The organism is Mycobacterium sp. (genome assembly GCF_004298145.1).
Taxonomy (GTDB): Bacteria; Actinomycetota; Actinomycetes; order Mycobacteriales; family Mycobacteriaceae; genus Mycobacterium.
Window position 1 is genome coordinate 1 of record NZ_SCRH01000030.1, and the last position, 57,671, is coordinate 57,671.

The 57,671-nt window shown below is 67.3% G+C and carries 42 protein-coding genes, 1 pseudogene and 1 riboswitch (1 of these 44 running past the window's edge); of the genes and pseudogenes, 22 read left to right on the forward strand and 21 right to left on the reverse strand.

Going from position 1 to position 57,671, the window contains the following annotated elements; translation table 11 throughout:
* Positions 1 to 171, reverse strand: a pseudogene (locus EPN51_RS10460) (cutinase family protein); the annotation flags it as partial.
* 290 nt (positions 172 to 461) lie between these two features.
* Here EPN51_RS10460 and EPN51_RS10465 point away from each other — a divergent pair.
* Together EPN51_RS10465 and EPN51_RS10470 are read left to right on the forward strand one after the other, a co-directional pair.
* The gene (locus EPN51_RS10465; protein ID WP_293041672.1) at positions 462 to 1,367 is read left to right on the forward strand and encodes an SDR family NAD(P)-dependent oxidoreductase; all 906 of its coding nucleotides are present in this window, start codon (positions 462 to 464) and stop codon (positions 1,365 to 1,367) included.
* Positions 1,357 to 2,943, forward strand: coding sequence for an AMP-binding protein (locus tag EPN51_RS10470; RefSeq protein WP_293041675.1), 1,587 nt, complete (start codon positions 1,357 to 1,359; stop codon positions 2,941 to 2,943). Before EPN51_RS10465 ends, EPN51_RS10470 begins: the two co-directional genes overlap by 11 nt.
* Before the next feature lie 48 nt (positions 2,944 to 2,991).
* On the opposite strand, the gene EPN51_RS10475 is transcribed toward EPN51_RS10470, so the two are convergent.
* Both EPN51_RS10475 and EPN51_RS10480 read right to left on the reverse strand, forming a co-directional pair.
* Positions 2,992 to 7,833 carry a cation-translocating P-type ATPase gene (locus tag EPN51_RS10475; protein WP_293041677.1) on the reverse strand — a complete coding sequence of 1,614 codons (4,842 nt, stop codon included), beginning with the start codon at positions 7,831 to 7,833 and terminating at the stop codon, positions 2,992 to 2,994.
* Positions 7,834 to 8,002: 169 nt separating this feature from the next.
* Entirely contained in the window at positions 8,003 to 8,959 is a 957-nt protein-coding gene (locus EPN51_RS10480; RefSeq protein WP_293041680.1) for a sigma-70 family RNA polymerase sigma factor, read from the reverse strand.
* A 157-nt stretch (positions 8,960 to 9,116) separates the two neighbouring features.
* Here EPN51_RS10480 and EPN51_RS10485 point away from each other — a divergent pair, with 157 nt between their 5' ends.
* Positions 9,117 to 9,884, forward strand: coding sequence for an SDR family oxidoreductase (locus EPN51_RS10485; RefSeq protein WP_293041682.1), 768 nt, complete (start codon positions 9,117 to 9,119; stop codon positions 9,882 to 9,884).
* Positions 9,885 to 9,911: 27 nt separating this feature from the next.
* The gene (locus tag EPN51_RS10490) at positions 9,912 to 10,649 is read left to right on the forward strand and encodes a DUF899 domain-containing protein (RefSeq protein WP_293041685.1); all 738 of its coding nucleotides are present in this window, start codon (positions 9,912 to 9,914) and stop codon (positions 10,647 to 10,649) included.
* 122 nt (positions 10,650 to 10,771) lie between these two features.
* Here EPN51_RS10490 and EPN51_RS10495 read toward each other — a convergent pair whose 3' ends face one another.
* Both EPN51_RS10495 and EPN51_RS10500 read right to left on the reverse strand, forming a co-directional pair.
* Positions 10,772 to 10,993, reverse strand: coding sequence for a hypothetical protein (locus EPN51_RS10495; RefSeq protein WP_293041687.1), 222 nt, complete (start codon positions 10,991 to 10,993; stop codon positions 10,772 to 10,774).
* Between the two features lie 43 nt (positions 10,994 to 11,036).
* The gene (locus tag EPN51_RS10500; protein ID WP_293041690.1) at positions 11,037 to 11,414 is read right to left on the reverse strand and encodes a nuclear transport factor 2 family protein; all 378 of its coding nucleotides are present in this window, start codon (positions 11,412 to 11,414) and stop codon (positions 11,037 to 11,039) included.
* A 66-nt stretch (positions 11,415 to 11,480) separates the two neighbouring features.
* Here EPN51_RS10500 and EPN51_RS10505 point away from each other — a divergent pair, with 66 nt between their 5' ends.
* Complete coding sequence (locus tag EPN51_RS10505; RefSeq protein ID WP_293041692.1) at positions 11,481 to 11,963, forward strand: SRPBCC family protein; 483 nt, start codon at positions 11,481 to 11,483, stop codon at positions 11,961 to 11,963.
* A gap of 20 nt (positions 11,964 to 11,983) precedes the next feature.
* Here EPN51_RS10505 and EPN51_RS10510 read toward each other — a convergent pair whose 3' ends face one another.
* The 6 genes from EPN51_RS10510 to EPN51_RS10535 are packed head-to-tail and all read right to left on the reverse strand — an operon-like array spanning position 11,984 to position 19,428.
* Positions 11,984 to 13,144 carry an NDMA-dependent alcohol dehydrogenase gene (locus EPN51_RS10510; RefSeq protein WP_293041695.1) on the reverse strand — a complete coding sequence of 387 codons (1,161 nt, stop codon included), beginning with the start codon at positions 13,142 to 13,144 and terminating at the stop codon, positions 11,984 to 11,986.
* Entirely contained in the window at positions 13,141 to 14,661 is a 1,521-nt protein-coding gene (locus EPN51_RS10515) for an AMP-binding protein (protein ID WP_293041698.1), read from the reverse strand. Before EPN51_RS10515 ends, EPN51_RS10510 begins: the two co-directional genes overlap by 4 nt.
* Positions 14,658 to 15,440 (reverse strand): SDR family oxidoreductase, encoded by a 783-nt coding sequence (locus tag EPN51_RS10520; protein WP_293041700.1) that lies wholly within the window; start codon positions 15,438 to 15,440, stop codon positions 14,658 to 14,660. Before EPN51_RS10520 ends, EPN51_RS10515 begins: the two co-directional genes overlap by 4 nt.
* Entirely contained in the window at positions 15,433 to 17,067 is a 1,635-nt protein-coding gene (locus tag EPN51_RS10525) for an AMP-binding protein (protein WP_293041703.1), read from the reverse strand. The genes EPN51_RS10520 and EPN51_RS10525 overlap by 8 nt, the downstream gene beginning before the upstream one ends.
* A 1-nt stretch (position 17,068) precedes the next feature.
* Positions 17,069 to 17,818 carry a GntR family transcriptional regulator gene (locus EPN51_RS10530; RefSeq protein ID WP_293041706.1) on the reverse strand — a complete coding sequence of 250 codons (750 nt, stop codon included), beginning with the start codon at positions 17,816 to 17,818 and terminating at the stop codon, positions 17,069 to 17,071.
* Positions 17,818 to 19,428 carry an SMP-30/gluconolactonase/LRE family protein gene (locus tag EPN51_RS10535; protein WP_293041708.1) on the reverse strand — a complete coding sequence of 537 codons (1,611 nt, stop codon included), beginning with the start codon at positions 19,426 to 19,428 and terminating at the stop codon, positions 17,818 to 17,820. The genes EPN51_RS10530 and EPN51_RS10535 overlap by 1 nt, the downstream gene beginning before the upstream one ends.
* A 220-nt stretch (positions 19,429 to 19,648) precedes the next feature.
* On the opposite strand from EPN51_RS10535, the gene EPN51_RS10540 reads away from it, so the two are divergent.
* From EPN51_RS10540 to EPN51_RS10575, 8 genes are all read left to right on the forward strand, one after another.
* Positions 19,649 to 20,494 carry an SDR family oxidoreductase gene (locus tag EPN51_RS10540; protein WP_293041711.1) on the forward strand — a complete coding sequence of 282 codons (846 nt, stop codon included), beginning with the start codon at positions 19,649 to 19,651 and terminating at the stop codon, positions 20,492 to 20,494.
* Positions 20,494 to 21,870 (forward strand): aromatic ring-hydroxylating dioxygenase subunit alpha, encoded by a 1,377-nt coding sequence (locus EPN51_RS10545; RefSeq protein WP_293041714.1) that lies wholly within the window; start codon positions 20,494 to 20,496, stop codon positions 21,868 to 21,870. The genes EPN51_RS10540 and EPN51_RS10545 overlap by 1 nt, the downstream gene beginning before the upstream one ends.
* 5 nt (positions 21,871 to 21,875) lie before the next feature.
* Positions 21,876 to 23,747 (forward strand): NAD(P)/FAD-dependent oxidoreductase, encoded by a 1,872-nt coding sequence (locus EPN51_RS10550; protein ID WP_293041717.1) that lies wholly within the window; start codon positions 21,876 to 21,878, stop codon positions 23,745 to 23,747.
* On the forward strand, positions 23,740 to 24,693 hold the full coding sequence (locus tag EPN51_RS10555; RefSeq protein WP_293041720.1) for an SDR family NAD(P)-dependent oxidoreductase: 954 nt from the start codon (positions 23,740 to 23,742) through the stop codon (positions 24,691 to 24,693). The genes EPN51_RS10550 and EPN51_RS10555 overlap by 8 nt, the downstream gene beginning before the upstream one ends.
* Positions 24,694 to 24,706: 13 nt before the next feature.
* The gene (locus EPN51_RS10560) at positions 24,707 to 25,846 is read left to right on the forward strand and encodes a CoA transferase (RefSeq protein ID WP_293042277.1); all 1,140 of its coding nucleotides are present in this window, start codon (positions 24,707 to 24,709) and stop codon (positions 25,844 to 25,846) included.
* Positions 25,847 to 25,848: 2 nt separating this feature from the next.
* Entirely contained in the window at positions 25,849 to 27,561 is a 1,713-nt protein-coding gene (locus EPN51_RS10565) for a thiamine pyrophosphate-binding protein (RefSeq protein WP_293041723.1), read from the forward strand.
* A 28-nt stretch (positions 27,562 to 27,589) separates the two neighbouring features.
* Positions 27,590 to 29,026: an aldehyde dehydrogenase family protein gene (locus EPN51_RS10570; RefSeq protein ID WP_293041726.1), complete on the forward strand. Its 1,437-nt coding sequence runs from the start codon at positions 27,590 to 27,592 to the stop codon at positions 29,024 to 29,026.
* Between the two features lie 234 nt (positions 29,027 to 29,260).
* Complete coding sequence (locus EPN51_RS10575) at positions 29,261 to 31,255, forward strand: acyltransferase family protein (protein WP_293041729.1); 1,995 nt, start codon at positions 29,261 to 29,263, stop codon at positions 31,253 to 31,255.
* A 19-nt stretch (positions 31,256 to 31,274) separates the two neighbouring features.
* Here EPN51_RS10575 and EPN51_RS10580 read toward each other — a convergent pair whose 3' ends face one another.
* Positions 31,275 to 31,934 carry a class I SAM-dependent methyltransferase gene (locus EPN51_RS10580; RefSeq protein WP_293041732.1) on the reverse strand — a complete coding sequence of 220 codons (660 nt, stop codon included), beginning with the start codon at positions 31,932 to 31,934 and terminating at the stop codon, positions 31,275 to 31,277.
* Between the two features lie 101 nt (positions 31,935 to 32,035).
* Positions 32,036 to 32,261: riboswitch (M-box (ykoK) riboswitch) on the forward strand.
* 249 nt (positions 32,262 to 32,510) lie between these two features.
* Here EPN51_RS10580 and EPN51_RS10585 point away from each other — a divergent pair.
* Both EPN51_RS10585 and EPN51_RS10590 read left to right on the forward strand, forming a co-directional pair.
* The gene (locus tag EPN51_RS10585) at positions 32,511 to 32,726 is read left to right on the forward strand and encodes a hypothetical protein (RefSeq protein WP_293042331.1); all 216 of its coding nucleotides are present in this window, start codon (positions 32,511 to 32,513) and stop codon (positions 32,724 to 32,726) included.
* Positions 32,727 to 32,799: 73 nt separating this feature from the next.
* Positions 32,800 to 34,602 (forward strand): NRAMP family divalent metal transporter, encoded by a 1,803-nt coding sequence (locus EPN51_RS10590; RefSeq protein ID WP_293042280.1) that lies wholly within the window; start codon positions 32,800 to 32,802, stop codon positions 34,600 to 34,602.
* Here EPN51_RS10590 and EPN51_RS10595 read toward each other — a convergent pair.
* Positions 34,594 to 35,538 (reverse strand): NADP-dependent oxidoreductase, encoded by a 945-nt coding sequence (locus tag EPN51_RS10595; RefSeq protein WP_293041735.1) that lies wholly within the window; start codon positions 35,536 to 35,538, stop codon positions 34,594 to 34,596. The two genes, EPN51_RS10590 and EPN51_RS10595, sit on opposite strands and share 9 nt — an antisense overlap.
* A gap of 181 nt (positions 35,539 to 35,719) precedes the next feature.
* Between EPN51_RS10595 and EPN51_RS10600 the strand changes: the two genes are divergently transcribed.
* Entirely contained in the window at positions 35,720 to 36,355 is a 636-nt protein-coding gene (locus tag EPN51_RS10600; protein ID WP_293041738.1) for a hypothetical protein, read from the forward strand.
* A gap of 179 nt (positions 36,356 to 36,534) precedes the next feature.
* Here EPN51_RS10600 and EPN51_RS10605 read toward each other — a convergent pair whose 3' ends face one another.
* Both EPN51_RS10605 and oxc read right to left on the reverse strand, forming a co-directional pair.
* Positions 36,535 to 37,290 (reverse strand): L,D-transpeptidase, encoded by a 756-nt coding sequence (locus EPN51_RS10605; protein ID WP_293041741.1) that lies wholly within the window; start codon positions 37,288 to 37,290, stop codon positions 36,535 to 36,537.
* A gap of 354 nt (positions 37,291 to 37,644) precedes the next feature.
* The gene (gene oxc, locus EPN51_RS10610; RefSeq protein ID WP_293041744.1) at positions 37,645 to 39,402 is read right to left on the reverse strand and encodes an oxalyl-CoA decarboxylase; all 1,758 of its coding nucleotides are present in this window, start codon (positions 39,400 to 39,402) and stop codon (positions 37,645 to 37,647) included.
* A 241-nt stretch (positions 39,403 to 39,643) separates the two neighbouring features.
* Here oxc and EPN51_RS10615 point away from each other — a divergent pair, with 241 nt between their 5' ends.
* The gene (locus tag EPN51_RS10615) at positions 39,644 to 41,239 is read left to right on the forward strand and encodes a FadD7 family fatty acid--CoA ligase (protein ID WP_293041747.1); all 1,596 of its coding nucleotides are present in this window, start codon (positions 39,644 to 39,646) and stop codon (positions 41,237 to 41,239) included.
* Between the two features lie 13 nt (positions 41,240 to 41,252).
* On the opposite strand, the gene EPN51_RS10620 is transcribed toward EPN51_RS10615, so the two are convergent.
* Together EPN51_RS10620 and EPN51_RS10625 are read right to left on the reverse strand one after the other, a co-directional pair.
* Positions 41,253 to 43,412 (reverse strand): elongation factor G-like protein EF-G2, encoded by a 2,160-nt coding sequence (locus tag EPN51_RS10620; protein WP_293041750.1) that lies wholly within the window; start codon positions 43,410 to 43,412, stop codon positions 41,253 to 41,255.
* Positions 43,413 to 43,565: 153 nt separating this feature from the next.
* A complete protein-coding gene (locus tag EPN51_RS10625; RefSeq protein WP_293041753.1) occupies positions 43,566 to 43,991 on the reverse strand; it encodes a TIGR03668 family PPOX class F420-dependent oxidoreductase in 426 nt (141 codons plus the stop codon).
* 173 nt (positions 43,992 to 44,164) lie between these two features.
* Between EPN51_RS10625 and EPN51_RS10630 the strand changes: the two genes are divergently transcribed.
* The 3 genes from EPN51_RS10630 (at position 44,165) to EPN51_RS10640 (ending at position 48,493) form a co-directional block, all read left to right on the forward strand.
* The gene (locus EPN51_RS10630) at positions 44,165 to 45,247 is read left to right on the forward strand and encodes a S1C family serine protease (protein ID WP_293042283.1); all 1,083 of its coding nucleotides are present in this window, start codon (positions 44,165 to 44,167) and stop codon (positions 45,245 to 45,247) included.
* Positions 45,248 to 45,368: 121 nt separating this feature from the next.
* Positions 45,369 to 47,141, forward strand: a complete 1,773-nt coding sequence (gene treS, locus EPN51_RS10635; protein ID WP_293041756.1) for a maltose alpha-D-glucosyltransferase — start codon at positions 45,369 to 45,371, stop codon at positions 47,139 to 47,141.
* Positions 47,138 to 48,493, forward strand: coding sequence for a maltokinase (locus EPN51_RS10640; protein ID WP_293041759.1), 1,356 nt, complete (start codon positions 47,138 to 47,140; stop codon positions 48,491 to 48,493). The genes treS and EPN51_RS10640 overlap by 4 nt, the downstream gene beginning before the upstream one ends.
* Before the next feature lie 126 nt (positions 48,494 to 48,619).
* On the opposite strand, the gene ag85C is transcribed toward EPN51_RS10640, so the two are convergent.
* Positions 48,620 to 49,651: a diacylglycerol acyltransferase/mycolyltransferase Ag85C gene (ag85C, locus tag EPN51_RS10645; protein ID WP_293041762.1), complete on the reverse strand. Its 1,032-nt coding sequence runs from the start codon at positions 49,649 to 49,651 to the stop codon at positions 48,620 to 48,622.
* 327 nt (positions 49,652 to 49,978) lie between these two features.
* Entirely contained in the window at positions 49,979 to 50,608 is a 630-nt protein-coding gene (locus tag EPN51_RS10650) for a TetR family transcriptional regulator (RefSeq protein WP_293041765.1), read from the reverse strand.
* Between the two features lie 280 nt (positions 50,609 to 50,888).
* On the opposite strand from EPN51_RS10650, the gene EPN51_RS10655 reads away from it, so the two are divergent.
* Positions 50,889 to 51,335 (forward strand): MmpS family transport accessory protein, encoded by a 447-nt coding sequence (locus EPN51_RS10655; RefSeq protein ID WP_293041768.1) that lies wholly within the window; start codon positions 50,889 to 50,891, stop codon positions 51,333 to 51,335.
* Positions 51,332 to 54,196 (forward strand): MMPL family transporter, encoded by a 2,865-nt coding sequence (locus EPN51_RS10660; RefSeq protein WP_293041771.1) that lies wholly within the window; start codon positions 51,332 to 51,334, stop codon positions 54,194 to 54,196. Before EPN51_RS10655 ends, EPN51_RS10660 begins: the two co-directional genes overlap by 4 nt.
* 88 nt (positions 54,197 to 54,284) lie before the next feature.
* Here EPN51_RS10660 and EPN51_RS10665 read toward each other — a convergent pair whose 3' ends face one another.
* Both EPN51_RS10665 and EPN51_RS10670 read right to left on the reverse strand, forming a co-directional pair.
* Positions 54,285 to 54,782, reverse strand: a complete 498-nt coding sequence (locus tag EPN51_RS10665) for a metallophosphoesterase (protein ID WP_293041774.1) — start codon at positions 54,780 to 54,782, stop codon at positions 54,285 to 54,287.
* Positions 54,779 to 57,671 carry the 3' portion of an RND family transporter gene (locus EPN51_RS10670; RefSeq protein ID WP_293041777.1) on the reverse strand. It continues 50 nt past the right edge of the window, so the window shows 2,893 of its 2,943 coding nt (coding positions 51-2,943); its start codon lies off the right edge, out of view; the stop codon is at positions 54,779 to 54,781. Before EPN51_RS10670 ends, EPN51_RS10665 begins: the two co-directional genes overlap by 4 nt.

The window sequence follows — 57,671 nt, forward strand, 5'->3', positions numbered from 1 at the left end:
GGGTCCCACGCCCGGGGCTTCGCCGGTGCCGCGGGCGAAGACCACTTGCACGTCCGGGCATTGGGCCGAGGCGGCGGGTATGACGGAACCGGACACGGCCGACGCGGCCATGCCCGATGCTGCGATCACTACTGCTGGACCGAGAGAACGAACTATTTGACGCGCAAACATGCCGCCATTGTGCCCAATCAACACGCCGGTTAAACAGAGGAAACGCCGAAATTACTGTGTTCTCATAAAAGAACCGCCGCTGATGCGGGCGGATCGAGATCGGTTGCGCGCGGCGCTCATCCGGCGTGGGTGCCCGGACTCTTCGCGTTCCGCGCCTCATCACGATTGCCACGGCCGGGCCGGAGCGCGGTCCCGGACCGCCATGTGGTCTGCTACTTGTGGTTACTAGTCGGGGGGACGGGTTGAGCAACAGCCACCCCCGGCAAGCGGCTCGAGTGAATGCGGCAGCGATGTTGAACGCGATAGCGCAGGCCCTGAAAACGGTCTTCAACAAAGCGGGAGACCACGTGGCCAATCCGGCGCGGGTGTCGGATCCCGACAAGCTGCGCGCCGCCGTCTCCGGCAAGACCGCCTTGGTGACCGGCGCCTCCTACGGCATCGGTGAGGCGACCGCGCGCAGCCTGGCCGCCGCCGGTGCGACCGTCCTGGCGGTCGCCCGATCCGAGGAAAGGCTCCACGACCTGGCAGCGTCGATCAACGCCGGCGGCGGGCGCGCGGTCGCCTACCCGACCGACCTCACCGACGAAGCGGCGGTCAGCGGCCTGGCCAAGCAGATCACCGAGGAGCACGGCCCACTCGACATCGTGATCAGCAACGCCGGCAAGTCATTGCGCCGCTCGCTGCATGACCAGTACGACCGCCCGCACGACTTCCAGCGCACCATCGACATCAACTACCTGGGGCCCGTCCGGCTGCTGCTGGGACTGTTGCCGGCGATGCGCGACAACGGCAGCGGGCACATCGTGAACGTGTCCAGCGTCGGCGTGCGGGTGGTGCCCGGCCCGCAGTGGGGTGCGTACCAGGCGTCGAAGGGGGCTTTCGACCGCTGGCTGCGCAGCGTGGCCCCGGAACTGCACGCCGACGGCGTCGATGTCACCACGGTCTACTTCGCGCTGGTCCGCACCCGCATGATCGCGCCCACGCCCCTGCTGAGCCGGCTTCCCGGGCTGTCTCCGGACGAAGCCGCCGACGCCGTCGCCAAAGCGGTCATCGAGCGGCCCCGCACCCTCGAACCGCCCTGGGTGCTGCCGGCCGAGTTGGCGTCGGTGCTGCTGGCCGGGCCGGCCGACTACGGCGCCCGGCTGTGGCATCGCCGCTTCTTCAGCCCTTCCGACGAGGCCGATCATGACGAATGACCGCGTGGTCACCACCGCCGCCCGCGCGCTGCTGCACTCGGGCCTGCTCAGTCCGCCCTCGCCGCTTTCGGTTGTGCGGCTTCTTCGGGAGGCGCGCCGGGGTGGCACGAATCCCTACACGCTGCTGGCGGTCACGGCGGCCCGTTGGCCGAACCGGACGGCGATCGTCGACGACGACGGCGCTTTGAGCTATCGCCGGCTGCAACGAGAAACCGAATCGCTGGCGTGGCGGTTGTCGGGCGATGGAGTTGGCCCCGGCCAGGCGGTCGGGGTCATGTGCCGCAACGGACGCGGTTTCGTCGCGGGTGTTTTCGCCGCCGCGCTGCTCGGCGCCGACGTCGTCCCGATCAGCACGGAGTTCCGCAGCGATGCGCTGTCGTCCGTCGTGCAAGCCCACCACATCTCAACGATGGTCGCCGACGACGAATTCGCCGAGCGAGTCCGGGCGGCCGACGAAACGGTCCGCACCGTGGACCCGGCGACGGTGACCGCCGACGAGGGCGCCCGGCGACCGCGCGTGGCCGCACCCGGCCGGATCGTGCTGCTGACTTCGGGCACCACCGGCAAACCCAAAGGGGTGCCGCGCGCACCGGAGATGCGGTCCGCGGTGGGCGTCTGGGTGACGATCCTCGACCGCACCCGGTTGCATACCGGGTCACGAATCTCGGTGGCAATGCCGATGTTTCACGGGTTGGGGCTGGGCATGCTGATGCTGACGGTCGCCCTCGGCGGCACGGTGCTCACGCATCGTCAGTTCGACGCCGAAGCCGCGCTCGCCCAGGCGTCGCTGCACCGCGCCGACGCCTTCACCGCGGTGCCGGTCGTGCTCGCGCGCATCCTCGAACTGCCCGAGCGGGTGCGGGCGCGAAACCCGCTGCCGTACCTGAGGGTGGTGATGTCCAGCGGGGACCGCCTCGACCCCACGCTGGGGCAGCGGTTCATGGACACCTACGGCGACATCCTCTACAACGGCTACGGTTCCACCGAGGTCGGCATCGGTTCCCTGGCGACGCCGGCGGACCTGCGTGAGGCTCCCGAAACCGTCGGAAAGCCGGTCGCGGGGTGCCCGGTGCGGATCCTCAACAAGGGCAACCGACCGGTGGGGCCGCGGGTGACCGGGCGCATCTTCGTCGGCGGCGACCTGGCCGGGAGGGGCTACACCGGTGGCTCCCCCGGCGAAGAAGCGAAGGCCGTCATTGACGGCATGCGCGGTATGACCAGCACCGGCGACATGGGCTATCTCGACAACGCGGGCCGGCTCTTCATCGTCGGCCGCGAAGACGACATGATCATCTCCGGCGGCGAGAACGTCTATCCGCGGGCGGTCGAAAACGCGCTCGCCCAGCACCCCGCCATCGCCGACAACGTGGTCATCGGCGTACCCGACGAACGGTTCGGTCAGCGGTTGGCGGCGTTCGTGGTGGCGCAGCCGGGCAGCGACATCGACGTGCCGGAGCTCCGGGAGTACTTGAGGGGTCGAGTCTCGCGCTTCGAACAGCCCCGCGACATCAACGTCGTGGACAGCATCCCGCGCAATCCCACCGGCAAGGTGCTGCGCAAGGACTTGTCCGGCTGAACACGATCGTCCGGCTCCTTATTCGCGCCGCTCCACGGTGCGCGCCGTTCACTCCTCGGCTGGCTCGAGGGCGGCGACCTGCTTGGCCAGCCAGTTGGGCGCCAGCGCGGAGATCGCGGTGGCACCCGCGGTGGAACCCAACACACCCGACCAGGCGACCGGTCCCAGTGGCGTGCAGCCGAAGAACTGGCTGAGCACCGGGGTCTGCACGATGCCGACCAGCACGCCGGCGCTGCCCAGGGCGGTCGCCACGACCAGCGGGCTGTGCCGGCGGGTCAGCAGCGTCTGCGCCAGCTGCGTCGTGACGAGCGCGGTCAAACCCATTGTTGCCGTGCGGCGTTCGGTGCCCGGCGTCCAGCGGCCGATGGCCCACGCGGCCGTCGCCCCGGCCGCGGTCACGGCGCCGCGGGTGACGATCTGACGCATCAGCGGGGCGTCGAGGGAGGGTGTGGGACCGGTCAGCACCGCACGCTGGTGCTGCCGGCGCGCCTCTTCGGCCTCTTCGGCGGATCGGTACTCGGCCTCGTCGGGTTCGACGTATTGCGACGTGACCGCGACCGCAAGCGCGGGGAACATGTCGGTGAGCAGGTTGACCAACAGCAGCTGACGGGTACCGACCGGCGCGCGGCCGGCGCCGAAGGCGGTACCGATGATGGTGAACAGCACTTCGCCCACGTTGCCGCCGACGAGAATGGTGACGGCGTCCCGGACGCCGGCCCACATGCTGCGGCCCTCGACCAGCGCGTCGAGCAGCACGCCCAGATCCTCGTCGGTCAACACGATGTCCGCGGCACCGCGCGCGGCCGACGAACCGCGCCCACTCACCCCGATCCCCACGTCGGCCATCCGGATGGCGGCGGCGTCGTTGGCGCCGTCGCCGACCATGGCGGTCACTCGCCCGCAGCGCTGCAGGGCGGCCACGATCTGCACCTTCTGCTCGGGGCTGACGCGCGCGAACACCTGAACATCGGCGACCATCTTGGCGCACGCGTCCTCGTCGAGGCCGGCGAGTTCGGCGCCGGTGATCACCCGCGCGTCCGCGGGCAGGCCCAGCTGCCGGGCGATCGCCCGTGCGGTGATGGGGTGGTCGCCGGTGATCAGCACGACGTGGCGGTCGGCGTCCGCCAGCGCTTCGATCAGCGGGCGCGCCGATGCCCGGGCGGTGTCCGCCAACCCGACGTAGCCGAGCAGTTCGAGGTTCTGCGCCGCGGCATCCACGGCGTCGGCGTCGGTGTCCTCGTCGTCGGTCTCGTGTTTCCAACCGCGCTGCGCCACCGCGAGCACTCGCAAGCCCTGTTCGGCAAGACCGCGGACAACCGTCTCCGCCCGCTCCTGGTCGGCCTCCGGCTCGGCGAACCGGCAGCGCGGCAGGATGACCTCGGGAGCCCCCTTGAGGATCAGCACCGGTGTGTCCGAGGGGTGCCCATTGGCAATGCCGCCGTGGCCCGAAGCACCGATCGCGGCGGCGAAGCCGCGGCTGGACTCGAAGGGCACCTCCGCGAGCATCGTCCAATCCGAATCGCCGTGGCCGTTCAGCGAATTCGCCGCGGTGAGGATCGCCTCGTCGGTCGCGTGGGCGTGCCCCTGGCCGTCCTGCGGCTGAGCGGACGCCCGCGCGGCGGCCTGCAACAGCCCCGCCGACTGCGGATCGGTCAGTTCGGGAAACGGGTCGTGCGGGTTGGCCCCGACCGGCACGGCGCACACCACGCGCAGCCGGTTTTCGGTGAGCGTGCCGGTCTTGTCGAAACAGACGGTGTCGACGCGGCCCAACGCTTCGATGGTGCGCGGCGCACGAACCAGCGCGCCGCGGGCCGTCAGCCGCTGGGCCGCCGAGAGCTGGGAGAGGGTGGCCACCAGGGGCAGCCCCTCCGGCACCGCGGCCACCGCGATCGCGACGCCGTCGGCCACCGCCTGACGCAGCGGCGTGTGGCGCAACAACGCCAACGTCGACACGGCGGCACCGCCGGCCAGCGTCAGCGGCAGCACCTTGCTGGTGAGTTCCCGCAGCCGGGCTTGCACCCCGGCCGCCGTTTCGACGCCGGCGACCGCCGAGATCGCGCGATGCGCGGCGGTCCCGACCCCGGTGGCCACGACGATCGCCCGGGCGTGGCCGGCGACGATGGTGCTGCCCTCGAAGAGCATGCTGGCGCGGTCGGGGTCGTTGACGGCGACGGCATCCACCTGCTTGTCCACGGGAAGCGACTCGCCGGTGAGCAGGGACTCGTCGACCTCGAGGTCTTCGGCCACCAGCAGGCGGGCATCGGCCGGCACCACTTCGGGTGCGGCCAGGTCGATGACGTCGCCGGGCCGCAGCGATTTCGCCGACACCGTCGCCGTCCGCGTGGCGTGCTGGGCGGCATCGAGCCGTCGCCGCGTCGTAGCGACCGCCGGGACGACCACCCGGCGCACCATCTGGTCCTGCTCCGCGAACAGTTCGGCGGCCGCGGACTCGGCCCGGAGTCGTTGCGCCCCACCGGTTATCGCGTTGACGGTCATGACGCCCGCGACCAGGAGCGCGTCGATATTGCTGCCGACGATGGCCGAGGCCGCCGCCCCGACGGCCAGGATGGGAGTCAGCGGATCGGCGAGTTCGGTCCGGGTGGCCGACGCCAGCCGGGCCGCGTTATGCAAGGGCTTGCGCAGGGGCGCCAGCCCCGGGCTGTAGGACAGATCGTCGAGACGACGGCGCCACGAGGGTTCGGTCTCGACGGCCAGCGGGCGCGCCCCACCCGCCAGCCGCGAATAGACGATCTCGGGATCCAGCGCGTGCCAGGCGGTCAGCGGCTGCGGGGTCGGGTCGGGCAGCCGGAGCACCCGGGTGGCCGAGAAGGTTCCGGCCACCAACGCCGTGGCCGCGGCGGCGTTGACCGGGTTGAGCCAGCGCCGAAAGCTCACCGGGTTGGTGGTTGTTTCTTGCTCACCGGTGACCAGCAGCAGCCCGGCCAGCGTCGTGCCGCCCTGGGCGAGGTGCACCGCCGATTCGCTCGCCGAGCGGGCCACCGGGATAGCCGACAGGATCCGCACCGCGTCGGCCAGGTCGGTGCCGGTGATGATGTCCGCGGTCCATGCCGTGGCGGCACGCGGATCATCAAGTGCCACACCGATATCGGCGATCGCAAGCGCGGCCAGGGTGTCGGTCGATGCGAAGTCGCGGTGCAGCGCGGTGATCAGCAGCACCGGTCCGCGATCGGCCCGCAGCTCACGGACCACGTTCAGCAGCGGCGTGCCGGGCGGGTGCGTCGCGCCGACGCTGGCGGTGAGGTCCTCGGTGCCGGCGACGTGGCGTAGCACCACTCGCGCACCCGTGCGGTGCGCGGTCTGAAAGAGCGGAATCGCGTAGGGGTCGACCTCCCAGCCCATGTCGACGCTGCCGACGCGTTCGCCGTCGACCATCAGGTCGGCGCTCTCCAGGCCCTGCGCGGGTGTAGCCGAAGATCCTTGGGAAGCAACCCATTTCAGCCAGGCGCCGGTCGCCGGCAACTCGTCCGGGTCGGGTTCGGGCGCCTCTTCGCCGTGCAGCAGCGCGTCGGCGACCTCATAGACCCGGTCATCGTCCCAGCCGGGCGCATCGCCGCGGACACGCAAGACGGCGCGGTGATCGCCGCGCAGCGCGGCGCCGTCGATGACGACCACCTTCACCCGATCCAGGCGGCGCAGTGCGCCCGGGTCGAGAACCAGTTGCCCGGAATTGGCGAGCCCGCGACCCAAAACCGCCGCGAACGCCTGACGGCCCATGTGCGCGGCCCGCGGCACGCCGGCCTCGATGGCCCCGGCCGCATCTTCGGTGCCGCCACCGGCCACCAGCGCACTCACCGCGGCGATCAACGAGCCGTTGGCCGCCGAATCGACATAGCTTTCCACCGGCCCGGCCATCGAGCCTTTCGCCTTGTCCATCGCGGCGTCGATCGTTCCGCCGACCACGACGTGCGACACCTCACCCGCCGACGCGGCCGCCCAGCTGTGCCGGGGCACCCCCGACTTGGCCGACGAGATCACCGGGACCACCGGGGCTTGTGGCCGGTCGGGGGTTGCCAGGTGGGGCTCTCGGTCGCGCCACACGCGGCGCTGCGCCGTCGCCTCGGAGACCTGCAGGGTGCGCTGCGTCAGATCGAGCATCGGCGTGCCGATCGATTGGGTCAGGCCGTGGGCGGCCGCCGTAATCGCGGCGAGCGTGAGGTCGGTGCCCACCCGGCCCAACCGCGCCTCGAGGATCGAGACCATGCGCGGTTGATGATTGATGAGCGCGGCCGCCGCTCGGGTGGTTTGCGGGGCCGCGGGCAGCCGGGTCACCCATCCGGTGACCGCGGCGCCCATCGCGACCAGATCCATTGCCGCCGCGGTGAGGGGCACCAGAATCGCCAGGGGGTTGCCCGGGTCGGCGAATGGCGCGGAAAGCGGCGCCGACTCCGACCTCGACCAGGTGATGTCGGCGGCGATGGACGTCACCGTTGACCGCACCTCGTCCAAGACGGCGTCGTGGTCCGCGTCGTCGGAGAGTTCGACCACCAACCGGCCCAACGAACCCTCGACGTGGGCCTTGGCCACGCCCGGGATTCTGCGCACCGGCTCCTCGACGGCGGGCGCGTACTCGTGCCAGCGGGGGAACGGCAGCAACGGGTCCAGGTCCAGATGCACGCGTTGCCCGCTGTGCCAGCGCACCGGCGGCGTGATGGGGGCGGCGGCGCCGTCGGTGGAATTGTCCAACCCGATTGCTCGCCCGGTCGTTTGAGCCACCGAATGAATGACCGGGCCCGCCAGCTCGGCGACCGGGCCGGCCAACGTCTGCAGTGCACCGGCGGCCCCCGCCGCAGTCGATACGCCGGCCCGCACCACCTGCGCGGCTCCGCCGGCCACACCAGCGACGACGCTGGAAACGCCGGGAATCTTCACTCGTCACCCTTCAATTACGTCTCCCGCGCCTAATGATCCTGGCGTGTGAAGGACCTGTCCACACGTGGGCGGGAAGGTAACCCCTGCGACGACACCCCTGACGATGCCGGACGATGCAGGTCGGGCTTCCCGAGACAGCAGGGCTGCGATCACGTCCCTGGCAGAAACATTACCGGCTCGAGGGCAAACTAAACGCGCTGAACAGGCCGGGGTCGAGAAAGACGGTGATGCCGGCGATCCCGACGGCACCCGTGGTCAACACGTGGATCGAATGGGCCCGCATCACCCGGTCGGCGGCGCGGCGGTACTCGGCGACGGCGGGTTGCGCGTTCGCGGCGGTCGGGATCATCACGACATCGCCGGGCTGGGCCAGGGCACGCGCGGCGAGGAACTGCAGCACCGTCTCCCGCCCGCTGAACCATACTGGCAGAGGCGGCATTTCGAGTTTGACGTCCTCCTGCAGCAGCGCGGTCAGCGCCGCCATGTCCGCGTTTTCGAATGCCGCGCAATACCGGTCGAGCAGTTCGCGCCGCCGGGCGTCGCCGGGCTCGCTCATGCGTTCCTCGGTTACCGACAGCTCGGCCAGGTGGGCCCGCGCGCGCTGCAGCGAGCTGTTGACCGCGGCGGGCGTGGTCTCCAGGAGTTCGGCAACCTCGGCGGCGCTGAATCGCACGACGTCGCGCAGAATCAACACCGCGCGCTGGCGCGCCGGAAGCTCCTGAAGGGCCGTCATCACGGCCAGCCGCACGCTCTGCTTCGCGGTGAAGTCCTCTTCGGGGCTGTTGAACATCATGGCGTCCGGGATGGGCTCGAGCCACGCGTGCGCACCGGCCTTCGCCTCGAGATCGGCATCCGGGTCGATCGAGCCATCACCCACTCCGGCCGGCAGCACGCGGCGGGCGCGGCTCTCCAGCGCGCGCAGGCAGGCGGTCGTCGCGATGCGGTACAGCCAGGTCTTCAACGCCGCGCGTTCCTCGAACGCCGCATAACCGCGCCAGCCCCGGAGATACGTCTCCTGGACGAGGTCTTCGGCGTCGTGCACCGAACCCAACATGCGGTAGCAATGCGCGATGAGCTCGGCCCGAAATGGCGCCGCCCGCTCGACGAACTCCTCCTGCGCCGGCACCACCCTCTCCTCTCGGCCGCGAGGCAAACCTACCCCCGTAGAGACATCCGACCGCCGAAATTCATCGGTCCTCCCGCGATGAATCCGGGTGCCGCGCCGTATCTGAATTAGTGAAGCCGCGGCACGGCCGTGGTCCACGTGAGGAAGCGAGCACGAAATGAACCAGATCCCAACCCCCACCACCGACGGGCTCGTCGGCACCACCGCGATCGTGACGGGAGCCGGCCGCGGATTCGGCCGCGCCATCGCCACCGCATTGTCGACGGCGGGCGCCGAGGTCGTCGGTGTCGCGCGCACCCGATCACAACTCGACGAGGTGCGCGCCCAGCTGGGTGACACCTTCACCCCGGAGGTGGCCGACGCCGCCGATCCATTGACCGCCGGCCGGCTCATCGACCGGTACCGGCCGCGGACACTGGTGCTGTGTGCCGGGGCGACACCGCGGATGGCGCCGCTCCAGGATCAGAGCTGGGAGACGTTCAGTGACAACTGGAATTCCGACGTGGCGCAGGCGTTTCACTGGGTCCGCCACACGCTGCGGCATCCGCTGGCGCCGGGCAGCTCGGTGATCGTGATGTCCAGCGGCGCCGCCCTGGCCGGATCACCGCTGTCCGGCGGTTATGCGGGTGCGAAGGCGACCGTCAGGTTCGTCGCCGGCTATGCCGCCATCGAATCGCAACGCGCCGGGCTGGGAATCGGTTTCACCGCCGTGCTGCCGCGGTTGACGCCGGCCACCGCCCTGGGCGCGGTCGCCGTCGCGGCCTACGCCGGGCGCCAGGGTGTCGATGTCGACACCTTCTTAGAGACCGCCGGACCCGCGCTCACCGCCGAACAGGTGGGCAAGGCTGTGCTCGAGCTCGCCACCGCCGGCCCGGACCACGATGCCTACCTGCTCACCTCCGCCGGCCTCTCGCCGCTGACCTGAAACACCGAGATCGAAAGGCGCACAGCGATGAACACACCCCCGATTGCGTCGGCCCGCGAGTGGGCGGCCGCGCACCGACAACTGCTGGAAAAGGAGAAGGAACTCACCCGGGCCCGTGACGCGCTTGCGGCCCTGCGGCGGCGGATGCCGTGGCTGGCCGTGGACTCCGACTACGAGTTCGAGGGTCCCGAGGGCAAGGTCAGCCTGCGGGGCCTGTTCCAGGGCAGGCGTCAACTGGTGGTCTACCGCGCCTTCTACGGGCCCGACATCGACGGCTGGCCCGAGCACGGCTGCCGCGGCTGTTCGATGATGGCCGATCATGTCGGCAACCTCGCCCACCTGAACGCCCGCGACACCACGCTGGTGTTCGCCTCGCGGGCACCGCAGCCCGACATCGAGCGCCTGAAGGCCCGGATGGATTGGAAGATGCCGTGGTACACGATCACCGACGGCTTTGACGCCGACTTCGGCGTGGACGAATGGCACGGCACCAACGCCTTCATCCGTGACGGCGATCGGGTGTTTCGCACCTACTTCGTCAATAACCGCGGCGACGAGGCGCTGGGGACCACCTGGAGCTTCCTGGACATGACCGCGCTCGGACGCCAGGAAAACTGGGAGGATTCGCCCGAGGGCTACCCGCAGACCGCTCCCTACGAATGGTGGGACTGGCACGACAGATACGGCGAACGCGAGCCGTCACGCTGGTTCGGTGAGCCCGACCCGAACGATCCCAACGACATCCGGCCGCCGCGCGGGAGCTAAGTGGCGCAGCGCGTTTGGCATTTTTCACCTCGACCGCAACGGAGTGACAAAGCCCGAGAATCACGAATGCGCGGTAGCCGTCGACCGGCTACTCGCGCAATATTTCGCCGAGAACTCCGCGGCTATAAAATTCGGTGGTTCGCCCTGCCGACGTGATACCCAGCGGGGAATGATTTCTCGATGACCTGCAGCTGGTGGTCCACCCGGGACTCGAGTTCGAGCACCACGCAGTCGCTGAGCGCCTTCGATTCGAGAACTATGTACCGCCGACCACAATCGGTGATCGGGTCGCCCGAGTGCAATTTCTCGACCGGCACCGACTCCGGAGTTCCATCTGCCTCCATCCATGACACGCTAGGTCAATTCCGCGGCCGACGGAATAGATCGTTACGTGGGGCCGGGCCGCCGCTGCTTGAAAAACACGCTCACCCGCGAGATGAGGCCGTCAGTGTCCTGCTCGAAAAGGATGCATTCGGGCCACGTGGTCGCAACGCCGTCGATCTCGAATGTCTCGGACAGCTCGGCGAACGAGACCCTGGAGTCCACGTGCGAGACGCGGTGCACGTGCAACCGATGGCCCGGCATATCGGTGCATACCTTGCGCAGGTAGGCGACATAGTGCGCCTTGCCCTCGACGACGTCGCAAAACGGGCCCTCCCGGGTCAGGCCTTGTTCAGCGATGGTGTCGGCCAGTCCGTCCCAGTCGTGAGCGGCCAGGCATTCCAGATAGCGCTCGACCACTTGACCTTGCGGCGCGTCGCCCATGATGTCTCCGCTCCTCGCACTGCGCCGAGCGTAACGCCAGGGCGAAAAAACCGGCAGACTGTCGCCGTGGCGTTACATTCGCGGGGCCGGTCGTTGTTTTTCGTCCACGCCGACCGGACGCTGTCCGAGCAGGTGCCCGCGCCACCCGATGCGGTGCGCGATTTCTACGTGGACCTGGACAACATCAAACTCGTGCACCCGCTGATCGTGTCGGTGGAAACGCTGTCCCGCAGCGAAACCCAGGATGGCTACCAACAGGCTTACCGGGTGGTCGACCGAATTCCACTGGGGCCGTTCACGATGCGGACCTCCTATCGGGCGCGGCTGCGAGTGCCCGCCAGCGGCGACGTGCTGACGGAGGCCGATCAGTCGCCCGGGGTGCGGCTACGCGGCAGCGTGAGTTTCGACCCGGTCGACGGCGGCACCCGGGTCACCGAGCGGATCGGGATCACCGCCCCACGGCTGCTGGCCGGGGTGACGATTCGCGAGGGGGTCAAGGCGCATATCAAGATGCTGGCCGGCATTCGGAGGCACTTCGAATCCGGTTGACCAGTGCGAAGATGAGTTGGTCACACCCCGGCGAAATCGATGACGCCGCGAATGTTGCGCCCCTCGCGCAGGTCCACGAACGCCTCGTTGATCTGGTCGAGGCGGTAGTGACGGGTGACCAACTCGTCGAGTTTCACGGCGCCCGCCTGATACAACGACAGCAGCAACGGCACGCTCGTGCGGGGATTCATCCCGCCGTACAGCGCCCCCCTGAGCTGTTTGGCCGACAGCGTCATCTCCTGCAGGACCAACGGAATCGGAGGCTCGGTGAACGGGGTGATGCCGGTGAGCACACAGATCCCGCCTTTGCGAAGCAGCGCCATCGCCAACGGGATCAACTCCGCGCGCACCACGCCGGGACAGACCACGACGCGGTCGGCCATCAGGCCGGCGGTGATCTCCTTGACCAACGGAATCGCGTCCTGAGCGGTGGCGGCGGTGTGGGTGGCACCGAAGATCTTGGCCGAATCCCGCTTGGAATCAACCGGATCCACCGCGACGACATATTTTGCGCCGACGGCGCGCGCTCCCTGCAGGGCGTTCATTCCGACGCCGCCGGCGCCGATGACGACCACGGTGTCGCCGGGTTCGGTGCCCGCCGACACCGTCGCGGAACCCCAGCCGGTGCTGACGCCGCAGGACACGAGTGAGGCGGCATGGAACGGAATCGCGTCGTCGATCTTGATGACCGATCTCTCCGACAGCACGGCATATTCCGCGAACGTACCGAGTTGCCCATAGGCCAACAGGTTTTCGTCGCCGAGATGCCGGCGGCACGTACCGTCGGTGGGCATTTCCCGCACGAACAGGCTCGCGCCGATGTCGCAGAGGTAACTCTGGCCGTCCACACAGAACCGGCAACTGCCGCACGCGGGAATGAAGGAGAGCGCCACGTGATCCCCGGGCCGCACCGTCGTCACGCCCGGCCCGACTTCTTCGACGACGCCGGCACCCTCGTGACCGCCGAGCAGCGGGAACCAGTCCGGTGCGGGTTGACCGCTCGCGGCCAGCACCTCGGGGGTCGGTACCACGTCGCCGGTGAACAGGTGGTCATCGGAGTGGCAGATTCCGGCAACGGCCATTCGCACCAGGACTTCACCGCCACGGGGCGGGTCGAGCTCGATCTCACGGATCTCCCAGTCCCTGCCGACCCCGCGGATCACAGCGGCACGACACTTCATTGCGATCTCCTTGATGTCTCGTGGCATTCGAGGCGCCGCGGGGGCTGCGGCGCCAGGCCGGCCCGCAGTTCGCGCTTGAGCACCTTGCCGTAGCTGTTTTTCGGTAGCTCGTCGACGAATTCGTAGCGCTTGGGCCGTTTGAAGCGGGCGATGCGCCGCAACAGATGCGCGTCCAGCGCCGCGGGATCGACGGCGCCGACGATGAATGCGACCACCACCTCACCCCACTCGGCGTCGGGCGTGCCCACCACGCACGCCTCCGCGACGCCGGGATGTTCGAGCAGGACCTCCTCCACTTCCCGGGGGTAGATGTTGCTGCCGCCGCTGATGACGACGTCCTTCGATCGATCCCGCAGCGTGAGAAACCCGCGCGCGTCGAACGAACCCATGTCGCCGGTGTAGAGCCAGCCGTCTTTGAGCGTGGCGCGGGTCGCGCCGGGGTTTTGCCAGTAGCCCGACATGACCGCGTCGCCGCGGCACACGATTTCGCCGATCTCGCCGGCGGGCGCCGGGTGGCCGTCCGCGCGCAGCACCGCGACCTCCATGCCGGACCGCGCATAGCCGACCGACCCCAGGATCGCTTCGTCGTCGGATTCGTGGTCGGCACAACGCAGCCCGGTGATGGTCATCGGTGACTCGCCCTGCCCGTAAATCTGCGCGAAGATCGGGCCGAACGCCGTGATCGCCTTCCGCAGGCTTTCGACGTACATCGGCCCGCCGCCGTAGACGATCGCCTTGAGGTTGGCCGGACGGCCGCGGCCCGTATCGACCAGCCGTTGCACCATCGTCGGGGCCAGAAAGGCGCTGCCGGCCGGGTGGTGCTCGCAGAGGTCGAGGAACTCGTCGGGATCGAACGCGCCCGATGCGGGCACCACCTGGCGGGCGGCGCGCAGCACGTACGGCAGGACGTAGAGGCCGGAGCCGTGCGACATCGGTGCCGCGTGCAGCAGGCTGCAGCCCTCGTCCGGGGCGTCGATGTCGGCGAGGTGGGCGACGGCCATCGCCGTGAGGTTGCGGTGCGACAGCATCGCACCCTTCGATCGGCCGGTCGTTCCGCTGGTGTAGAACAGCCACGCCAGCGCCGACGGGTCGGTGGTCGGCGGCACCGACGGGGCGACGTCGAGCCGGCGCGAATAGGCTTCGGAATCAAGGGTTTCGACGGGTGCAATGGTCAGGGATTCCAGTTCGGCGCCGATCGCCGAGGAGGCGAACACCTGCGCTGCGCCCGCGTCGTCGAGGATCTGGACCATCTCGTGCGGATGCAGCTTGTAGTTGATGGGGACGACGACGCACTCGGCGGCCCAGATCGCGAACATCAGCTCGATGATCTCGGGACGGTTGTGGGTCGCGATCGCGATGCGAGCGCCCGCCGCGTGCTGTTGCCGGATCGACGCGGCCAGGCGTAACGCCCGGTCCCGCAACCCAGCCCAGGTGCACAGGCAGCGATCCCCGTGATACACGGCGCCGCGATCGGGGAACCGGCTCGCGGCATGGTCAAGCGCCACGAAGAGATTCATCGCTCGATCCACTGCGAGGACAAGGCGAACTCCGATAGATATTTCGTCGAACTCCATCCGCCGTCGACGACGATCGTCTGGCCGTTGATGAAACTTCCGCCCGGCGAGCACAGAAAGGCGACGGTGCTGGCGATGTCGTCGATGCGGCCCAACCGCTGATGCGGCGTCATCTCGGTGTTGATCTTGCGGAATCGCTCGTCCTTCAACCGCTTCTCGACCATCGGCGTCACCGTCACCCCGGGCGCGACGGCGTTGCAGCGGATGCCGGAGGCGCCGTACTGGCAGGCGATGTGAGTGGTCAGCGCGGTCAGGCCGCCCTTGGCGGCGGAGTAGGCGCCGCCGCGCAGGCCGCCGACGACCGCGAACGTCGATGTCACGTTGACGATCGCCGACCCGGGTCCCATGTGTGGCAGCACGTCGCGCGCGAGGCGGAAAGGTGCGCGCAGCATCAAACCCAGGAAGTAGTCCAGGGTCTCGTCGTCGGTTTCGTGCAGCGGCTTGGGGCTGCCCACTCCAGCGTTGTTGATCAGGAAGTCGATGTGGCCCCACCGGGCCACGGCGAGGTCCACGATGCGGCGCGGCGCGTCGTCGTCGGTCAAGTCGACAGCAAGCGTCGCAACGCGATCCGGATCGTTGACCGTTTTTTCCAGCTCGCCCAGCCGGTCCTGGTCGCGGCCCGTGCCCAGGACCGCCATGCCCATCTCGGCGAGCTTCGTGGCGCACCCCAGGCCGATGCCGCCGCTTGCTCCCGTGACGATTGCGACCTGCATCTCACCCATCCTTTGTCTCCGCCCGTGTGAGAGCCGCTCGGATCCGATGCTTGAGAACCTTGCCAGCGTCGTTCTTCGGCAGGGCATCGGTGATCACGACCTGTTCGGGTGCCTTGAATTTGGCGACCCCCTTGCTGACCAGCAGCGCGAGCAGGCTCGCGACGTCCGGGGCCTTCGCGCCGGTGGGGACGATCACCGCACAAGCCCGTTCCCCCCTGCGTTCGTCGGGCAGGCCGACCACCGCGATCTCGGCGATGCCGGGATGGTCGGCGAGCAGGTCCTCGACTTCCTTGGCCGAGATGTTCTCGCCGCTGCGGATGATGACGTCCTTGGCCCGGCCGGTCACGACGAGGTACCGATCTTCGGCACCGGCTGAGACCCAGCGCCCAAGATCGCCGGTGCGGAAAAACCCTGCGGCATCAAAGCAGTCCGCGTCGTCTTGCCGATGGCGGTAACCCTGCAGCATCTGCGGGCCGCGCACGCAGATCTCCCCGTCACCCGCGGGCGCGGCCTCGTGTGCGACAAGCTTGATCTCGGCGATGCCGGCCCTGCCGTCGGTGTCCGCCGCGCGGTCCGCCTCGTCCGGCCGTGGCGCTCCGATGGTCGTCACCGGGACTTCCGTGCAGCCGTACACCCGGGTAACCACCGCATGATCGAAATACTGTGCGGCGCCGCGAATCAGCGACGGTGATACCGATGCGCCACCGCAGATGAACACCTTCAGGTCGGGCAGGCGGGTGCCGGCACGCTCGGCGGCGGACAGCAGCTGCTGTAGAAACGGTGTGGCCCCCGCCATGTGGGTGCACCGTTCAGTGTTCATCAGAGCGACCGCCTCCGACGGATCCCACCGGTCCATCAGCACGGCGGTCGTGCCCAGCAGCAGCGGGCATTCGAAGGCGTAGATCGAGCCGCCGATATGGGCGACCGGCGAGGGGACCAGGAACGCGTCGCTCGGATCGATCATCCAGTGGTCGCGGATCTGACAGATCAGGGCGTGTATCGAATTGTGGGTGTGCAGGACGCCTTTCGGCCGGCTCGTGGTGCCGGATGTGTAGAGGATCATCCGCACGGAATCGGGGTCCAGTGCCGGAAGCGACAGGGCAGCCGGCGGCCGGCCTATCAGGTCCGGATAGTGTGTGTGCGATCCGGCATGCCTGGTTTCGGAGCCGCGCAGCACCACCACCTCCGGCGCCGGGTTCATCGTGGCCGTCACGCGTTCGACCATCGCCGCGTAGTCGTGGCCGCCGTAGTGGTGTGGGACGAAAACGATTGCGGTGCCGGCGTCTTCGAGGATGAAACGTAGGTCGTGGTCGCGCAGCGACGGCAGGATCGGGTTCACCACCATGCCGGCCAGTGTCGCGCCCAGATAAATGACGGCGGCCTCGTGCCAGTTGGGCAGCATGAACGACACGACGCTGCCGGTGGGCATGCGTGACAGCAGGGCGGCCGCGAGCCCGCGTGCCTGCGCGTAGAGTGTGGCGCAGTCAAGCCGAACTTCCCTGTCCACCAACACCGTTCGTTCGGGCGATCGCTCGGCGGCCGTGCGCAGGGAATCCGCCAGCGTGGTGTGCACCCACAGCCCGTGCCGGTATGACTCTGATGCATGCGCCGCGTCGTGGCGGGTCCCGGTGATCAACTCAACCGGCCTGACCGGTGACGCGACGCATGGTCATCGCGTACCGGAACCTCGACGACAGGTGGGTGTTGATCGTCACCTGGGCCACCTCGCCGTCGGAGGTCGTGTAGGTGCGCCGCATCTGCAGCGCGGCCGTTCCCGCTTCGACGCCGAGACCGTCGGCCAGTTCCGGCGACAACAGGACGGCCGCGATCTCCTGGTGCAACTGGGAAACGCTCACCCCGAACAGGTCCTCGATCAACGGAAAGATCGGGCCGGCATGGCGTTGCAGCAGCCGGCCGACCGCCGCGAAACCGCGGCTGATGTAGTACTCCGTTCGGCAGATGGGCACCGATGCGCCATCGGCCTGCCGGTAGCCGCGCACCGAGAGCCACTGGGTGCCGGCCTCGAGCCCGGTCCGGGCGGCGAGTTCGTCATCGATCGTCACCATCGCGTTGGATTCGATGGTCAGCTGCGCGCCGGCGGCGAACGCGAGGAGGTCGTCGATCGACATCGCGTCCTGGGCATAGGAACTCGACGCCGGACGGGGGACCACCCGGGTGCCCGCCCGCGGTCGGGACGCGACCAGGTTGTCCTCGCGCAGCCGGCGCAGCGCTTCGCGGACGGTGTAGCGGCTCACCGCGAAGCGTTCGCACAGCTGGTACTCGGTCGGCAGTTGCGAGCCCACCGGGTACACCCCGTCGACGATCTCCTTGCGCAGCGTGCGCGCGATCTGGAGGTAGCGGTGGTCGCCCGCGACGGCCTGGGACATCAGCGACCGTGTCCTGCCGGGCGCAAGGCCAGAACGCTGCCGTCGCCGTCGGCCGAGATGTACAGCGTTCCGTCGGCCGCGGCGGTGATACCGGCGAAGGGGCCTTGCGGTCCGGAAAACGGTGGCATGCCGCGCAGCGGCTTGGGCGTCAAGCCCGGCGGGGGGCCGACCGGCAGCCCGGACGCGACCGTCTGGCGCGCGTGGCCGCTCAGATCGAAGGCGATCAACTCCTTGGCGCCGGCGTCGACGACGTAGAGCACGTCGCCCTGGACCAGAATACCCTGCGGGCGTTGCAGATCGGCGACGACGGTGTCGACTCTCGACCCGTTCACCCGGACCACCCGCCCGGCGCCGGCCTCCGCCACCAGAGCGGTCCCGTCGGCGTCGATCGCGACGCCGACCGGCTCACGCAGATCGGTCGCCAGCACCTCGGTGGCCCCCGACCGCAGCGACAGCACCCGCCCGGTGCCCAACTCCGCAAACACCACACCGCCCGGGCTCACCGCGACGCCATAAAGCTGGTCGAAACCGTCTGCCAGCACGTCGCTTTCGCTCGCCTCGGGTCGGTAGCGGGCGACCTGGCCGCCCGATGTCGTGACGACGAACTCGCCGGGCCCGCTCGCGGCGACGCCGCGCAGGAATCCGGGATAGCCTGGGCTGAACAACATTCCGACGGTGTGCAGGGAGCCGTCGGGCAAGGCGATGTAAAAGTACGTGCCGTCGGCGATGTAGAGCTGCCCGTCGTGGCCCACCGCCAGGTCCATCGGCCAGTTGAGCCCACCGGGCAACACGGATGCCACCGTGCCGTCGGGTGATATCTCGGTGATCTCGCCGGTGAAATTGGATACGAACAGCCGGTCGCCGACGAAGGTGCAGTTGTCCAGGCCCGGATTCAGCTGGGCCAGCAGCCGCCGTTCGCCGCTGCGAGGATCGATGCGCAGCACCTGCCCGCTCGCGACCTGTGTCGACACGATGTAGCCCTGTGCGTCGAACTTGACCGAGTCGGGGACACCGAGATCGCCCGTGACACACTGTGGTTCGCCGCCGTCGGGGTCGACGCGCCAGATCTCGTTGGCGCCCATCACCGGGAAGTACAGCAGGCCGTCCGGTCCGACCTCCATCGCGTTCGGTGAGGGCACGTTCTCCAACAGCACCCGCGGCGGGCCGCCCCCCAGGTCGAATTCCAGCAGCCGTCCACCCGCACGGCATTCACCGATGAACAGCCGACCCCGGTGGAAGGTGATGCCGTTGGCCGATGGCACGTCGTCGCGCAGCACTCGTGTCCGACCGCTGGTGTCGCGCACGCTGACCCGGCCGTCCATCACCTCGGTCGCGTACAGGTTGCCGCTCGCGTCGAACGCGACGTCGTCGGGTGCCACGATGTCGCCACCCTTGGGGCTGGCGGTCGCCAGCTCCCCGGTGCGGTGATCCAGCGCGCTGATCTGGCTGCCGGTCACCTGGGCGATATAGATGCGGCCGTCCGGGCCGGTGCGCAAGCCGTTGGCGCCGAACAGCCGGCTGGGCGCGGTGATCCGCTCGAGCCCCCAGCCGTGCGCGACATCGATCGGGTGTGCCGGCGCATACCGCGATGGCTGCGTTGAGATGGACATGCTCGCCGAGGTCCTTCCGTCAGCCGGTTGGGCTGGACGTTATCAATTCCTCGTAGTCCAGACAATAGCCGCCAAAGCATTGCGGGCCGATCTTGACAGCGATGTCCGCCGATCGGAATAGTGTTCTCCAATGGACAGAATGGGATGCTTTGTCCGGACAAATCAGCGGTAGATCCCGCTGTTGGTGCTGGACGGCGCCGGCGGCAGGCGAAAGCAGGTCATGGTCGATCTCGTAAGGCTCGACGGTCGCGTCGTGGTGGTTTCCGGCGCCGGCGGTGGCGGCATCGGCACGACCGTCACGGCCATGACCGCGCGGGCCGGGGCCACGGTGATCGCGGTGAGCCGATCGAAGGAAAACCTCGACGAGCACGTCGCTCCGCTGGCCCGACAGGGGCTTCCCGTGGTGCCCGTCGCGGCCGACGCGTCCACCGACGAGGGCATCGCCGCGGTGATCGACCAGGCGCGCCGCGCCGACGGGAGCTTGTACGGGCTGGTCAATGTCGCCGGCGGCGCGCAGCCGTCGACGTGGATGCCGTCGACCCGGGTGGCACGCAGCGACTGGCGCAAGATCTTCGCCGACAACCTCGAAACGGCTTTTTTCATGAGTCAGGCCGTCGCGGGCGAGCTCGTCGCGCAGCAACTTCCGGGGTCGATCGTGTCGATCTCGTCGATCAGCGGCATCAACACCGCGCCGTTTCACATCGCCTACGGGACCGCCAAGGCCGCGATCGCCGCGATGACCCGCACGATGGCCCTCGAATTGGCTACGGCGGGGATCCGGGTGAACGCCGTGGCGCCCGGCGTCACCGAGACGGCGGCCTCGCGCACCTACGTCGACGAGGACCCCGAGCGGGACCGGCAGGCGATCGCGATGGGCCGGCGTGGGCGGCCGGAGGAGCAGGCCGGCGCCATCCTCTTTCTGCTCTCGGAGATGTCGAGCTACATCACCGGCCAGACGCTGCTCGTCGACGGCGGGCTGGACCTCAAATGGAGCCATCTCGGTGCCGACAACACGTCGCTGTTCCTCAAAGACGAATCCTTCCGTGCGGACATTAGGAGGATGTGATGACAGATCTGGATAAAAGCGTGAATTCCGTGGCGGCCGAGGAACTCTCGAAACCGATGACGATCGGCGTGGAAGCATACATCTCCGAGGCCTATGCCCGCGCCGAGCGGGACAGGCTGTGGCGCAGGGTCTGGCAACAGGTCGGCCGCGTCGAGGAGTTGCCCGAGGTGGGCAGCTACCTGACCTACGACATCCTCGACGACTCGATCATCGTGGTGCGCACCGGCGAGAACGAATTTCACGCGCACCACAACGTGTGCATGCACCGCGGCCGCCGGCTGATCGACACCCCCGAGGGTGCCAAGAACGCCTGCGGGCGCACCCGAAAGTCGTTCGTCTGCGCCTTTCACGGCTGGACCTATGGCTTGGACGGAGCCTGCACTCATATCCGCGAACAACAGGACTGGCAGGAAGCCCTCACCCCCGACAACACCCACCTTCGACCGGTCCGGGTCGACACGTGGGGCGGCTGGTTGTGGATCAACATGGACCCCGACTGCGAGCCGCTGGCCGACTACCTCTTCCCCGCCGCGAAGATCCTCGACCCGTTCGGCCTGGAGAACATGCGCTACAAATGGCGCAAGTGGCTGCCCTTCGACTGCAACTGGAAAGTCGCGCTGGAGGCCTTCAACGAGACCTACCACGTCTACACCACGCATCCCGAGTTCAATAAATTCGGCGAGTTCAAGGGATGGGCGAAAGCCCAAGGCAAGCACAGCAACATCGGCTACGACGCTCCGGCGGACATGGAGGCCACCAAGTCCAAGATCCGCCTCGGTATCGGCGCCGACCCACGTGTGTCGACCGCGGAAATGCAGGTGTACACGATGGAGGAAACCAACGCCACCACCACCCAGACGCTGGTGAACGCGGCCAAGCGACTGGTCGACGAGCTGCCGGAAGGGACACCGGCCGACAAGGTCCTCGAGCACTGGCTGGCGGCGGCACGCCGCGACGACGAGGCCCGCGGCGTGATCTGGCCGACGATTCCCGCCGACATCCTCGGGCAGGCCGGCACCGCGTGGCAGATCTTTCCGAACTTCCAGATCGGGCAGGGCCTGACCAGCGCGCTGTGCTACAGCGCGCGGCCGCACCCCAGCTACAACCCCGACAAGTGCATCTTCGAGGTGTCGGTCTTCGAGCTGTATCCGAAAGACGAAGAGCCCCAGACGGAATGGGAGTACACACCGGTCGGTGACCCCCGGTGGCGGTCGGTCCTGCCGCAGGACTTCTCCAACATGGCCGCCGTGCAGCAGGGCATGAAGTCGCTCGGCTTTCCAGGTACCAAGCCCAACCCGTACCGCGAGCGCAGCACCGTCAACCTGCACCACCAATTGTCGAGATACATGGGTACCGGCGAACCACAGGAGCTTTGAGCTAGATGACCCAGTTTGATAGGCGGTCCGATCCCTGCGGACCTACGCAGACGCCGGACGACATCGATATCGATGCGCTGCGCGAAAAGTACCTGTTCGAGCGCGATAAGCGGCTACGTGCGGAGGGCTCGAAGCAGTACCTGGAACTCAAGGGCGACTTGGCCGAATTCGCCGAGGTCGATCCCCACACGCCGGTGACACCGCGCACGCCGATCGACGAGGACGTCGACGTGGCCGTGCTCGGCGGCGGCATCGCCGGTCTGCTCGCGGGTGCGTACCTCAAGAAAGCCGGCGTCGAGGACGTGCACATCATCGAGATGGGCGGGGACTTCGGTGGCGTCTGGTACTGGAATCGCTTCCCGGGAATCCAGTGCGACAACGACGCCTACTGCTACGTCCCGATGCTGGAGGAACTCGACTACCTTCCGTCGAAGAAGTTCGCCGACGGCGCCGAGATCTACGAGCACTGCCGCGGTATCGCAAAGCATTTCGGGCTCTACGACGGTGCGATCCTGTCCACCCAGGTTCGTACGGCGCGCTGGGATGACACGATCAAGCGCTGGCGGTTACACACCAACCGGGGCGACGATATCCGTGCCCGGTTCGTGGTGATGGCACAGGGCTCGTTCAACCGGCCCAAGCTGCCGGGCATTGCCGGGCTCACGGAGTTCAAGGGACACATGTTCCACTCCGCCCGCTGGGATTACGACTACACGGGCGGGGACGCCAACGGCGGACTGCACAAGCTGCATGACAAGCGGGTTGCGCTCGTCGGCACCGGTGCAACCGGTGTGCAGTTGGTTCCGCATTTGGGCCGAGACGCCCAGCACCTCTACGTCTTTCAGCGCACGCCCTCATCGGTGGACGTGCGCGGCAACCAGCCGACCGACCCGCGGTGGGCGGCGTCGCTGGCGCCCGGCTGGCAGAAGGAGCGCAAGCGCAACTTCCACCGCTGGTCACCGTTGGGAGAGGGCGCGGTGTTCGACGAGCCCGACCTGGTCTGCGATTTCTGGACTGAACTCGGGCGCAACCTGACCGCACGGATCGCGGCCGCCGACGATCCCGCGGCACTGACCATCGAGCAGGTCATGGCGATCCGCGAAGAAGAGGACTACAAGGTGATGGAGCGGTTGCGGCGCCGCGTCGCACAGCTCGTCGACGACCCGCAGACCGCCGAGGCGCTCAAACCGTATTACCGCTTCATGTGCAAGCGGCCCTGCAGTAACGACGAATACCTGCCGGCGTTCAATCGCCCGAATGTCACCCTGGTCGATGTGTCGGAATCCAAAGGCGTGGAACGCCTCACCGAGCGGGGCATCGTTGCCAACGGCGTCGAACATGAAGTCGACTGCATCATCTTCGCCAGCGGTTTCGAGATCACCACCGATATCAGACGGCGGTACGCCATCGACGTGATCGAGGGCCGCGACGGCCTCTCGCTCTTCGATCACTGGGGCGACAGCTATAAATCGCTGCACGGTATGACCACCCGAGGCTTCCCCAACCAGTTCTTCACCGGCTTCATCCAGGGCGGCGTCACGGGCAACACCACCGCGATGCTCGAGCAACAAGCCGAACACATCGCCTACATCATCTCCGAAGCGGCGGCGCGCGGCGCGACGACGGTCGAGCCGAGCCAGGAAGCTCAAGACAACTGGGTCAAGACAATCCGCGAAACCTCGATAGACGGTGCGGAATTCGCGGTCTCCTGCACACCCGGCTACTACAACAATGAGGGCGGCGGGGGCGGCGAGGGCATCCGCTCGGCCATCGGCGACCCCTACATGCCGGGTTTCTACGTGTTCGACGACCTGCTCAGTCAGTGGCGCGCAAAAGGTGATCTCGACGGCCTGGTCCTGGCGAACGTAGATGGCTGACTTGCGATTCGACGACCGCGTTGCCGTGGTGACCGGCGCCGGCCGCGGCCTGGGGCGCGCGTACGCGCAACTGCTCGCCTCGCGCGGGGCGAAGGTGGTCGTCAACGACGCCGGCGGCAAACTCGACGGCGAAGGGGCCGACCCCGGTCCGGCCGAGCAGGTGGCCGGCGAGATCACGGCGGCCGGGGGACAGGCCGTCGCCTGCGGCGCGTCGGTCGCGACCGCCGAAGGCGGGGACGCGATCATCGCGACCGCGCTCGAGCACTACGGCGGCATCGACATCCTGGTGCACAACGCGGGCAATGTCCGTCGCGGCTCGCTGAAGGAGATGAGCTACGAGGACTTCGACGCCGTGCTCGACGTGCATTTGCGCGGCGCGTTCAACGTGGTGCGACCGGCGTTTCCGCTCATGTGCGAGGCGGGCTACGGCCGCATCGTGCTGACGTCATCGATCGGCGGTTTGTACGGAAACCACGGCGTCGCCAACTACGCGGCCGCCAAGGCCGGCGTGATCGGGTTGGCCAATGTCGCCGCGCTCGAAGGCGCCGCCGAGGGTGTGCGGTGCAATGTGATCGTGCCGGCGGCGGTGACGCGCATGGCGGAAGGCATCGACACCTCCGCCTATCCGCCGATGGGCTCGGAACTCGTTGCGCCCGTGGTGGGCTGGCTCGCACACGAATCCTGCTCGGTGACCGGTGAACTGTTCATCGCGCTGGCGGGTCGCGTGGCGCGGGCGGTCATCGCGGAGAGCCCGGGCGTGTGCCGGTCATCGTGGACGATCGAGGACGTCGGCAACCATCTGGATGCCATCCGGTACGTCGAGGCGCCCCTCATCTTTCCCGTCGTCCCGGATGGACATCACCAGCACATCCGCTACAGCTTCGATCTGGCGCAGAGGTCAAACGAACTACATGGCTCGACCGATCAAGGAGCACTCAATGGCTAGCCCGACGGGCCCGATGGCCGGTGTGCGCGTGATCGATCTGACCGCGATGGTGATGGGGCCCTACTGCACGCAGATCATGGCCGACATGGGCGCCGACGTGATCAAAGTCGAACCACCACAAGGGGATAACACCCGCTACATCTCCGTGGGTCCGGCGCCGGGCATGAGCGGGGTATTCGTCAACGTCAATCGGGGCAAGCGGTCCATCGTGCTGGACCTGCGAACCGACGCCGGAACGCGTGCGTTACGCGCTCTGGTCGAGACCGCCGACGTGTTCATCCACTCGATGCGCGCCAAGGCGATCACCAAGCTCGGCTTCGGCTACGACGACGCCGCCGCGATCAACCCCGCGATCGTCTACACCAATTGCTACGGGTACGGGCGGCGCGGACCCGACCGTGATCGGCCCGCCTACGACGATACGATCCAGGCCGAATGCGGCCTGCCGGCGGTGCAACAGCAATTGACCGGCGAGGCCGATTACGTCGGCACCATCATGGCCGACAAGATCGCCGGCCTCACGGCCCTCTACGCGACGATGATGGCGTTGTTTCACCGCGAGCGCACCGGAGAAGGGCAAGAGGTCGAGGTCGCCATGTTCGAAACCATGGCCTCGTTCATGCTCGTCGAACACGCCAACGGCGCCCTGTTCGACCCCCCGCTGGGGCCGGCCGTGTATCCGCGCACGGTGGCGCCCAACCGCCGGCCGTACCGCACCAGCGACGGCTACATCGCCGCGCTGATCTACAACGACAAGCACTGGAACGCGTTCATGAACGCCGTGCAGCCACCGTGGGCCAGCGAGCTGTATTCGACGCTGGAACAGCGCGCCAGCGAGATCGACACGGTCTACGGGCTGGTGGCCGAGACGATGAAAGAGCGTTCCACCGCGGAGTGGCTGACGCTGCTGCGCGAACTCGAGATACCGGCCGCGCCACTGAATTCGCCCGGCGCGCTGTTCGACGACCCGCATCTGAAAGCCGTCGGCATGTTCGAGACGGTGGACACCCCGCACGGGCCGGTGCGCTTCCCGGGCGTGCCCACGTGGTTCTCGCAGACACCGGGTCGTGTCGCGGGGCCGGCGCCCGAGCTCGGCGCCCACACCGAAGAAGTACTCGCCGAAATCGGCGCTCGCGAGGGAAAGGAACTTTGACCATGGCCGTGCCCGTCTACAAACGCATCCTCGACCTGTTCGAGGCCGAGGGCGTGAACACGATCTTCGGCATCCCGGATCCGAACTTCGTGCACATGTTCGCCGAGGCCGACGCCCGCGGGTGGTCGGTGGTCGCACCGCATCACGAACTGAGCGCGGGATTCATGGCCGAGGCGGCGTCGCGGATGACGGGCAAGCCCGGCCTGTGCATCGGCACGCTCGGCCCGGGCATGGCCAACATCGCCGGGGCGATCCAGTGCGCGCTGGTGGAGAACTCGCCGGTGATCTTCCTCGGCGGCCAGCGCGCCCGCATCACCGAGCGCCGGGTGAGGCGCGGACGCATCCAATTCGTCCGCCAGGAACCGCTTTTCGCGCCGTCCGTCAAGTACAGCGCGTCCATCGAGTACGCCGACCAGACCGACGAGATCATCCACGAGGCGATCCGCCGGGCCATGTCCGGCACCCCCGGCCCGGCCTACATCGAGTACCCGTCGCACGTCATCCTCGAGGAGCTCGACGTCCCGGATCCGCTGCCGCCCCATCGGTATCGCCTGGTCAACCAGGGAGCGGGCGCCCCCGAGGTCGCCGAGGCCGCGCAGCTGATTCGCGAAGCGAAAAGCCCGATCCTGTTGGTGGGCCACGGCGTGCACACGTCGCGCACCGGTCCTGCGGTGAAGGAGCTCGCCGACTTGATGGCCTGCCCGGTGATCCAGACCTCCGGGGGTACGTCGTACATCCCGGGTCTGCAGGAGCGGACATTCCCCTACCTGTTCTCCCCGGCCGCCAACGAGGCAGTCGAGGAATCCGATCTGTGCGTCGCGCTGGGAACCGAACTCGGTGAGCCCATGCACTACGGCCGGACCCAGCATTGGGCGGGCAACGATGCGAACCGCAAGTGGGTGTACGTCGAGCAGGACCCGGCCGCCGTCGGCGTCAACCGCCAGTTCGACGTGCCACTGGTGGGCGATCTGCGCGGCGTCGTGCCGCAGCTCGTCGACGCGCTCCGGGAAACGCCGCGCACCCCGTCGCCCAACCTCGAGAAGTTGGTCAAGGCCGACGCCGAGGAACTCGCGCAGCTCGCCGAGAATGCGCCGTCGGGACGCTCGCCGATTCACCCGGCGCGCTATGTCGTCGAGGCCACCAAGGCGTTCAACGAACTCGAGGACGCCATCATGGTGCGCGACGGTGGGGCGACCGTCATCTTTCAGTGGACCTATTCGCAGTCCAAGCCGCGCGACGTGATCTGGAACCAGAATTTCGGGCACCTCGGCACCGGCCTGCCGTATGCGGTCGGCGCGTCGGTCGCCGAGGGCGGCAAGCGCCCGGTGATGCTGCTGACCAGCGACTCGGCGTTCCTCTTCCACATCGCTGAGCTGGAAACGGCTGCGCGGCAGAATCTTCCGCTGGTGTGCGTGGTGGGCGTGGACCACCAGTGGGGCCTCGAGGTGGGCGTCTACAAGCGCACTTTCTCCCAGCCGTCACCGCAGCCCGGCGTGCACTGGAGCAAGGACGTCCGCCTCGACAAGGTCGCGGAGGGCTTCGGCTGCCACGGTGAGTTCGTCGAGAAGGAAGAGGAGATCGGACCGGCCATCGCCCGCGCCTACGCCAGCGGCAAAGTCGGTGTGGTGCACGTGTGCATCGACCCGAAGGCCAACTCCGAGGAAATGCCCAAGTACGACCGATTCCGCACCTGGTATGCAGAAGGCACCCAGTAAGCGCCGCGATTAAGGAAGAGTGCAAGCTATGCGCGAATACCTGAAGTTCTACATCGACGGACAGTGGGTCGACCCGGTGCGGCCCAATCCTTTCGACGTGGAAAACCCGGCGACCGAGCAGGTTTCCGGGAAGATCTCGCTGGGGTCGGCGGCCGATGTCGACGTGGCGGTCAAAGCCGCCCGGCGAGCCTTCGCCAGCTGGTCGCAGAGCAGCCGCGAACAGCGCCTGGACCTGTTGCAGGCCATCCTCGCCGAATACCAGAAGCGCGCGGGCGATCTGGCCGAGGCGGTCACCGAGGAAATCGGCGCGCCGCCCTCGCTGGCCGCGGGTCCGCAGGTCTTCCTCGGCATCGGTCACCTCACCACGGCCATCGACGTGCTCAAGAACTTCAGCTTCGAAGAGCAACACGGGGCGACGCTGATCGCCAAGGAGCCGATCGGTGTCTGCGGCCTGATCACGCCCTGGAACTGGCCGATCAACCAGGTCGCGGTCAAGGTGTACCCGGCGTTGGCGACCGGCTGCACCGTCGTCCTGAAACCGTCTGAGATCGCCCCGTATTCGCCCTACATCTTCGCCGAGATCCTGGCCGCCGCGGGCGTGCCGGCGGGCGTGTTCAACCTGGTCAATGGTGACGGGGCGGGCGTCGGTGTGGCCCTGGCGAGCCACCCCGACATCGACCTGGTGTCGTTCACCGGCTCCACCCGCGCCGGTATCGAGGTGGCCAAGAATGCCGCCCCGACGGTGAAGCGAGTGACCCAAGAGCTCGGCGGCAAGAGCCCCAACATCGTCCTCGACGACGGCGGCTTTGCCGACGGTGTTAGCGCCGGCGTGGCCAACATGATGCCCAACTCCGGGCAGAGTTGTAACGCACCGTCACGCATGCTGGTACCGAATTCACGCATGGCCGAGGCCATTACGATCGCGCGCGAGGCAGCGGAGCGAATCCAGGTGGGCAGCCCCGACGATGCGACGGCGATCGGGCCGGTGGCGTCGAAGGCGCAGTTCGACAAGGTGCAGCGCCTGATCCAGAAGGGTATCGACGAGGGCGCGACCGTGATCGCGGGAGGTCCGGGCCGCCCGGCGGGGCTGGACAAGGGGTATTACGTCAAGCCGACCGTCTTCGCGCATGTCACCAACGACATGACGATCGCGCGGGAGGAGATCTTCGGCCCGGTGCTGTGCATCCTCGGCTATGACGACATCGGCCAAGCCGTCGAGATCGCCAATGACACCGAATACGGCCTCGCCGGCTTCGTCTCGGGAGCCGACCTCGACAAGGCGCGGGAGATCGCCCGCAGGATCCGCGCGGGGTGGGTGACGATCAACCACGCCTTCGACCTGAACTCGCCGTTCGGTGGCTACAAGCGCAGCGGCAATGGCCGTGAATGGAGCGAGTTCGGTTTCCACGAGTACCTGGAGGTCAAGAGCACCCTCGGCTACGCGCCTGACCAGGCCGGCCAATAGCGCTTGCGCCCGAAATCCGAACGCACCACAGCGGAAAACCGGTTGCGTGTCCTGCACCGAATCCCGCGCGTCCGCCCTTAAGCTGGCTGCGTTCACGAGGAGGGGCAACGACGTATCGGCATCAACCATGGCGCCGGGCGGGATGGTAGTCACGGCGCGCTGACAGCGAGCACCGAGCCGGGCGGGTCTCACCCCGCACCGGCTCGTCGTACTCGGCCCCGGTGGGTCGCCCCCGTGCGCAGGGTTGGCCGGCTGGCGGTCTGGGACCGGCCGGAGCGGCGCAGCGGGATCCCGGCGCTCGACGGCCTGCGCGCGATCGCGGTCGCACTGGTGCTCATCGGGCACGGCGGCATTCCCGGTGTCAGCGGCGGATTCATCGGCGTCGACGTCTTCTTCGTTCTCAGCGGATTCCTGATCACCTCGTTGCTGCTGGACGAGCTGAGCCGCACCGGCCGCATCGAGCTCACCGGCTTCTGGATCCGGCGCGCGCGGCGGCTGCTGCCGGCGTTGGTGCTGATGGTGCTCACCGTGGCCGCGGCGCGCCAGCTGCTCCCCGAACGGTCGCTCGCCGGCCTGCGCGACGACGCCATCGCGGCGTTCGTGTGGATGGCGAACTGGCGGTTCGTCGCCCAGAAAACCGACTATTTCACCCAGGGCGCTCCGCCGTCGCCGCTGCAGCACACCTGGTCGCTCGGGGTGGAGGAGCAGTACTACTTCGTGTGGCCGCTGCTGCTGATCGTGGTCACCCTGCTACTGGCCGCACGCGCGAGGCGCCGTTTCACCCGGGCCACCATCGGCGGTGTGCGCTTCGCTATGTTCGTCATCGCCACCGTGGGGGCGTTGGTGTCCGCGGCGGTCGCCATCGTGATGGCGTCCGACGGCACCCGTGACCGGATCTATTTCGGCACCGACACCCGCGCGCAGGCGCTACTGGTCGGCGCGGCGGCCGCGGCACTGCTGGTGCGGGATTGGCCGTCGATGAACCGCGGCTGGTGCATGATCCGCACTCGGTGGGGGCGTCGCGCCGCCCGGATTCTGCCGCTGTTGGGTTTGGTGGGGTTGGCGGCGGCGACCCACTTCGCGACCGGTGCCAGCGGCGAATTTCGTCACGGCTTGCTGATCGGAGTCGCGATCGCGGCCGTGGTCGTCATCGCCCCGGTCGCGTTGGAGCAGCGCGGCGCCGTCGCACGCGTGCTCGCGTTGCCGCCGCTGGTGTGGCTCGGGACCATCTCCTACGGCGTCTACCTGTGGCACTGGCCAATCTTCTTGGCGCTCAACGGCGAACGGACAGGGTGGGCAGGGCTGCCGTTGTTCGCCGCGCGGTGTACCGCCACGGTGGTGGTCGCCGCCGCGTCGTATTGGGTGCTCGAGCAGCCCATCCGGCGCTGGCGCCCCGCTCGGGTGCCGTTACTGCCGTTGGCGGCCGCGACCGTGGCCAGCGCCGCGGCGGTGACGTTGTTGGTGGTTCCGGTGGGTACCGGCCCGGGGCTGCGTGAGGTGGGTTTGCCACCGGGCGTCTCGGCGGTCGCGGCGGTCTCGCCGTCACCACCGGGCGAAACCCGGCCGCGGGATCCCCATCGGCCATTCACCGTCTCGGTGTTCGGCGATTCGATCGGGTGGACGTGGATGCACTACCTTCCGCCGACACCGGGGTTCGCGTTCCTCGACCACACCGTCATCGGATGCAGCCTGGTGCGTGGCACGCCGTACCGCTATGTCGGCCAAACCCTCGAGCAAAGGTCCGAATGCGACGGCTGGCCGATCCGGTGGTCGTCGCAGATCAGCCAGGACCAGCCGGATGTCGCCCTGTTGATCATCGGCCGCTGGGAAACGGTGGATCGCGTCAACGAGGGCCAGTGGACCCATATCGGCGACCCGACCTTCGACGCCTACCTCAACGGCGAGCTGGAGCGGGCGCTGACCATCGCGGGTTCCACCGGTGTCCGAGTGGTGGTCGCCACCGTGCCCTACAGCCGGGGCGGTGAAAAGCCGGACGGCCGGTTGTATCCGGAGGACCAGCCGGATCGAGTCAATCTGTGGAACACCATGTTGCGCAAGACGGTTGACCACCATCGAGGCGTCACGATCCTCGACCTGAACAAGAAGCTGTGCCCCGACGGCGTCTATACCGCCAAGGTCGACGGCATCAAGGTGCGCAGCGACGGTGTGCACCTGACCCCGGAAGGGGTGAAGTGGCTGACACCGTGGCTCGAGGAGTCGCTGAGGTAGCTCTGCTGAGGTAATTCTCCTAATTGCTTGTGCGGCAGCTGATTTCCATGCTGTCGCTGTCGCGAACGTGGAAGTTGAAGCTGACATAGCCGTTGTCCGGATTGCGAACCCGGTCGAGATAGGGCTGGGTGTCGGCCGAATTGGTGTTGTCGGCCACGACCAGTACACCCGGTGAGAGCCGCGGTTCGAGCAGCTCGATCACCGATAGATACAGATCCTTCCAGCCGTCGAGCAAGACGAAGTCGACCGGCCCGTCCAACTCCGCCAGCGTGGACAGCGCGTCCCCGTCGAGGATGGTGATCACGTCACCCAGGCCGGTCTCGGCGAACGTCTGTTTGGCCGCGGCGATCTTGGTGGCGCTGAGCTCGGTGGTCACCACCCGGCCGCTCCCGTTGTCGCGCACCGCGGCGGCCAGGTGAACGGCGGAAATGCCGAATGACATCCCGAATTCGACGACGGTCGCCGGGCGGGTGGCGCGTACCAGTGAATACAGCAGGCGGCCGGCTTCGGGCGTGACCGGGATGTAGAACTCGCTCATCGCCTCGGCCCGCTCCCGGGCGGTCATCGGCTGATCGAATGTGCCACGCCGCTCGCGCAACAGCGGCATCTGGTTCTTCGACTCGGCATACATGCGGTCGAGCGTCGATGCGACCCTGGGATCCTGCAACGTTGTGGTCATGACGGCGAGCCTAGGTGTGGAGCCTGGGAGACCGGCGGCGGCGCCACGCTGGGCGTCAATGAGTTTGACGAGCCCGGGCCGCGGTGTCACTATGGACTCCGCAAGCACCTCGGTAGGTGAGGCGTCTGCATGGATACAGGCCACTGACCCCGAACGTCGAGAGACGCCCCGGGTCAGGACAGCTCTTCCCGGACCCAAGGGTTGAGCCCAAGTGGCTTCTGGACGAGGAGCGATCACAAGCGCGGCGAAGCCGCGCAGCGGGTCGCGACCATCGGTTATGTCCGGATACGCCGTGCAGTGCCGAAGCTCCGACGAGAGGGGTGCGACCGGCGGTCTTTATGCTGTCGGTCATTCCTGCCTCTTCCGTTCAGGTGAATGTGGTGACACCCGCGTGTGTCCTGGCTGTGAGGAGGTGAGGGCGAGATGAGTCCCGGCGATAGTCCGTATCCGAATTTCGTTTTGTCCCGATCCGGCTCCGGCATTCCTGCCGCCGCCTGACCTCGCTTCTGGTCCTGAGCGGCTCACATACCGCACGGATTATGTCGATGCCGATCGGGCTTCTGGCAGGAGAAGATCATGGCTTTTGTTGTTACGCACCGTTTTTCCGCTGTTTCGAAGGGGCGCGGGCGGTCCATGCTGCGCGCGGGCCGATTGCTGGCCGACAAGTTGCACCTGCGGGCCAACCTGACCCCGCAGGAGCGGGCCAACCTGTACGTCTCGCGGATGCCGATCGCGGTGGTCACAGCCTCGCTGGGCGGGCACGCGTCGCGCCGCCCCGACAACCGCTGGTGACCTGTTCCGCGTATCGCGTGCAACCGCATCTCCTCTCCGCGAGGTGAGAACCATTCGAGACAGCGAGGATCAGATGACGTCGATCCACACCCACGGGGGCCGTCGCAGCCCGGTCTTCGGCCGCACGGCCACCGCCGCGCAACGCCCGCCCGTCGACGCGCAGGGGCCAACGGTGCTGGACACCGCGCACGTCGGCGACATCGTCGGCGCGTTCGGCCGGATCCGGCGCGACGGCACCGGCGGGGCGTCCAGTGGCCGCTGGCGGCGGCTGAAGACATTGGCCGTCATCAGCGGTCCCGGCCTGATCGTCATGGTCGGCGACAACGACGCCGGCGGCGTCGCAACCTACGCACAGGCCGGCCAGGACTACGGGATGGGCCTGCTGTGGACGCTGGCGTTGATGATTCCGGTGCTGTATGTGAACCAGGAAATGGTGCTGCGGCTGGGCGCGGTCGCCCGGGTGGGTCACGCACGCTTGATATTCGAACGGTTCGGCAAATTCTGGGGCGCCTTCAGCGTCGGTGATCTGTTGATCCTGAACGCCTTGACGATCGTCACCGAATTCATCGGTGTGTCACTGGCTCTCGGTTTCTTGGGCTGCCCGAAGATCGTCGCCGTCCCGGCCGCCGCGGTGCTGCTGTTCGCCGTCGTGGCCGGGGGGTCGTTTCGCCGATGGGAGCGGTTGATGTTCCTGCTGATCGCGGTGAACGTGCTGATAATCCCGATGGTGCTGCTGGTGCGTCCGGCCCCGAAAGCGACCGCGGCCGGGCTGATCCCGCAATTCCCCGGTGGGCTGAACTCGACCGTGCTGCTGCTGGTGGTCGCGATCGTGGGAACCACGGTCGCGCCGTGGCAGCTGTTCTTCCAGCAGTCCAACGTGGTGGACAAGCGCATCACCGCGCGCTGGATCCCTTACGGGCGAGCCGATTTGGTGATCGGAATCGTCGTGGTCATGGTCGGGGCGACGGCGCTGATGGCGGTGACGGCGTTCGGATTGTCGGGTACCGCCGAGGCCGGTCACTTCACCGACGCCGGCTCGGTCGCCGCGGGGTTGTCCAGGCATCTGGGGGGCACCGTGGGGGTGCTGTTTGCGATCATCCTGCTGGACGCATCGCTGATCGGCGCGAACGCCGTCGGCCTGGCCACCACCTATGCCGTCGGTGACGCCATGGGCAAGCGGCACTCATTGCATTGGAAGGTCAACGAGGCCCCGCTGTTCTACGGCGGCTACGCGGTGCTGCTTGCGGTTTCGGCGGCGGTCTCCTTCAGCCCCGACCACGTCCTGGGCCTGGTGACCCAAGGTGTGCAGGCGCTCGCCGGCGTGCTGCTTCCGTCGGCGACCGTCTTTCTGGTGTTGCTGTGCAATGACCGCGCGGTGCTGGGGCCGTGGGTGAACACGGTGCGGCAGAACATCATTGCGTGGACCATCGTCTGGGGTCTGGTGCTGTTGTCCCTGGCATTGACGGCGACGACCTTCTTCCCCGATCTGTCCACGGCCACCATCGAGACCGGGCTCGGCGCCGGTGCCGTGGTCGGCATCGTCGGTGGTGCGGTGATGATCATCGTCGGCCGGCGGCAACGCGGCCTGGCCGACGCGGAAGCCATCGTGCGCACCCTCGGAGGCGGTCTGGACCCGGAGCAGGTCGACGAACTGGACGACGCCGCATCGCTCACGCGTGCCGAGCGGCGGGCCGTGCGCCGGCAGGATCGGGCCAGCTGGCAAACCCCCAACCTGGCGCTGCTCGACCGGCCCGCGATGTCCTCGATGCGCAGGGCGGGCTTGCTCACCCTGCGGGGCTATCTCGTGGTTGCCGTTGCCTTCGTCGTCCTCAAGATCGTGCAGGCCGGTATCGTCGGGCCGGTCGCGTCACTGTGAGTCGGTAGGCAGCAGAACGATTTTCCCGTGGGTGTGTCGTTGTTCGAGTTCGGCGAAGGCGTCGGCGACCCGGTCCAGTGGATAGGTTGCGGCGACGTCGAATTCGATGGCGCCCGAAACGATCAGGCCGGCCATCTCGGAGAGCACTTCCGGTGTCGAGGCGTCCATGCTGCCCTCGGTCTTGGCACCCACCTCGCCGGCCTTCTGAAAGGCGATGATGGTGTCGATCCGCTCGGGCGCCACGCCGAGGTCGACGGCGAGCTGGACGTAGTCCGCGCCGAACAGGTCGATGAACGCGTCGATTCCGTCCGGCGCCGCGTCGCGCAGCCGCCCGGTGAGCCCGTCACCGTAGGCGATCGGGATGACGCCGTGCGCGCGCAGCCAGTCGGCGTTCCCGGCGCCTGCGATGCCGAGTACGCGCGCCTCGCGTAGTACCAGCAGCTGGACGACCAGACTGCCCACGCCGCCGGCGGCCGCGGACACGGCGACCGTCTGACCCGGTTGGGGGGCTACCGCGCGGACGGCCGCGTACGCCGTCACACCGACCACGTAGAGCGAACCCGCTGTCTCCCAACTGAGTTGGGCGGGCTTGCGGATCAATTGGCCCACCGGAACGGCGGTGTGGGTCGCGTGGCTGGACCGGCGCAAACTGAATCCCAACACCTCGTCACCGACCGAAAACTCGGTGACTCCTGGCGCCACCGCGGTCACGACGCCGGCGAGGTCGCTGCCCTCGCCGGAGGGAAAGGTGGCGGGGAACATCTCGTGCATCGCCCCGACCCGGATGCCGGCCTCGCCGGGGTTGATCCCGGCCGCGCGAACTTCGACGACCACCTCACCCGGGCCGGCCGTGGGCATATCGATGTCCGCCACATACAACACCTCACGGCCTCCGTAGCGGTCGAACCGTACGGCGCGCGCTCCTGCAGCCGTCATCCCGATCTCCTCACCGCGCGATGATGCTCCCACCCACGCCAGCATAGGCACGCAAAGAGCTACCCACCGGCGGCCCGTTGGGCTTATGTTCGTAACAGCTGCCGGGTTTCCACCCGCAATTCGGGGGCGGCGTCGGGGGCCTAGCGCAACTGGACACGGATGACGTGTGGAAGGAACGTGCGTGAAGGTTCCTCGGACCGGCATCGCCGGCCGGGCCTTGCTGCGCTTGGCCGCGGTCATCGCGGTCGGCGCCGCGAGCGCCGGTTGCGGCAGCGCCGACAAGGCCTCGCCGCCGCCGGCGGCGACGGCGTCGAGTTCGGCCGCTCTCCCGGCCAGCTCGAGCGCGGTCACCGGGCCGCCGCCGCGGCAGCCTGCCGATTACGGCTATTTACTGATCAAGCCGAGCGACGTCGGCGGGGGTCTCACCGCGCCCCAGTCACCGATGCTCAACCCCAACAACGCGCCGGGGGTCGCGCAGCTTTTCGCCAATGCCGACAGCAGCCGCCGCCTGTGGGACACCATCGTGGTTGCCGCCGATCCGTCGGCGGCCGCAGCCGAACTGGTCGGCAGCAAACGCGATTACGCGGGCAAGGTGGTCGGTAACTGGCAACAGCTTGCCGTCGGCGCCAACGGGGCAATGGTGTCGGGCGCGTCGCCCGACAACTCCCAGGCAATGACGGTCCTGCTGTTCACCGAGGGCAAGGCGTTCGTCACCCTGGAATTCGACAGCGCACCCAACGACCCGTTCGATCCGGCCGTGGCCCTCGATATCGGGCGTAAGCAAGATGCCGCGATCAAGCGCGGGCTGCCCGGCTAGGGCAGCACGGGGCTACACCAGGCCCAGCAAGCGGAGGTCCGCGACGTACTTGTCGACAGGGCCGACGTCAGATGCGGAATGTCCTGGTCCGCACCGATTTTCGCCGTCCGCACCGCGCGGCGGAAGACATCGGTGGGGGCCGGTGAGCCCGGGACGCGCCGGGGATCCGCGGGTGACGGTCAGGCCACGACCTGGATGGGATCGCCGACGTTGACCTGGTTGAAATACCACCCGGCGTTGTCGGGGCTGAGGTTGATGCACCCGTGGCTGACGTTGGAGTAGCCCTGGGAATCAACCGACCACGGAGCCGAGTGCACGTAGACGCCGCTCCAGGTGACGCGAACGGCGTACTGGGCGGTGATCTTGTACCCCTCGGGGGAGCTGAGCGGAATTCCGATGGTGCGCGAATCCATCACGACCGAGCGCTGCTTTTCCAGCGCGGTGAAGCTGCCCATCGGGGTGGGCCTGCTGGGCTTGCCCATCGACGCGGGCATGGTGCGCAGCACCTCCCCGTCCTTGCTGACGGTGAAGGTGTGTTTGGAGATGCTGGCAACACCGAGGAGCGCATCGCCGGTGTCGAAGCCCGTCGTCAGGGCCTGCACGCCCACCGAGACGTGGGAGTGTGCGGGCCAATACTGGTTGGGGACCCACTGCACGACAGTGTTCTGAACCCACTCGAAGTGGCCCGGCGTACCGCTCGGCGACGTCACGCGGATCGATCGCTCGGCGGCGGCGCGATCGGCCACCGGTGCGGTGAAGGTCACCACGACGGGGTGGGCCACACCCACCACGGCGCCGTCAGCGGGCAAAATCGAGGCAACCCCGGGAGTGGATTGCGGTACCGGCACGGCCGCGATACCGGGGGCCGCCGTTCCCACCAGGCCCATGACCGTGATCGCGACCATAACAAATAGATAACGAACACCTCGACGCATAGCGTCCACCCTTCGAGATGGTGCGATCAACACACGGATATTCTACGGGTTACCCACGAATCGCCGTTTTCAGCAAACAATGACAGCTCGGTGCGCTCGCCACGGTCACGATCCGAATACCGATTGAGCTCAATTGGGCCAGGGGCGGAAACGGGCGGCGAGTCGAGAAGCCCCCTAGGGCGCCACGCGTGAGCGGCACTCGCGTGAAAGCGGCACCGATACCGTGGGTTTCGCGGCCGAAACCCTCCGATTGGCCCTCGCGCGCCGGCGAATCCCCGGCCCCCGGAATGACGGTGCCCAACTTCGCGCGGGGACTGGCGCTGAACGAATTTTTCGACGCGCAACTCTTGGGCGTCACCCGCCGCCGCTGACTGTGGCTCCAGTGGCCGCGCTCGCCGGGTTCAGGTTGGCCAGGTGTCCGCTTTCCACCCCGGCGGCCGGATCGAGCTCGCAGTCGATGATCGACGGCACCCCCGAGTCGATCGCCTCGGCCAGGGCCGCGCGTAACTCGCCGGGTGTGGCGACGTGATATCCCTTGCCGCCGAACGCCGCCGCGATCAGCTCGTGGCGGGCCCGGGCGTTCAGCACGGTGGGGGCGGGATCTGACGGGTTTGCGGCCGTGCCGCCCGATGTCTCGTCACCGCGGTAGACGCCGCCGTTGTTGAGAACGACGACGGTCACCGGCAACCGGTAGCGGCAGATGGTCTCGATCTCCATTCCGCTGAAGCCGAATGCGCTGTCACCCTCGATCGCGACGACCGGTCTGCCGGTCTCGACCGCCGCCGCGATGGCATAGCCCATGCCGATCCCCATGACGCCCCAGGTTCCGGCGTCGAGCCGGTGCCGCGGCACCTCCATGTCGATGACGTTGCGGGCCAGGTCGAGCGCATTGGCGCCCTCGTTGACGACATAGACGTCGCGATTGTCCTGCAGCACAGCGTGAATCGCGCCGAGGGCGTTGTAAAACCGCATCGGGTGCGGATCTTCGGCCAGGCGCTCGCGCATCTTGGCGTCGTTGCGTGCTTTGCGGTCGGCCAGTTCACCGGTCCATTCAGTTCGCGCGGCGATCGGATGGGCGCTCACGGCGTCACACAGCGCGGACATCACCGAGCCGATGTCGCCGACCAGCGGCGCGGCGGTCCGCTGGTTGCTGTCGAACTCGGACGGCGCGATATCAACCTGCACGAACTTCGTGTCGCCGGACCATTGCGGTGACTCCCCATGACCCAGAAGCCAATTCAGCCGGGCGCCGACCAGCAGGACGGCGTCCGCGCGCGCGATCGCCAGCGAGCGTGCGGTCGCGGCGGACTGCGGGTGGGAATCCGGCAGCAACCCCTTGGCCATGGACATCGGCAGGAACGGAATTCCGGTGGTCTCGACGAATTGCCGAATCACGTTGTCCGCCTGGGCATACGCCGCGCCCTTACCGAGCACGATCAACGGTCGCCGGGCCTGGGCCAGCACGCCCAGCGCACGATCGACGGCGTCCGGTGCCGGCAGCTGGCGGGGCGCGGGGTCGACGACCCGCCAAACGGTGCCGGCAGCGGCCGAGGCCTCCATGACCTGGCCCAAGACTTCGCCGGGGATGTCCAGGTAGACACCACCGGGGCGCCCGGAGACCGCGGTGCGAATCGCGCGCGCGACGCCGCGCCCGATGTCCTCGATCCGGTTGATCCGGTAGGCCGCCTTCGCGAACGGCCTTGCGGCGTTGAGCTGGTCGAGGTCCTGGTAATCGCCGCGCTGCAGATCCACCAGCGCCCGATTGCTCGAGCCCGAGATCTGGAGCATCGGGAAGCAGTTCGTCGTGGCGTTCGCCAGCGCGGGCAGAGCATTGAGGAAGCCCGGCCCGGACGTCGTGAGGCAGATGCCGGGGCGGCGGGTGAGGAATCCGGCGGCGCCCGCCGCATTGCCGGCCGAGGCCTCCTGCCGAAAGCCGATGTAGCGGATGCCCGACGCCTGAGCCGCCCGGGCGAGGTCGGTGATCGGGATGCCGACGATGCCGTAGATGGTCTCGACGTCATTGGCCTTGAGCGCCTCCACCACGAGGTGGCAGCCGTCGATCAGGCGGGCCGATTCCTGCGCCGCGCTTCCCGATGCCGGAACTGTGGACATGTGCGACTCCTCGGATGCATGCGGGCGGTACTGCCTTAGCCATCACTGTGACCCCGGCGCCCGCCGCGTGTCCAAGCCGAAGCCGCTATCCGACGATTGATGTGGTCTATCGTCGCAGGTCAGCACGATACCACTAGCTTTCGATAGCTCACGGTTATCGGTCGTGAATGGATCGGTATTGGACGGCGGGCATGCCGCCCGGCAGGGTGGCAGTGACGGGAAAACGGAAAGGAGCGCGGCGATGAGGTCCGATTCGAGAGCCGGCGGTGAGGGCACCGAAGCTGCGAGCCCGCGCATCGCCGACCTGGTCGCGGCGGCGGCCCGCCGGTCGCCGCACGCCTCGGCGCTGGTCCTCACCGCCGAGCGCATACCGGTCAGCTACCGCGACTTGACCCGGCTGGTCGACGACCTGGCCGCACAGCTGACGGCCGGTGGCCTGCGGGCGGGCGATCGGGTCGCGCTGCGGGCCGGCAGCAATGCCGAATTCGTCGTCGGTCTGTTGGCGGCGTCGCGAGCGGATTTGGTTGTGGTTCCACTGGATCCGGCCCTGCCGGTGACCGAGCAGCGCGCCCGCTGCGAGGCGGTGGGTGCCCGGGCGGTGCTCGTCGATCGCCTCGACGATGCCGGCACGGCAGCATCGCAGGGCGTGCCGTGGTGGGAGATCGCGGTGAGCGTCGGACCCGGCGACGCCGCCCCGGCGGTCGGCCTGAACGTCACCGCCGCACCCGAGCGCAACGTCTCGACGCCGCAGGGCCTGCGCGACGACGACGCGATGATCATGTTCACCGGCGGTACCACCGGTGTGCCCAAGATGGTGCCCTGGACCCGCGCCAACATCGCCGGCTCGGTCGCGGCCATTATCGCCGGATACGGTTTGGGAGAGCGGGATTCGACGGTCGCGGTGATGCCGCTCTACCACGGGCACGGTCTGCTCGCCGCGCTGCTGGCCACCCTGGTGTCCGGGGGTTCGGTGTTGCTGCCGGCGCGAGGCCGATTCTCGGCGCACACGTTCTGGGACGACATCGAGGCCGTCCGGGCCACCTGGTACACGGCCGTCCCGACGATCCATCAGATCCTGTTGGAACGCGCCAGAACCGAGCAGCCGGCCGGCACCCACGCCCTGCGTTTCATCCGCAGCTGCAGCGCCCCACTCACCGCGGAGACGGCGCAGGCCCTGCAGGACACGTTCTCGGCCCCGGTAGCCTGCGCGTTCGGCATGACCGAGGCGACCCACCAGGTGGCCACCACGGCTGTCGACGGCACCGGACACCGCGAAAACACCGATGCCACACCGGGTCTCGTCGGTCGGTCAACCGGACCGGAAATCCGGATCGTCGGGCCCGACGGTCAAGCGCTGCCCGCCGAGACCGTCGGCGAGGTGTGGCTGCACGGCCCCACCGTGGTGCGGGGCTACCTCGGCGACCCGTCGATCACCGCCGCCAATTTCACGCAGGGGTGGTTGCACACCGGCGATTTGGGCACCTTGTCGGCGGCCGGCGACCTGGTCATCCGCGGCCGGATCAAGGAACTCATCAACCGGGGCGGGGAGAAGATCTCGCCGGAGCGCGTCGAGGCGGTGCTGGCCAGCCACCCCGATGTCCTGGAGGTGGCCGTGTTCGGGAGGCCGGACCAGCTGTACGGCGAGACGGTGGCCGCGGTGGTCGTCCCCCGCGGATCCACCGCGCCGACGGCCGACGAGTTGGCTTCGTTCTGCCGTGACCGGCTGGCCCCCTTCGAGGTGCCGACCGGCTTTCAGCAGGCGGCGGAGCTGCCGCACACCGCCAAAGGCTCGCTGGACCGTCGTGCCGTCGCCGAACGGTTCGGTCGCGGGACCTAGGAACCGGGGCCGCTCACACGCCGGCGTTCACCCGGGCGGCGGCGGATTCCGGCATGGGCTCGTAGCGGGCGAACGACCGGGTGAACGAGGCGGCGCCGTGCGCCAGCGAGCGCAAGTCGATGGCGTAGCGCGTCAACTCCACCTGAGGCACCTCGGCCTTGACCACCGTGCGTACGTTGCCCGCGGTGTCGGACCCGAGGACTCGGCCGCGCCGGCTGGACAGATCGCCCATCACCGCACCGACGAAATCGTCGGGCACCAGCACCGAGATCTCGTCGATGGGCTCGAGCAGCGCCACCTTCGTCGCGGCGGCGGCCTCCCGTAGCGCCAACGAGCCGGCCATCTGGAACGCGAAGTCCGACGAGTCCACGCTGTGTGCTTTGCCGTCGAGCAGGGTGACGCGGATGTCGACCACCGGGTAGCCCGCATGCACTCCCTTCTCCATCTGGGCGCGCACACCTTTCTCCACGCTGGGAATGAATTGCCGCGGCACCGCGCCGCCGACCACCTTGTCGACGAACTCGAATCCGGAGCCTTCCGGCAGCGGCTCCACCTCGATGTCGCACACCGCGTACTGGCCGTGCCCGCCGGATTGCTTGACGTGACGGCCATGACCTTTTGCCTTGCCGCCGAAGGTTTCTCGCAGCGGGACGCGCAACTCAACGGTGTCCACGGTGACGCCGTACCGATTGGCCAGCGCGTCGAGGACCACACCGGCGTGGGACTCGCCCATGCACCACAGCACGATCTGGTGGGTTTCGGAGTTCTGTTCGATCCGCAGTGTCGGGTCCTCGGCGGCCAACCGGCCCAGTCCCAACGACAGCTTGTCCTCGTCGGTCTTGGCGTGGGCCGCAATCGCCACCGGCAGCAGGGGCTCGGGCATGGTCCAGGGCTTGAGGACCAGCGGTTCGGACTTGTCCGAGAGGGTGTCGCCCGTCTCGGCGCGGCTCAGCTTGCCGATCGCGCAGATGTCACCGGCCACCACGGCCGTGGCCGGCCGCTGCTGCTTGCCCAGCGGGAAGGACAGGACCCCGACGCGTTCGTCCTCGTCGTGATCGGGATGCGCATGGCCATTGCCGTTGGCGGTGCCGAAGAACGACGCAAAATGGCCCGACACATGAATCGTCGTGTCGGGCCTGATGGTCCCGGAGAACACCCGGACCAGGCTGACCCTTCCCACGTAGGGGTCCGACGTCGTCTTCACCACCTCGGCGAGCAACGGCGCGTCGGTGTCAACCGTCAGGCTGGCGTGCGGAGCGCCGAGTTGCGTAAAGACTTCCGGCAGTGGGTGTTCCATCGGCGACGGGAACCCCCGCGTGGCGACCTCCAGCAATTCCAGGGTGCCCACGCCGGTGGTGCTGCAGACCGGGATCACCGGGAAGAACGACCCACGGGCGACGGCCCGCTCCAGGTCGGCGATGAGGACGGATTCGTCGATGGACTCACCGCCCAGATAACGCTCCATCAGCGACTCGTCCTCGGACTCCTCGATGATCCCTTCGATCAGCGCGCCGCGCGCTTCCTCGATCTGTTCGGCGTCGGACGGGTCCGGTGCCTGCGCGGTTCGCTGGCCGTCGGCGTATTCGTAGCGCGCCTGCGACAACAAACCGATCAAGCCGTGGCAGGAGGGCAGGCCGTTCGGCAGGTAAAGCGGTAAGACCTTGTCGCCGAAGGCATTCTGCGCGGCGGCCAGCGCCTCCTGATAGTTCGCGCGGGTGTGGTCGAGCTTGGTGATCACCACCGCGCGGGGCATGCCTACCTGGTTGCACTCCTGCCACAGCGATTTGGTGGGCTCGTCGACACCTTCGTTGGCCGCGATCACGAACAGCGCGCAATCGGCGGCCCGCAACCCGGCCCGCAGCTCCCCCACGAAGTCGGCGTAGCCGGGCGTGTCGACCAGGTTGACCTTGACGCCGTCGTGCCACAGGGACGCCACGGCGACGCCCACCGACCGTTGCTGCCGAATTTCGGCCTCGTCGTAGTCGCAGACCGTGCTGCCGTCCGCCACCGAGCCGCTCCGGGACAACACGCCGGCGGCGACCAACAGGGCTTCCACGAGAGTGGTTTTGCCGCCCCCCGACGGACCCACCAGAACCACGTTGCGAATCTCGCCCGGACCGTTGGCGGTCGGAGCGTTTCCCGCGCCTTGGGAAGTAGTTGTCCTGTCCGCCATGACTTTCCTCCAGGTTGCCCGGGGGGCGCCGCCGCTGACCTAGCCAGCACCTATCTAGCTACCATTCACCCAACTTCCGTCGACCACAAGACCGTCGGGCCAGATCGAATGCCCGGGTCATCCGCGTGCGCACGGACCGCGCTGCGCCGCGCATCAGTGATGCCAGCTGGACCAATGGTGCACGGCGACGGCGATGACCGGGCCGTCCAACGAAACCGATTGATACTGAGGGTATTTCGCGCGCAGCAGCAGCCGCCCGGATTCCATGGCCCGGCCGTCGGCATGGATGGTGGCGACCCCGTCGACCCGCACCCACCACAACCGGGTCCAATCGTCAGCGTAGTGGTCCACCAGCAGGCTCACCTGGGGGTTGCCGTCGATGTTGGCCAGCCGGCGCAGCCGCCGCGTCGTTTTCGGTTTCGCGTCGACGGCCGTGTACACGACGTCCTGGCCGCCCCCCGGGTCGGTGGCGAGCGCGAAAACCACCGGCACCAGGTGCGGTCGTCCGCCCGGCGTGACGGTGCCCAGCCGGGCCACCGGGGACTCGGTGAACCTGCCCCTGGGGTCGAATTCGCCCACGGCGCCAGCTTAGGGCGCCCGGTGGATACGGGCAGTGCGCGTGGCGGACTCGCGAGAACCTGGGACGTGCCGCACATAGCTACCTGCACTACGGTTATAGACACAAAATTGTGCCGCCCAGAGCCGGAGGCCGGGACAGTTTGTTGGTGACGGCGAAGCAGAAGGGTGTCGGGATGAGCAAATCGCACCACCGCTCGGTCTGGTGGTCATGGGCGGTCAGTGTGTTGGCTGTGGTCGCACTGGGCCTCGGCCTGGATGCCGGCATCGGTATCGCGCCGGCGACCGCGTCACCGCCCACCCCGCCGCTGGACCGGTTCGGCGACCGCCCCCCGGTGCCGCTGGACCCGTCGGCGATGGTCGGTCAGGTGGGGCCGCAGGTGGTCAACATCGACACCAAGTTCGGCTACAACAACGCGGTGGGCGCCGGCACCGGGATCGTGATCGATCCGAACGGTGTCGTGCTGACCAACAACCACGTGATCTCGGGGGCCACCGACATCAGCGCGTTCGCCGTCGGCAACGGGCAGACCTACGCGGTGGACGTGGTCGGCTACGACCGGACGCAAGACATCGCGGTGCTGCAACTTCGCGGCGCGGCCGGGCTTCCCACGGCCGCGATCGGCGGCGATGCCCGGGTGGGCGAGCCGATCGTCGCGCTGGGGAACGCCGGCGGTCAGGGCGGGACGCCCAGCGCGGTCGCCGGCAAGGTCGTCGCACTCAACCAGAGCGTCTCGGCGACCGACACCCTGACCGGTGCGCAGGAGAATCTGGGCGGCCTGATTCAGGCCGACGCCCCGATCAGGCCGGGCGACTCCGGTGGGCCCATGGTGAACAACGCCGGGCAGGTGATCGGCGTGGACACCGCCGCCACCGACAGCTACAAGATGTCGGGCGGGCAGGGCTTCGCCATTCCGATCGGCCGCGCGATGGGCGTCGCCGGCCAGATCAGATCCGGGGCCGGCTCCAACACCGTTCACATCGGCCCCACCGCATTCCTCGGCCTGGGCGTGATGGACAACAACGGCAACGGCGCTCGGGTGCAGCGCGTGGTCGACGCCGGTCCCGCCGGCGCGGCCGGGATCGCCGCCGGTGACGTCATCACCGGCATCGACAACGTGGCGATCACCGGGGCGACGTCCATGACCGAGGCGCTCGTCCCACACCACCCCGGTGACACGATCGCGCTGCATTACCGCGCCGGTGACGGCGCCGAGCGCACCATGAACATCACACTGGCGGAGGGACCGCCGGCCTGACATACACGGCGACGATGTCTGACCGGCGGCCAATTCGTTTGCCACCGGGCGTGATTCGTCGCCGACGTGTGGGCGTGATTCCGAATGTCGCGCCTCGGGTACCCGTGGCATCGTGGATTTGATGAACGACGCAAGAGAAGCTGTCGAGCACCATCCCGAGGGGGGCAGCCACGTCCAGGACGGTGTCGTCGAGCACCCCGACGCCGATGACTTCAACAACGCCGCCGCGCTACCCACCGACCCGACCTGGTTCAAGCACGCCGTGTTCTACGAGGTGCTGGTCCGCGCGTTCTTCGACGCCAACGCCGACGGCGCCGGTGATCTGCGCGGACTGCTGGGACAGCTGGACTACCTGCAGTGGTTGGGCATCGACTGCATCTGGCTGCCCCCGTTCTACGACTCACCCCTGCGCGACGGCGGCTATGACATCCGGGACTTCTACAAGGTGCTGCCCGAGTTCGGGACGGTCGAGGATTTCGTCGCGTTGCTCAACGCCGCGCACGAGCGGGGCATCCGCGTGATCACCGACCTGGTGATGAACCACACCTCGGAGTCGCATCCCTGGTTTCAGGAGTCGCGCCACGATCCCGACGGCCCGTACGGCGACTACTACGTGTGGAGCGACACCAGCGAGCGCTACACCGACGCCCGGATCATCTTTGTCGACACCGAGGAGTCCAACTGGACCTTCGACCCGGTGCGCCGCCAGTTCTACTGGCACCGGTTCTTTTCTCACCAGCCGGACCTGAACTACGACAACCCGGCCGTGCAGGAAGCCATGATCGACGTTCTCCGGTTCTGGCTCGGCCTCGGCATCGACGGGTTCCGGCTGGACGCGGTGCCCTACCTGTTCGAACGGGAGGGCACCAACTGCGAGAACCTGCCGGAGACGCACGCCTTCCTCAAGCGTGTCCGCAAGGTCGTCGACGACGAATTCCCTGGCCGGGTGTTGCTGGCCGAGGCCAACCAGTGGCCGGCCGACGTCGTCGAGTACTTCGGCGACGCCAGCACCGGCGGCGACGAATGCCACATGGCGTTTCACTTCCCGCTGATGCCGCGCATCTTCATGGCGGTACGCCGCGAATCACGGTTCCCGATTTCGGAGATCCTGGCCCAGACGCCCGAGATCCCCGATATGGCCCAGTGGGGAATCTTCCTGCGCAATCACGACGAGTTGACGCTGGAAATGGTCACCGACGAAGAACGTGACTACATGTACTCGGAGTACGCCAAGGATCCGCGGATGAAGGCGAACGTCGGTATCCGCCGCCGCCTGGCGCCGCTGCTGGACAACGACCGCAACCAGATCGAGCTGTTCACCGCGCTGCTGCTGTCGCTGCCCGGCTCGCCTGTCCTGTACTACGGTGACGAGATCGGCATGGGCGACGTGATCTGGTTGGGAGACCGCGACGGGGTACGCACCCCGATGCAGTGGACACCGGACCGCAACGCCGGCTTCTCCAAGGCCAACCCCGGCCGGTTGTATCTGCCGGCCAGCCAGGACTCCGTCTACGGCTACCAGGCGGTCAATGTGGAGGCCCAGCGCGACACTTCCACGTCGCTGCTCAACTTCACCCGCACGATGCTGGTCGTGCGGCGCCGGCACGAGGCCTTCGCCGTCGGGAGTTTCGAAGAATTGGGCGGCTCGAACCCGTCGGTGCTGGCGTTCGCGCGGCAAGTGTCCGAAGGGGGCGACACCGTGCTGTGCGTCAACAACCTGTCGCGGTTCCCGCAGCCGATTGAACTGAATCTGCAGCATTGGAGTGGATTCACGCCGGTCGAGCTGACCGGGCAGGTGGAGTTTCCGCGCATCGGTCACCTGCCCTATCTGCTGACACTGCCGGGACACGGGTTCTATTGGTTCCGGTTGGCCGGATGCGAGGAGGACGCATGACCGCAACACAGCCGGGCAAGCTGCCCTGGTCCGAGTGGCTTCCGCAGCAACGTTGGTACGCCGGGCGCAACCGCCAGCTGTCCACGGCTGAACCGAGCGTCATCGTCGGGCTGCGGGACGACCTGGACCTGGTCCTCGTCGACGCCGACTACGCCGACGGGTCCCGGCACCGCTACCAGGTGATCGTGCGGTGGGACTGCGCCCCGGTCTCCGAGTACAGCAGCGTCGCCACCATCGGTGCCGCCGACGACCGGACCGGCTTCGACGCGATGTATGACGCCGATGCCCCGCAAGTCCTGCTGTCCTTGATCGACTCGTCGGCCGTGCGCAGCGCGTCCGGTGTCGAGGTGAGATTCGCCAAAGAGCCCGACGTCGAGCTGCCGGTGGAGGCGATGCCGCACGTGTCCGACGCCGAGCAGTCCAATACCAGCGTCATCTTCGACCGGCACGCGATCTTCAAGTTGTTCCGCCGCGTCAGCAGCGGCATTAACCCCGACATCGAGCTGAACCGCGTGCTGGGCCGCGCGGGCAACCCGCATGTCGCCCGGCTGCTGGGCACCTACGAGATGACGGGTTCGGGCGACACCGCCGATGAGGTGTGGCCCCTGGGCATGGTGACCGAGTTCGCCGCCAACGCCGCGGAAGGCTGGGCCATGGCCACCGCCAGCGTTCGTGACCTGTTCGCCGAAGGCGATCTGTATGCGTACGAAGTCGGCGGTGACTTCGCCGGCGAGTCCTTCCGCCTCGGTGAAGCCGTGGCCTCCGTGCACGCCACCTTGGCCGAGACCCTTGGCACCTCCCACGCGGTCTTCCCGGTGGACAACGTGCTGGCGCGGCTGTCGTCGACCGCGGCCCTGGTTCCCGAGCTCAAGGACCGTGCGGCAACCATCGAAGAGCGGTTCGGCAAGCTGGTCGCCGAGACGATCACCGTGCAGCGCGTCCATGGTGATCTGCACCTGGGCCAGGTGTTGCGCACGCCGGAGAGCTGGTTGCTCATCGACTTCGAAGGCGAACCGGGGCAGCCGCTCGAGGAACGTCGCGCGCCGGATTCACCGCTGCGCGACGTGGCCGGCGTCTTGCGGTCCTTCGAATATGCCGCCTACGGGCCACTGGTGGACCAGGCGAATGACAAGCAGTTGGCGGCCCGTGCCCGCGAATGGGTCGAACGCAATCGCACCGCGTTCTGCGACGGTTACGCGGCCGCCTCTGGGATCGACCCACGCGATTCGGCGCAGCTGCTGGCCGCCTACGAACTCGACAAGGCCGTCTACGAGGCCGGCTACGAGGCGCGGCACCGCCCCGGCTGGCTGCCAATCCCGTTGCGCTCCATCGCACGTCTGACCGCCGCCTAGAACCGGGTCGCGGCCGCCATCGGGCTGACTGCCGCGCGCACCACTGCTGTCTGGAAGCGTGTGTGACAAGAGCATCGGCAGTAGCGCTGACCGGTGCGCTACTGCCGATGCTGGTTTGCCGGGTTTCTAGGTGGCCGGTTGTGCCGGCTGCGCCGGTTGCGCGGTGGTGTTGCTGGCCAGCAGCACCTGCTGCATGTCGGGCTTCATGGCCATCAACTGCTGGTTCCAGTAGGGCCACGAGTGTGTCCCGTTGGCCGGGAAGTTGAACACGCCGTTGCGCCCACCCGCGGCCGCATAGTTGTTCTGGAACTGCTCGTTGGTGCGCAGCGTCAGACCCTCCAGGAACTTGGCCGGCATGTTGTCACCGCCCAGGTCGCTGGGAGCGCCGTTACCGCAGTAAATCCAGATGCGGGTGTTGTTGGCGACCAGCCGCGGAATCTGGACCATCGGGTCGTTGCGCTTCCACGCCGGGTCGGTGGACGGACCCCACATGCTGTTGGCGTTGTAACCGCCCGAGTCGTTCATCGCCAGGCCGATCAGGGTGGGCCACCAACCCTCCGACGGGTTGAGGAAGCCCGACAGGGCGGCGGCGTAGGGGAACTGCTGCGGGTAGTACGCGGCCAGGATCAGCGCCGAACCACCCGACATCGACAGCCCCACCGCGGCGTTGCCCGCCGGGGAAATCTGCTTGTTGGCCTGCATCCACAGCGGCATTTCCTGGGTCAGGAATGTCTCCCACTTGTAGGTGTAGTTTTGCCCGTTGCCCGATGACGGCTGGTACCAATTGCTGTAGAAGCTGGACTGGCCGCCCACCGGCATGATCACCGAAAGTCCGGACTGGTAGAACTCCTCGAAGGCCGGGGTGTTGATGTCCCAGCCGTTGTAATCTTCCTGCGCGCGCAGGCCGTCCAGGAGGTACACCGCGTGCGGTCCGCCGCCCTGGAACTGGACTTTGATGTTGCGGCCCATCGACGGCGACGGCACCTCCAAGTACTCCACCGGAAGCCCCGGCTTTGAGAAGGCCCCCGCGACAGGGGAGCCACCCGCGGCAACGGCGAGACCGGACAGCAGGGAGGCCCCCATGGCCGCGATCGCGAGCCGGCGCGGCATGCCAGCCCCCGCGCCACGCAACTTTCGCACCTTTTCGATGAACGACATAGCTCTCTACCCATCCCAACTTTCATCTGCCGCACCATGCGGTGGAATCTGTTCTCGGGGAGTGAAACACAGCGGAAGGGCCGAAATCGGTTGTCGTGGCCGCGGCGACAGATCGCGGTTGGCTAACGATTGAGAGTCGGCGCGGACTCGGCGCATCGCCTGTGCCATGAGCGGCGCAAAAAGCTTGAAGCCGTGGTAATTCCAATCATCCGCGGCGAGCACCACGGCGACGATGCCGATCGGGATTGACGGGCGTGCCGATCGGCGGTCCCCGCAGGGTGCCAGCCGACCGTGTTCCGCGGGCCTTCGGCCGTCGGGCGTGCGCCGCTACGTGGCGTTCCGGGGCGCGCCTGCGGGCACCGGGGCGGCCGTCCGCAACGCGAGGTGTAGCAGCGGGCTGTACTGGCGGATTAATTCATCATGCGTCATCGAGCAGACTGGTTCGAGCTGCAGGATGTAGCGCGTCACGATCAGGCCCGCGATCTGTGCGCAGAAGGCGCTGGAACGTTTGCGGGCGTCCGCTCCGCCTAACCGCGTTGCGACCTTGTCGATCATTTCCCGTTCAACCATCTGCTTGACGAGACCCGCCAGCGCCGCGTCGTGGGCGGCACCCGCCACCAACGTGCGAAGGGGTGCGCCGCTGTGCGGTTCTTCCCACAGCGCGAGCAATCCGCGCAAGGCACGCTGCGGAAACGTGGCGGGGTCGCCCCCGGCGGCCGCCCGGTCGAGAACATCGGCGGGGTTGGCCGACAAGGCGAGGGCTTCACTGATCAGGCCCCTCTTCGCGCCGAAGTAGTAGCTGATCAAGGCGATGTCGACACCCGCCTCGGCGGCGACAGAGCGCAGGGTGACGCCCCGATATCCGTCCTCCACGAAGCGCCGGCGGGCCACATCCAATATCTGCGTCCGAGTGTCGGGCTTGCCGACTCTACGTCCGCGACGCTGCGAATAATTCATCGTGGTTGATATTATGCCTGTTGCCAGGTCAGTGTGTTGATGTCCTCTGACGAAAGGGTTTTGTTGTGATGCCCCGCACCACGTCACCGACCCCCGATGAGGATCCCCGCCGGAAGCCGCGGCGGGGCGAGGCGCCGGTAAGCCATCCGTGCAATAGCGGGCGCAGCGCTCGGCGCGCTGGTGTCTCCGGGTGTGGAGCCGCCCCGAGCCGCACGCCGACACCACCAGATCATTTTTCTCGCCCGGGCGATCGTGCCACCCACCCTCGAAAGCCCAACGGGTGAAGAAGATTTCAGCTGCCATGCTGCTCAGACGGGGGTGGATGTTGCTGGTCACCCTGGTTGTCGTCACCGCGGCCGGGTACGGCGTGTACCGCCTGCATGGAATCTTCGGCTCGCGCGATGATACTGCGGTCGTGAGCGCCGGCCCGAACGAAATCGTCCCGGTCAGTCCCAAACAGGTGGTCCTCGAGGTCTTCGGCGCTCCAGGGGCGGTGGCGACCATCAACTACCTCGACGTCAATGCCACACCGCAGCAAGTTCGGGACACGACGCTGCCGTGGTCCTACACCATCACGACGACGCTACCTGCGGTCTTCGCCAACGTTGTGGCACAGGGCAATAGCGATTTCATCGGTTGCCGCATCACCGTCAACGGTGTCGTCAAGGACGAAAGGACCGTCAACAACATGAATGCCTATACCTTCTGCCTGGACAAGTCCTCGTGAGTACCAAGCAGGCGTCCCGGCCGACGGTGCCCGGGGTGATCCGTCGGTTGGCGGTGCCCATTCTCCTGTTCTGGGTGGGCCTCGCCGCCGTGACGAATATTGCGGTACCACGACTGGAAGAGGTCGCGAAGGCCCATAACGTGGCCTTGAGTCCCGCGGATGCACCGTCGCATCAAGCGATGAAACGTATTGGCCAGGTGTTCCACGAGTTCAAATCCGACAGCGCGGCCATGATCGTGCTGGAGGGCGACAAACCTCTCGACGAGGCCGCGCATCGGTATTACGGCACTCTGGTCCAGAAGCTGTCCGCGGACACCAAGCACGTCGAGCACGTCCAGGACTTCTGGGGAGATCCGCTGACTGCGGCAGGCGTACAGAGCACCGACGGTAAGGCCGCCTACGTTCAGGTGTACCTCGTCGGCAATCAAGGCGAGGCTGCGGCGAACGAGGCCGTCGCCGCTGTCCGTGACATCGTGGCACATACGCCACCACCGAGTGGGGTCAAGGCGTATGTCACGGGCGCGGCGCCGCTGCTGACCGATCAGTTCGGAGTAGGCAGCAAAGGCACCGTGAAGGTCACGCTGATAACGCTTTTCGTCATCGCGCTGATGCTGCTTTCCGTCTACCGCTCCGTCGCCACCATGTTCCTGTTGCTGCTCACAGTTCTCGTTCAGTTGTTGGCGGCCCGGGGAATCGTCGCGCTGTTGGCGCATTCCGGAATCATCGGCCTTTCGGTCTACGCGACCAATCTGCTCACGCTACTGGTGATCGCCGCCGGGACCGACTACGCGATATTTTTCGTCGGCCGTTATCAGGAAGCCCGCGGGGCCGAGGAGGATCGAAAAACGGCCTACCACACCATGTTTCATGGAACCTCGCATGTCGTCCTGGGTTCTGGTTTAACGATCGCCGGTGCGGTGTACTGCCTCAGCTTTACCCGCCTGCCGTACTTTCAAAGCCTGGGCGTTCCCGTTACGACGGGCATCCTGGTTGCCGTCGTGGCCGCGCTCACCCTGACCCCCGCCGTGCTTACCGTGGGCAGTCATTTCGGTTTATTCGAACCGAAGCGCAGGATGCGGACTCGCCGATGGCGGCGGATCGGCACGGCCATCGTCCGCTGGCCCGGGCCCATACTGACGGTAACGTGCGCGATAGCACTCATCGGTTTGCTCGCCCTGCCGGGCTACAAGACGAGTTACGATGTGCGCCATTACATTCCTGCCGCTGCCCCGGCGAATATCGGCTACGCGGCCGCGGAGCGCCATTTTTCTCCGGCGCGGCTGAATCCCGAATTGCTCATGGTCGAAGCCGATCACGACATGCGTAATCCGGCCGACATGCTGGTCTTGGACAGAGTTGCCCGGGGCATCATCCACCTCCGTGGTATCGCCCAGGTCCAGTCGATAACCCGCCCCTTGGGAACGCCGATCGCCCACAGCTCGATACCTTTCCAGATCAGCATGCAAAACACCGGCCAGGTCATGAACCTGAAATACCAACAAGACCGCGCGGCCGACATGCTGAAGCAAGCCGGCGAACTCGCAAAATCGATCGAGGTTTTGAAGCGGCAGTATGCGCTTCAGAAAGAGTTGGCCGCAGCGACACACGAACAGGCGGAGAGCTTTAACGAAACGACCGCGACATTGAATGAACTACGGGACAAGATCGCGAATGTGGACGACTTCCTCAGACCCGTTCGCAGTTATCTCTATTGGGAAAAGCACTGTTACGACATCCCGTCGTGTTGGGCGCTGAGATCCGCCTTTGACGCGATCGACAGTATCGACCGGCTCACCGAGCGGCTGGAGAGCGTCAAGACGACTTTGGACAAATTGGATTCGATTCAGCCGCGACTGCTGGCGCTGATACCCGACCAGATCGCGAGCCAGCAGGCCAACCATGACCTGACGCTGTCAAATTACTCCACGATATCCGGGATCTACGACCAGACCGCGGCGATGACGGAAAACTCGACGGCCATGGGACAGGCTTTTGACGCAGCGAAGAATGACGATTTCTTCTACCTACCCCCCGAGGCTTTCAACAACCCAGATTTCAAACGCGGACTGAAAATGTTCCTCTCGCCGGATGGCAAGGCCGCCCGCATGATCATCTCCCACGAGGGTGATCCGGCGACCCCCGAGGGCATCTCGCACATCGACCCGATCAGGAACGCGGCGAGCGACGCTATCAAGGGAACGCCCTTACAAGGCGCCAAGGTCTACCTCGCCGGCACCGCTGCGACCTACAAGGACATCCAGGACGGCGCGAAATACGATCTGATGATCGCGGGGCTGGCCGCACTCAGCCTGATTTTGCTCATCATGATGTTCGTCACCAGGAGTCTGGTCGCCGCGATCGTCATTGTGGGTACCGTCGCGCTTTCCCTGGGCACCTCGTTCGGGCTGTCGGTGCTCGTCTGGCAGCATCTTCTCGGTATCCAGTTGTATTGGATCGTTTTGGCACTGGCCGTCATCGTGCTCCTGGGCGTCGGCTCCGACTATAATTTGCTGCTGATTTCTCGGTTGAAAGAAGAAATCGGCGCCGGATTGAATACCGGCATCATCCGTGCGATGGCCGGCTCCGGTGCGGTGGTGACCTCTGCCGGTCTGGTATTCGCGGCCACCATGTCCTCGTTCGTGTTCAGCGATTTACGGGTCCTCGGTCAGATCGGGACCACCATCGGCCTCGGGCTGCTGTTCGACACACTGGTCGTGCGCGCGTTCATGACCCCGTCCATCGCCGCTCTTCTCGGGCGCTGGTTCTGGTGGCCGCAGCGAGTGCGTCCGCGGCCCGTGCCCGCGCCATGGCCGAAACCCCGGCGGCCGGCGCAAGCCGGTTCGCAAGCCGGCGCGCCATGAGGTGGACGGTGGGCCGACACAGGGGCGCAGATACGGCGTAGACGCCCGGTCCGGCCACCCAGGCGCTGACGAATGACGATGTAGCGGTTTACTTTTCGAGGCGATGCAGGATGACGTCGGCCAGTGCGCCGTCGTCGACGTCAGCCGTCATGTACGTGCAGAACGGTTGGCGGCGGCGATCCGTCGGCGAACCCGGATTGAGCAGGCGCAGCCCGGTCTCGGTGGTGCTATCCCAGGGGATGTGGCTGTGCCCGAACACCAGCACGTGGCTGTCGGGGTACAGCCGCGACATGCGCGCTTCGCGGCCGGTCGCGGCGCCGGTCTCGTGCGCGACCGTGAACCGCACGCCCGCCAGGGTCACGTCCGCCCGCTCGGGCAGCCGGGCCCGCAACGCGGGGCCGTCGTTGTTTCCCCAGCACGCCACCAGTCGGGTGGCTCTGGTTTGTAGCTCGTCGAGCAATTCGGGCGCTACCCAGTCGCCGGCGTGTATGACGACATCGGCTCCCGCGACCTCATCCCATACCTGCGCGGGCAGGTCGCGGGCGCGTTTGGGGATGTGGGTATCGGCGATCAGCAGTAGCCTCACGAACCCATTGTGAGCACCGCGGGCTTTTCTGACCTCGGTCCGGGTGGCTCCGGCTTGGGGGCCGGGTTAGCGACCTCCTCACCGAGAAGAAGCGAACGAACGAGTCGACGCGGCCCGAAGGGCCGCAGCATCGAGCTGGCCGGGCGGGGCCGCACGCGCAGCGGCCACCAGAACCAACGTCCCAGCAGCGCGGCGATCGACGGCGTCATCAACGAGCGCACGATCAACGTGTCGAACAGCAGCCCGAGGCCGATCGTACTTCCGGCTTGGCCGATCGAGTGCAGATCGCTGGCGACCATCGACATCATGGTGAAGGCGAAGACCAGGCCCGCCGAGGTGACGACGCCACCGGTCTCGCCCATGGAGCGAATGATGCCCGTCTTCAACCCCGCACTGATCTCCTCCTGGAACCGCGACACCAGCAACAGGTTGTAGTCGGATCCGACGGCCAGCAGGATGATCAACCCGAACACCGGCGCGATCCAGTTCAAGTCCAGGCCAAAGAGGTGTTGCCACACCAACACCGAGAGCCCGAAGGCGGCGCCCAGCGACAGCAGCACCGTGCCGACGATCACCACGGACGCGACTAATGCACGCGTGATGATCACCATCACGACGAAGATCAGCGTCAGCGCCGCGAGTCCCACGATCAGCAGGTCATATTGGGAGCCCGCCTGGATGTCGCGGTAGATGGCCGCCGTCCCGGCGAGAGAGAACTTCGCGCCGGTCAGCGTCGTCCCCTTCACGGCCTGCTGCGCGGCGGCCAGCCCCGGCTTGACCGCCGAGATGCCCGCCGGCGTCGCCGGATCCGCGTCGTGGGTGATGATGAAGCGCGCGGCCTTGCCGTCCGGCGACAGGAACAGCTTCAGGCCGCGCTGAAAGTCCGGATTCTGGAACGCTTCCGGTGGCAGGTAGAAGTAGTCGCCACTGCGAGAAGCATCGAAGGCCTGGCCCATCGCGCTGGCCGTGTCGGTCATCTGGGCCATTTGCGTGACGAGGCCCGAGAAGCTGCTGTGCATCGTGAGCAGCGTCCCTTGCATGGACTTCGCCACGGCGATGATCGGCGGGAACTGCGCGAGCATCTGGGGCATGATCGCATCGACGTTGTTCATGTCGTTGATGAGCGTCTTCATGTTCTCGCTGAACTTGTCCACACCGTCGATCGCCTCGAACACCGACCTCGAAGCCCAGCAGACCGGGATGTTGAAGCAGTGCTGTTCCCAATACAAATAGTTGCGGAACGGCCTGGCGAAATCATCGAAGTCCGCCAGATTGTCCCGCATCTGGTCCAGCGTGAATTGCATCTCGTGCATGTCGCCGACCATGCGATGGGTCGTGTCGCTCATCCGCCCCAGCAAGCTTTGCATCCGTTCCATCGAGCCGATCATGGCGCCCAGATCGTCGCTCATCGTGAGCATGTCGGCCGTCCGGTCCCTCATGAATTGAAGGTTCTGTTGGATCGGGATTGATTGCGCACTGATCTGAAAGGGTATGGACGTGTGCTCGATCGGCCCGCCCAGTGGGCGGGTGATGCTTTGCACCATCGCGATTCCCGGCGAACGAAAGACGTCCTTGGCAATCCTGTCCAGGATGATCATGTCGCCGCTGTTCCGCATGTCGTGATCGCTTTCGACCATGAGGATGTCGGGATTCATTGTGGCGGCACTGAAATGGCGCTCCGCGGCCGCGTATCCGACGTTCGATGGCAGGTTCCGGGGTATGTAATAACGGTCGTTGTAGCTGATCTTCATGGTCGGCACGATGAGGATGCCGATGATGGCGATGACCAGCGAGGCCGCGAACACCGGCCCGGGCCAGCGCACGGTGGCGGTGCCGATGCGCCGCCACCCGCGCGTCTTGATCATCCGCCTCGGGTCGAGCAAACCGAACCGGGTGGCCACCGCGACGACGGCCGGCGCGGCCGTCATTGCTCCCGCGACGACCACGAGCAGCCCCACGGCGGACGGAATGCCAAGTGCCTTGAAGTACGACAGGCGCGCCAGGTGTAGGCAGAAGGTAGCCCCGGCAATGGTCAACCCCGAGCCCATGATGATGTGCGAGGTGCCGCGAAACATCGTGTACCAGGCGGTTTCTCGATCTTGGCCGGCTTGCCGCGCCTCCTGGTACCGACCGATGAGAAAAATCGCGTAATCGGTTCCGGCCGCAATCGCCAACGAGGACAGCATCGCAACGACGAACGTCGAAAAGCCCAACAGGCCAGAGTTTCCCAGCAGCGCGACAAGCCCTCTGGCCGTGCCCATTTCGAAACCGACCATGACGAGGACCAGAAGCATGGTGCTGACGGACCGATAGGCGATGAACAGCATGATCATGATGACCACGCCCGTCACACCCATCATCTTGAACATGCTTTTATCGGCGGCCTCGTTCATGTCCGTCGTCAACGGTGCCGGTCCGGTGACGTAGACCTTGAGCCCGTGGGGCGGCGCCGACTTGTCGACGATCGTCCGTACCGCGTCGACGGATTCGTTGCCCTCGGTGCTGCCCTGGTTGCCGGCCAGGTTGAGTTGGACGTAGGCGGCTTTGCCGTCCCGGCTCTGCACACCGGCGGCCGTGAGCGGGTCACCCCAGACGTTCTGGACGTGCTGCACATGCTTGGGATCGGCCTGCAGTTTGTTGACCAGGCCGTCGTAATAGCGGTGCGCCTCGTCGCCGAGTGGCTTATCGCTCTCCAAAACGATCATCGCGATGCTGTCGGAATCCGACTCATGGAAGGTTGCACCGATGCGCTTGGCCGCGATCATCGCGGGCGCGTCCTGAGGTGACATGGTGACCGCGTGGTTGCGTGCGACCGACTCGATCGGCGGCACAAGCACGTTCAGGGCGACCGTCAGGAGCAGCCAGCCGATGATGATCGGCCACGCGAAG

Bases quoted from the DNA above. Each gene is read 5' to 3' on its own strand.
- EPN51_RS10490 (WP_293041685.1), top strand. From the start codon at position 9,912: ATGAACACACCCCCGATTGCGTCGGCCCGCGAGTGGGCGGCCGCGCAC.
- ag85C (WP_293041762.1), bottom strand. From the start codon at position 49,651: ATGTCGTTCATCGAAAAGGTGCGAAAGTTGCGTGGCGCGGGGGCTGGC.
- EPN51_RS10585 (WP_293042331.1), top strand. From the start codon at position 32,511: ATGGCTTTTGTTGTTACGCACCGTTTTTCCGCTGTTTCGAAGGGGCGC.
- EPN51_RS10550 (WP_293041717.1), top strand. From the start codon at position 21,876: ATGACCCAGTTTGATAGGCGGTCCGATCCCTGCGGACCTACGCAGACG.
- EPN51_RS10510 (WP_293041695.1), bottom strand. From the start codon at position 13,144: ATGAAGTGTCGTGCCGCTGTGATCCGCGGGGTCGGCAGGGACTGGGAG.
- EPN51_RS10530 (WP_293041706.1), bottom strand. From the start codon at position 17,818: ATGTCCCAGGCCGTCGCGGGCGACCACCGCTACCTCCAGATCGCGCGC.
- EPN51_RS10590 (WP_293042280.1), top strand. From the start codon at position 32,800: ATGACGTCGATCCACACCCACGGGGGCCGTCGCAGCCCGGTCTTCGGC.
- EPN51_RS10640 (WP_293041759.1), top strand. From the start codon at position 47,138: ATGACCGCAACACAGCCGGGCAAGCTGCCCTGGTCCGAGTGGCTTCCG.
- EPN51_RS10495 (WP_293041687.1), bottom strand. From the start codon at position 10,993: ATGGAGGCAGATGGAACTCCGGAGTCGGTGCCGGTCGAGAAATTGCAC.
- EPN51_RS10615 (WP_293041747.1), top strand. From the start codon at position 39,644: ATGAGGTCCGATTCGAGAGCCGGCGGTGAGGGCACCGAAGCTGCGAGC.
- EPN51_RS10540 (WP_293041711.1), top strand. From the start codon at position 19,649: ATGGTCGATCTCGTAAGGCTCGACGGTCGCGTCGTGGTGGTTTCCGGC.
- EPN51_RS10555 (WP_293041720.1), top strand. From the start codon at position 23,740: ATGGCTGACTTGCGATTCGACGACCGCGTTGCCGTGGTGACCGGCGCC.
- EPN51_RS10595 (WP_293041735.1), bottom strand. From the start codon at position 35,538: ATGACGGCTGCAGGAGCGCGCGCCGTACGGTTCGACCGCTACGGAGGC.
- EPN51_RS10465 (WP_293041672.1), top strand. From the start codon at position 462: ATGTTGAACGCGATAGCGCAGGCCCTGAAAACGGTCTTCAACAAAGCG.
- EPN51_RS10605 (WP_293041741.1), bottom strand. From the start codon at position 37,290: ATGCGTCGAGGTGTTCGTTATCTATTTGTTATGGTCGCGATCACGGTC.
- EPN51_RS10545 (WP_293041714.1), top strand. From the start codon at position 20,494: ATGACAGATCTGGATAAAAGCGTGAATTCCGTGGCGGCCGAGGAACTC.
- EPN51_RS10560 (WP_293042277.1), top strand. From the start codon at position 24,707: ATGGCCGGTGTGCGCGTGATCGATCTGACCGCGATGGTGATGGGGCCC.
- EPN51_RS10620 (WP_293041750.1), bottom strand. From the start codon at position 43,412: ATGGCGGACAGGACAACTACTTCCCAAGGCGCGGGAAACGCTCCGACC.
- EPN51_RS10520 (WP_293041700.1), bottom strand. From the start codon at position 15,440: ATGGGTGAGATGCAGGTCGCAATCGTCACGGGAGCAAGCGGCGGCATC.
- EPN51_RS10535 (WP_293041708.1), bottom strand. From the start codon at position 19,428: ATGTCCATCTCAACGCAGCCATCGCGGTATGCGCCGGCACACCCGATC.
- treS (WP_293041756.1), top strand. From the start codon at position 45,369: ATGAACGACGCAAGAGAAGCTGTCGAGCACCATCCCGAGGGGGGCAGC.
- EPN51_RS10500 (WP_293041690.1), bottom strand. From the start codon at position 11,414: ATGGGCGACGCGCCGCAAGGTCAAGTGGTCGAGCGCTATCTGGAATGC.
- EPN51_RS10485 (WP_293041682.1), top strand. From the start codon at position 9,117: ATGAACCAGATCCCAACCCCCACCACCGACGGGCTCGTCGGCACCACC.
- oxc (WP_293041744.1), bottom strand. From the start codon at position 39,402: ATGTCCACAGTTCCGGCATCGGGAAGCGCGGCGCAGGAATCGGCCCGC.
- EPN51_RS10515 (WP_293041698.1), bottom strand. From the start codon at position 14,661: ATGAATCTCTTCGTGGCGCTTGACCATGCCGCGAGCCGGTTCCCCGAT.
- EPN51_RS10470 (WP_293041675.1), top strand. From the start codon at position 1,357: ATGACGAATGACCGCGTGGTCACCACCGCCGCCCGCGCGCTGCTGCAC.
- EPN51_RS10570 (WP_293041726.1), top strand. From the start codon at position 27,590: ATGCGCGAATACCTGAAGTTCTACATCGACGGACAGTGGGTCGACCCG.
- EPN51_RS10580 (WP_293041732.1), bottom strand. From the start codon at position 31,934: ATGACCACAACGTTGCAGGATCCCAGGGTCGCATCGACGCTCGACCGC.
- EPN51_RS10565 (WP_293041723.1), top strand. From the start codon at position 25,849: ATGGCCGTGCCCGTCTACAAACGCATCCTCGACCTGTTCGAGGCCGAG.
- EPN51_RS10650 (WP_293041765.1), bottom strand. From the start codon at position 50,608: ATGAATTATTCGCAGCGTCGCGGACGTAGAGTCGGCAAGCCCGACACT.
- EPN51_RS10630 (WP_293042283.1), top strand. From the start codon at position 44,165: ATGAGCAAATCGCACCACCGCTCGGTCTGGTGGTCATGGGCGGTCAGT.